General features: G+C 64.1%; 58 protein-coding genes and 2 tRNA genes (1 of these 60 only partly in view). 27 read left to right on the forward strand and 33 right to left on the reverse strand.

Translation table 11 applies throughout. The features are described 5' to 3' along the window. Positions 1-225: 225 nt before the first annotated feature. Together WFP36_RS15880 and WFP36_RS15885 are read right to left on the reverse strand one after the other, a co-directional pair. Entirely contained in the window at positions 226-690 is a 465-nt protein-coding gene (locus tag WFP36_RS15880) for a hypothetical protein (RefSeq protein WP_336981940.1), read from the reverse strand. Between the two features lie 36 nt (positions 691-726). Further along, positions 727-1,092 carry a DUF4870 family protein gene (locus WFP36_RS15885; protein ID WP_336981941.1) on the reverse strand — a complete coding sequence of 122 codons (366 nt, stop codon included), beginning with the start codon at positions 1,090-1,092 and terminating at the stop codon, positions 727-729. A gap of 181 nt (positions 1,093-1,273) precedes the next feature. Here WFP36_RS15885 and WFP36_RS15890 point away from each other — a divergent pair, with 181 nt between their 5' ends. From WFP36_RS15890 to WFP36_RS15900, 3 genes are all read left to right on the forward strand, one after another. Next, complete coding sequence (locus tag WFP36_RS15890) at positions 1,274-1,426, forward strand: hypothetical protein (RefSeq protein ID WP_336981943.1); 153 nt, start codon at positions 1,274-1,276, stop codon at positions 1,424-1,426. 114 nt (positions 1,427-1,540) lie between these two features. Next, on the forward strand, positions 1,541-1,804 hold the full coding sequence (locus WFP36_RS15895) for a hypothetical protein (RefSeq protein WP_336981945.1): 264 nt from the start codon (positions 1,541-1,543) through the stop codon (positions 1,802-1,804). 65 nt (positions 1,805-1,869) lie between these two features. Beyond that, the gene (locus tag WFP36_RS15900) at positions 1,870-2,061 is read left to right on the forward strand and encodes a hypothetical protein (RefSeq protein ID WP_336981947.1); all 192 of its coding nucleotides are present in this window, start codon (positions 1,870-1,872) and stop codon (positions 2,059-2,061) included. A 17-nt stretch (positions 2,062-2,078) separates the two neighbouring features. Here WFP36_RS15900 and WFP36_RS15905 read toward each other — a convergent pair whose 3' ends face one another. Then, a complete protein-coding gene (locus tag WFP36_RS15905; RefSeq protein WP_336981948.1) occupies positions 2,079-2,390 on the reverse strand; it encodes an REDY-like protein HapK in 312 nt (103 codons plus the stop codon). A gap of 166 nt (positions 2,391-2,556) precedes the next feature. Here WFP36_RS15905 and argB point away from each other — a divergent pair, with 166 nt between their 5' ends. The 6 genes from argB (at position 2,557) to WFP36_RS15935 (ending at position 6,686) form a co-directional block, all read left to right on the forward strand. After that, entirely contained in the window at positions 2,557-3,456 is a 900-nt protein-coding gene (argB, locus tag WFP36_RS15910) for an acetylglutamate kinase (RefSeq protein ID WP_336981950.1), read from the forward strand. Then, positions 3,456-3,953 carry a hypothetical protein gene (locus WFP36_RS15915; protein ID WP_336981952.1) on the forward strand — a complete coding sequence of 166 codons (498 nt, stop codon included), beginning with the start codon at positions 3,456-3,458 and terminating at the stop codon, positions 3,951-3,953. Before argB ends, WFP36_RS15915 begins: the two co-directional genes overlap by 1 nt. Before the next feature lie 112 nt (positions 3,954-4,065). Next, complete coding sequence (locus WFP36_RS15920; protein WP_336981953.1) at positions 4,066-4,356, forward strand: YggT family protein; 291 nt, start codon at positions 4,066-4,068, stop codon at positions 4,354-4,356. After that, positions 4,353-5,243, forward strand: a complete 891-nt coding sequence (folD, locus tag WFP36_RS15925; protein ID WP_336981955.1) for a bifunctional methylenetetrahydrofolate dehydrogenase/methenyltetrahydrofolate cyclohydrolase FolD — start codon at positions 4,353-4,355, stop codon at positions 5,241-5,243. The genes WFP36_RS15920 and folD overlap by 4 nt, the downstream gene beginning before the upstream one ends. 70 nt (positions 5,244-5,313) lie before the next feature. Further along, positions 5,314-6,054: a Cif family virulence factor gene (locus WFP36_RS15930; protein ID WP_336981957.1), complete on the forward strand. Its 741-nt coding sequence runs from the start codon at positions 5,314-5,316 to the stop codon at positions 6,052-6,054. After that, positions 6,051-6,686: a MarC family protein gene (locus WFP36_RS15935; protein WP_336981959.1), complete on the forward strand. Its 636-nt coding sequence runs from the start codon at positions 6,051-6,053 to the stop codon at positions 6,684-6,686. The genes WFP36_RS15930 and WFP36_RS15935 overlap by 4 nt, the downstream gene beginning before the upstream one ends. A 33-nt stretch (positions 6,687-6,719) precedes the next feature. On the opposite strand, the gene WFP36_RS15940 is transcribed toward WFP36_RS15935, so the two are convergent. Further along, positions 6,720-7,331: an LON peptidase substrate-binding domain-containing protein gene (locus WFP36_RS15940; protein WP_336981961.1), complete on the reverse strand. Its 612-nt coding sequence runs from the start codon at positions 7,329-7,331 to the stop codon at positions 6,720-6,722. An 11-nt stretch (positions 7,332-7,342) separates the two neighbouring features. Continuing rightward, positions 7,343-8,251, reverse strand: a complete 909-nt coding sequence (locus WFP36_RS15945; protein WP_336982053.1) for a tetratricopeptide repeat protein — start codon at positions 8,249-8,251, stop codon at positions 7,343-7,345. A gap of 203 nt (positions 8,252-8,454) precedes the next feature. Here WFP36_RS15945 and WFP36_RS15950 point away from each other — a divergent pair. Beyond that, positions 8,455-8,529: transfer RNA gene (locus WFP36_RS15950), tRNA-Gly, on the forward strand. Positions 8,530-8,648: 119 nt separating this feature from the next. Here WFP36_RS15950 and WFP36_RS15955 read toward each other — a convergent pair. After that, positions 8,649-9,920, reverse strand: a complete 1,272-nt coding sequence (locus WFP36_RS15955) for a hypothetical protein (protein ID WP_336981962.1) — start codon at positions 9,918-9,920, stop codon at positions 8,649-8,651. Positions 9,921-10,101: 181 nt separating this feature from the next. On the opposite strand from WFP36_RS15955, the gene WFP36_RS15960 reads away from it, so the two are divergent. From WFP36_RS15960 to WFP36_RS15970, 3 genes are all read left to right on the forward strand, one after another. Further along, positions 10,102-10,920 carry an SDR family NAD(P)-dependent oxidoreductase gene (locus WFP36_RS15960; protein ID WP_336981964.1) on the forward strand — a complete coding sequence of 273 codons (819 nt, stop codon included), beginning with the start codon at positions 10,102-10,104 and terminating at the stop codon, positions 10,918-10,920. Then, complete coding sequence (locus tag WFP36_RS15965) at positions 10,917-11,627, forward strand: nuclear transport factor 2 family protein (RefSeq protein WP_336981965.1); 711 nt, start codon at positions 10,917-10,919, stop codon at positions 11,625-11,627. Before WFP36_RS15960 ends, WFP36_RS15965 begins: the two co-directional genes overlap by 4 nt. 214 nt (positions 11,628-11,841) lie before the next feature. Then, the gene (locus WFP36_RS15970) at positions 11,842-14,034 is read left to right on the forward strand and encodes a TonB-dependent receptor (RefSeq protein WP_336981967.1); all 2,193 of its coding nucleotides are present in this window, start codon (positions 11,842-11,844) and stop codon (positions 14,032-14,034) included. A gap of 199 nt (positions 14,035-14,233) precedes the next feature. Here WFP36_RS15970 and dcd read toward each other — a convergent pair whose 3' ends face one another. From dcd to WFP36_RS15985, 3 genes are all read right to left on the reverse strand, one after another. Further along, positions 14,234-14,788, reverse strand: a complete 555-nt coding sequence (gene dcd / locus WFP36_RS15975; protein ID WP_336981969.1) for a dCTP deaminase — start codon at positions 14,786-14,788, stop codon at positions 14,234-14,236. Between the two features lie 221 nt (positions 14,789-15,009). Continuing rightward, entirely contained in the window at positions 15,010-16,008 is a 999-nt protein-coding gene (locus WFP36_RS15980; RefSeq protein ID WP_336981971.1) for an NAD-dependent epimerase/dehydratase family protein, read from the reverse strand. Between the two features lie 63 nt (positions 16,009-16,071). Next, positions 16,072-16,962 carry an MBL fold metallo-hydrolase gene (locus WFP36_RS15985; protein ID WP_336981973.1) on the reverse strand — a complete coding sequence of 297 codons (891 nt, stop codon included), beginning with the start codon at positions 16,960-16,962 and terminating at the stop codon, positions 16,072-16,074. A 586-nt stretch (positions 16,963-17,548) separates the two neighbouring features. Between WFP36_RS15985 and WFP36_RS15990 the strand changes: the two genes are divergently transcribed. After that, positions 17,549-18,925, forward strand: coding sequence for a sugar transferase (locus WFP36_RS15990; RefSeq protein ID WP_336981975.1), 1,377 nt, complete (start codon positions 17,549-17,551; stop codon positions 18,923-18,925). A 141-nt stretch (positions 18,926-19,066) separates the two neighbouring features. On the opposite strand, the gene WFP36_RS15995 is transcribed toward WFP36_RS15990, so the two are convergent. From WFP36_RS15995 to WFP36_RS16030, 8 genes are all read right to left on the reverse strand, one after another. After that, on the reverse strand, positions 19,067-20,479 hold the full coding sequence (locus WFP36_RS15995; protein WP_336981976.1) for an efflux transporter outer membrane subunit: 1,413 nt from the start codon (positions 20,477-20,479) through the stop codon (positions 19,067-19,069). Between the two features lie 4 nt (positions 20,480-20,483). Further along, positions 20,484-21,575, reverse strand: coding sequence for an ABC transporter permease (locus WFP36_RS16000; protein WP_336981978.1), 1,092 nt, complete (start codon positions 21,573-21,575; stop codon positions 20,484-20,486). Continuing rightward, complete coding sequence (locus WFP36_RS16005; protein WP_336981979.1) at positions 21,575-22,717, reverse strand: ABC transporter permease; 1,143 nt, start codon at positions 22,715-22,717, stop codon at positions 21,575-21,577. The genes WFP36_RS16000 and WFP36_RS16005 overlap by 1 nt, the downstream gene beginning before the upstream one ends. Continuing rightward, a complete protein-coding gene (locus WFP36_RS16010) occupies positions 22,714-24,462 on the reverse strand; it encodes an ATP-binding cassette domain-containing protein (protein ID WP_336981981.1) in 1,749 nt (582 codons plus the stop codon). The genes WFP36_RS16005 and WFP36_RS16010 overlap by 4 nt, the downstream gene beginning before the upstream one ends. Before the next feature lie 20 nt (positions 24,463-24,482). Then, complete coding sequence (locus tag WFP36_RS16015) at positions 24,483-25,472, reverse strand: HlyD family efflux transporter periplasmic adaptor subunit (protein ID WP_336981983.1); 990 nt, start codon at positions 25,470-25,472, stop codon at positions 24,483-24,485. Beyond that, positions 25,469-26,089: a CerR family C-terminal domain-containing protein gene (locus WFP36_RS16020; RefSeq protein ID WP_336981984.1), complete on the reverse strand. Its 621-nt coding sequence runs from the start codon at positions 26,087-26,089 to the stop codon at positions 25,469-25,471. Before WFP36_RS16020 ends, WFP36_RS16015 begins: the two co-directional genes overlap by 4 nt. A 157-nt stretch (positions 26,090-26,246) precedes the next feature. Next, a tRNA-Leu gene (locus WFP36_RS16025) sits at positions 26,247-26,333 on the reverse strand. Between the two features lie 129 nt (positions 26,334-26,462). Next, positions 26,463-27,302, reverse strand: coding sequence for an MJ0042-type zinc finger domain-containing protein (locus tag WFP36_RS16030; RefSeq protein WP_336981986.1), 840 nt, complete (start codon positions 27,300-27,302; stop codon positions 26,463-26,465). Between the two features lie 160 nt (positions 27,303-27,462). On the opposite strand from WFP36_RS16030, the gene ftsE reads away from it, so the two are divergent. Genes ftsE through WFP36_RS16055 form a run of 5 tightly spaced genes read left to right on the forward strand, consistent with a single transcriptional unit; the run spans position 27,463 to position 31,598 of the window. Then, entirely contained in the window at positions 27,463-28,203 is a 741-nt protein-coding gene (gene ftsE / locus WFP36_RS16035; protein WP_336981987.1) for a cell division ATP-binding protein FtsE, read from the forward strand. Further along, complete coding sequence (locus WFP36_RS16040) at positions 28,200-29,111, forward strand: cell division protein FtsX (RefSeq protein ID WP_336981988.1); 912 nt, start codon at positions 28,200-28,202, stop codon at positions 29,109-29,111. Before ftsE ends, WFP36_RS16040 begins: the two co-directional genes overlap by 4 nt. Positions 29,112-29,122: 11 nt before the next feature. Beyond that, complete coding sequence (locus WFP36_RS16045; protein WP_419716648.1) at positions 29,123-29,653, forward strand: YdcF family protein; 531 nt, start codon at positions 29,123-29,125, stop codon at positions 29,651-29,653. A gap of 5 nt (positions 29,654-29,658) precedes the next feature. Next, positions 29,659-30,342 (forward strand): lysophospholipid acyltransferase family protein, encoded by a 684-nt coding sequence (locus WFP36_RS16050; RefSeq protein ID WP_336981991.1) that lies wholly within the window; start codon positions 29,659-29,661, stop codon positions 30,340-30,342. Next, on the forward strand, positions 30,312-31,598 hold the full coding sequence (locus WFP36_RS16055; protein ID WP_336981993.1) for an Nramp family divalent metal transporter: 1,287 nt from the start codon (positions 30,312-30,314) through the stop codon (positions 31,596-31,598). Before WFP36_RS16050 ends, WFP36_RS16055 begins: the two co-directional genes overlap by 31 nt. Positions 31,599-31,627: 29 nt before the next feature. On the opposite strand, the gene WFP36_RS16060 is transcribed toward WFP36_RS16055, so the two are convergent. Further along, positions 31,628-32,554, reverse strand: a complete 927-nt coding sequence (locus WFP36_RS16060) for a prephenate/arogenate dehydrogenase family protein (RefSeq protein ID WP_336981994.1) — start codon at positions 32,552-32,554, stop codon at positions 31,628-31,630. Continuing rightward, positions 32,551-33,681: a histidinol-phosphate transaminase gene (gene hisC, locus WFP36_RS16065; RefSeq protein ID WP_336981996.1), complete on the reverse strand. Its 1,131-nt coding sequence runs from the start codon at positions 33,679-33,681 to the stop codon at positions 32,551-32,553. The genes WFP36_RS16060 and hisC overlap by 4 nt, the downstream gene beginning before the upstream one ends. 72 nt (positions 33,682-33,753) lie before the next feature. On the opposite strand from hisC, the gene metX reads away from it, so the two are divergent. From metX to WFP36_RS16080, 3 genes are read left to right on the forward strand one after another with little or no spacing between them, the layout of a single operon-like run. Next, positions 33,754-34,857, forward strand: a complete 1,104-nt coding sequence (gene metX / locus WFP36_RS16070) for a homoserine O-acetyltransferase MetX (protein ID WP_336981998.1) — start codon at positions 33,754-33,756, stop codon at positions 34,855-34,857. Continuing rightward, entirely contained in the window at positions 34,854-35,444 is a 591-nt protein-coding gene (gene metW / locus WFP36_RS16075) for a methionine biosynthesis protein MetW (RefSeq protein ID WP_336981999.1), read from the forward strand. Before metX ends, metW begins: the two co-directional genes overlap by 4 nt. A gap of 32 nt (positions 35,445-35,476) precedes the next feature. Further along, positions 35,477-35,806, forward strand: a complete 330-nt coding sequence (locus WFP36_RS16080) for a hypothetical protein (protein ID WP_336982000.1) — start codon at positions 35,477-35,479, stop codon at positions 35,804-35,806. Positions 35,807-35,819: 13 nt separating this feature from the next. Here the strand turns inward: WFP36_RS16080 and fdhD are convergent, their stop codons facing one another. The 12 genes from fdhD to WFP36_RS16140 form a co-directional block, all read right to left on the reverse strand. Beyond that, positions 35,820-36,590 (reverse strand): formate dehydrogenase accessory sulfurtransferase FdhD, encoded by a 771-nt coding sequence (gene fdhD / locus WFP36_RS16085; RefSeq protein WP_336982002.1) that lies wholly within the window; start codon positions 36,588-36,590, stop codon positions 35,820-35,822. 115 nt (positions 36,591-36,705) lie between these two features. Next, positions 36,706-36,933: a formate dehydrogenase subunit delta gene (locus tag WFP36_RS16090; protein ID WP_226796411.1), complete on the reverse strand. Its 228-nt coding sequence runs from the start codon at positions 36,931-36,933 to the stop codon at positions 36,706-36,708. After that, entirely contained in the window at positions 36,930-39,776 is a 2,847-nt protein-coding gene (gene fdhF / locus WFP36_RS16095; protein WP_336982005.1) for a formate dehydrogenase subunit alpha, read from the reverse strand. Before fdhF ends, WFP36_RS16090 begins: the two co-directional genes overlap by 4 nt. Then, positions 39,766-40,308, reverse strand: a complete 543-nt coding sequence (gene mobA, locus WFP36_RS16100) for a molybdenum cofactor guanylyltransferase (RefSeq protein WP_336982007.1) — start codon at positions 40,306-40,308, stop codon at positions 39,766-39,768. Before mobA ends, fdhF begins: the two co-directional genes overlap by 11 nt. Positions 40,309-40,448: 140 nt before the next feature. After that, positions 40,449-41,966: an NADH-ubiquinone oxidoreductase-F iron-sulfur binding region domain-containing protein gene (locus WFP36_RS16105; RefSeq protein WP_336982008.1), complete on the reverse strand. Its 1,518-nt coding sequence runs from the start codon at positions 41,964-41,966 to the stop codon at positions 40,449-40,451. Continuing rightward, positions 41,963-42,388, reverse strand: coding sequence for an NAD(P)H-dependent oxidoreductase subunit E (locus WFP36_RS16110; RefSeq protein ID WP_336982009.1), 426 nt, complete (start codon positions 42,386-42,388; stop codon positions 41,963-41,965). Before WFP36_RS16110 ends, WFP36_RS16105 begins: the two co-directional genes overlap by 4 nt. Then, positions 42,385-43,224, reverse strand: coding sequence for an S-formylglutathione hydrolase (gene fghA, locus WFP36_RS16115; RefSeq protein WP_336982011.1), 840 nt, complete (start codon positions 43,222-43,224; stop codon positions 42,385-42,387). The genes WFP36_RS16110 and fghA overlap by 4 nt, the downstream gene beginning before the upstream one ends. Next, entirely contained in the window at positions 43,221-43,604 is a 384-nt protein-coding gene (locus WFP36_RS16120; protein ID WP_336982013.1) for a VOC family protein, read from the reverse strand. The genes fghA and WFP36_RS16120 overlap by 4 nt, the downstream gene beginning before the upstream one ends. A 36-nt stretch (positions 43,605-43,640) precedes the next feature. Next, entirely contained in the window at positions 43,641-44,021 is a 381-nt protein-coding gene (locus WFP36_RS16125) for a VOC family protein (RefSeq protein WP_336982014.1), read from the reverse strand. A 61-nt stretch (positions 44,022-44,082) separates the two neighbouring features. Then, positions 44,083-45,195: an S-(hydroxymethyl)glutathione dehydrogenase/class III alcohol dehydrogenase gene (locus WFP36_RS16130; RefSeq protein ID WP_336982016.1), complete on the reverse strand. Its 1,113-nt coding sequence runs from the start codon at positions 45,193-45,195 to the stop codon at positions 44,083-44,085. A 122-nt stretch (positions 45,196-45,317) separates the two neighbouring features. Continuing rightward, positions 45,318-46,682, reverse strand: a complete 1,365-nt coding sequence (locus tag WFP36_RS16135) for an MFS transporter (RefSeq protein ID WP_336982017.1) — start codon at positions 46,680-46,682, stop codon at positions 45,318-45,320. Positions 46,683-46,710: 28 nt separating this feature from the next. After that, positions 46,711-47,148, reverse strand: a complete 438-nt coding sequence (locus WFP36_RS16140; RefSeq protein WP_336982018.1) for a MarR family winged helix-turn-helix transcriptional regulator — start codon at positions 47,146-47,148, stop codon at positions 46,711-46,713. Between the two features lie 93 nt (positions 47,149-47,241). Here WFP36_RS16140 and WFP36_RS16145 point away from each other — a divergent pair, with 93 nt between their 5' ends. The 3 genes from WFP36_RS16145 to WFP36_RS16155 all read left to right on the forward strand — a co-directional run bounded on the left by WFP36_RS16145 (position 47,242) and on the right by WFP36_RS16155 (position 50,873). Further along, positions 47,242-48,711: a carotenoid oxygenase family protein gene (locus WFP36_RS16145; RefSeq protein ID WP_336982019.1), complete on the forward strand. Its 1,470-nt coding sequence runs from the start codon at positions 47,242-47,244 to the stop codon at positions 48,709-48,711. Between the two features lie 24 nt (positions 48,712-48,735). Next, positions 48,736-49,989: a serine hydrolase domain-containing protein gene (locus WFP36_RS16150; protein WP_336982020.1), complete on the forward strand. Its 1,254-nt coding sequence runs from the start codon at positions 48,736-48,738 to the stop codon at positions 49,987-49,989. A gap of 89 nt (positions 49,990-50,078) precedes the next feature. Then, positions 50,079-50,873, forward strand: coding sequence for an HAD-IIA family hydrolase (locus WFP36_RS16155; protein WP_336982022.1), 795 nt, complete (start codon positions 50,079-50,081; stop codon positions 50,871-50,873). A gap of 158 nt (positions 50,874-51,031) precedes the next feature. Here WFP36_RS16155 and WFP36_RS16160 read toward each other — a convergent pair whose 3' ends face one another. Continuing rightward, a complete protein-coding gene (locus WFP36_RS16160) occupies positions 51,032-51,811 on the reverse strand; it encodes an NUDIX hydrolase (RefSeq protein WP_336982023.1) in 780 nt (259 codons plus the stop codon). Between the two features lie 99 nt (positions 51,812-51,910). Then, the gene (locus WFP36_RS16165) at positions 51,911-53,572 is read right to left on the reverse strand and encodes a GMC family oxidoreductase (protein ID WP_336982025.1); all 1,662 of its coding nucleotides are present in this window, start codon (positions 53,570-53,572) and stop codon (positions 51,911-51,913) included. A gap of 113 nt (positions 53,573-53,685) precedes the next feature. Here WFP36_RS16165 and WFP36_RS16170 point away from each other — a divergent pair, with 113 nt between their 5' ends. Together WFP36_RS16170 and WFP36_RS16175 are read left to right on the forward strand one after the other, a co-directional pair. Then, positions 53,686-54,147 (forward strand): DUF3237 domain-containing protein, encoded by a 462-nt coding sequence (locus tag WFP36_RS16170; protein WP_336982027.1) that lies wholly within the window; start codon positions 53,686-53,688, stop codon positions 54,145-54,147. A 166-nt stretch (positions 54,148-54,313) separates the two neighbouring features. Then, positions 54,314-54,552 carry the start of a hypothetical protein gene (locus WFP36_RS16175; protein WP_336982029.1) on the forward strand. It continues 1,012 nt past the right edge of the window, so the window shows 239 of its 1,251 coding nt (coding positions 1-239); it begins with the start codon at positions 54,314-54,316; its stop codon lies off the right edge, out of view.

Genomic DNA, 54,552 nt, shown 5'->3' on the forward strand with positions numbered 1-54,552 from the left:
TTCGTCATCCCGGACTTGTTCCGGGATCCCGCTATTTCCGGACACAAAGCTGGACCCCGGCACAGGGCCGGGGTGACGGGGTCGAGTGGGTCCAGCCTGATCCGTCGTCCCGGGCTTGATCCGGGACCGCTGGCCGCTGGGCGCCCAGATCACAGCGATCCCGGGTCAAGCCCGGGACGACGCTATTCAGCAAAGCCTCGCCATCGCCCGGCCCTCAACCCCCGCCTAGATCCACCACGTCCCCGGCCGGGGCATGGGGCGGCGGCGGGCGGCGTTGGCGATGGAGAGAGTGCAGCGCACTGTGCTCCAGATCACGGTGCCGAAGCCGGCCAGCACTACCAGCACGAACAGGGCCGAGGCGCCCATTCCGGGCCCGGCGGCGTGCATGACGTGCATGCCTTCGCTCATGAAAGAGAGCGAGACCAGCAGCACGAAGGCGAGGATGAGCGCAGCATAGAGCAGCGCGATCCAGAAGGTGCGGATCAGGTAGCGGTAATGTCCGCCGCGCCAGCCGCCCTGCACACCCTCCTCATCCCCACGCCAGACATAGGCCAGGACGAGGGCGACCAGCGCGGCAAAGCCGGTGAACCAGGTGGCGAGGAACAGCAGCCCGACCAGGACCGGGCGGTTGAACTCGAACGTGCCTGGCGGCGTGCCGCCCGGCTCCGGGTTTTCGCTCTGTGCTTCCATGGCCGGGTCAGCCTCCTGTTTCAGGCCAGCTCCAGCTTACGCCAACCAGGTCCCCGGATTGGGCATTGGCGCCTGCTTCTGGGCGTTCACCAGGCTCAGCACGCTGCGCACCACCACCAGCACGCCCACGGCGGGCAGGATGATCAGCCCGATCAGCACGAAGATCAGCACAAAGCCCACGATCCCGCCGATCAGCCCGATCCAGAAGGTGCGGATGAGATATTCGTAATGCGAAACCTCCCACGCCGCCTTGGGCTCGCCCTTCCACACGTAGGCCAGCACCACACCCACCAGCCCGGTAATGCCGGTGATGAAGGAGGCGAGGTAGAGCAGGCTGACGATCGTCGGCTGATTGAGGTCGAACCCGCCGGATGCCGGGGGTTGGTTCGGTGGACTGTCCATCGCGTTCCTCCTGTTGCGGGGTGGAGGCTATCGTATTTCCGGGGCGGGAGGAAGACAGCCTGCCTCGGGTGGCGGGGGCCCGGGGAGGGGAGAGGGATTGCTCCGATTGCGAGGCAGTTCGGAACCTGCGCCGGGGGATGTCGTTGGTTAGTCAGGGCAACATGCGAAAGGAGGATACGTCATGGAAGCCGTGACCATGGAAGACCGCCGCAAGGAACTGGCGAGCCTGCTCCAGCAGATGGAAGCTCACCCGGAGCGGGACTGGAGCGAGGAAAAGGCGCGGGCCAATGTGCTGCGCGAAATGCTCGCCCGGCACGAAAACGCGGGCGACTGAGCGGCACGCAGCCCCCGCGTCCGGCGCGGAGGATTTCCTGCGCATGCGAGGTAGCGTGGGCGTGGGCGGTGGGGTATCGTGTCCGGCGGATCGACTGAAGAGGGAGACCTTGTAATGACCGAACCCGCACCCAAGCCCACCAATAGATTGTTGCTGGTACTCGCGGCCGTCGTGCTCGTGATTGCCGTAATCTGGTATTTCGTCGGCAGGCAGGAACCGCCCAAGACCGAACTCAAGGTCGATGCGACCGATGTGAGCGGCGGCGAACTGATCGTTACCGAACCCACGCCGGGCGAAGTCCCCGTGGACACGCCCGACACGCCGATGACCAACGTGCCGCCCAGTGGCAGCGCCCCGGCCAGCCCGGCCGCAGAGTAATTTCCCGAACAGGCCCCGCCTCGCCCGGGAGGGTTCGTTAACCACCCCCGTGCTAGGCGGGCGCCATGTTCGGTCCGCGCCTCACGACAGTTTTCGCCAGCCGCTGGAAGGCCCTGTGGTGGGCCGCGGCGGTGCTGGTCACGGCCTATTGCAGCATCCCCGCGCCTGAAGATACGCCGTCTCCCGCCGCGAAGCAGGACCAGCCCGAACATATCAATCCCTGGGCGATCAAGAAGACCGATCAACCCAAGGAGTGAGTGGCGGAAACCCGCGCTTACAGTTTCTCGGCCAGCAGGAATTCCGGCGCATCGGCAAAGCCGGTGAATTCGCCCATCACCTGCTGCACGGTGGCCCCGGCCATGTCCTCGCTGCCGAAACCGGCAATGTCGGGAATGTCGAACAGCTCGACATAATGCACGCTGGGCTCGCCTTCGCCCACCAGCAGGCCCTCTACGCGATAGGTGTCGAACGCCTTCACTCGCTCGATCCCGCGCATGGTGGGCTGGTCGACATTCTTCACCCAGGCTTCGAAATCTTCCTGCGCGACGCCCGGCTTCAGGCGGTATTTGATGATGATCGCTGCCATTGTTTGCCCCCTTGGAAATGGCGATTCGCCATGCTTGCTCCAGATCGCGGACACTATCGCGCGGCACGCTGCTGGCAATGGGCGCAGCGCGCACTTCCCTCGCAGGCGGGGAGGCGCTAAGGCCCCGCGAACTCTCAGGAGAGGCAAGGTTGTGGAGGCACGCGCGATGAGCGTCAGCGAAGACAAGACGATGCTCGCCAAGGCGGAAACGCTGATCGAGGCGCTGCCCTTCTTCCAGCGATATGCCGGGCGCACTTTCGTGGTGAAATATGGCGGCCACGCCATGGGCGATCCAGAAGCCGCGCGCGACTTTGCCGAGGATATCGTGCTGCTGAAAGCCGTGGGCATCAACCCGGTGGTGGTGCATGGCGGCGGCCCGCAGATCGGCGCCATGCTGAAGAAGCTGGGCGTGGAAAGCACCTTTGTCGACGGGCTGCGCGTGACCGACAAGGCGACCGCCGAAGTGGCCGAGATGGTCCTGTCGGGCGCGATCAACAAGGAACTGGTCGGCTGGATCGCCAATGCGGGCGGCAAGGCCATCGGCATTTCCGGCAAGGATGGCGGGCTGGTGAAGGCCACCAAGGTAACCCGCACCACCAAGGACCCGGAAAGCAATATCGAACAGGCGATCGACCTGGGCTTCGTGGGCGAGCCGAGCGTGGTGGACACCACTCTGCTCGAAACCGTCAGCAAGGCCGGGATGATCCCGGTGATCGCCCCCATCGGCGCGGGCGAGGACGGGCACACCTATAATATCAATGCCGACACCATGGCGGGCGCCATCGCGGCGGCGCTTGGCGCGGCGCGGCTGTTCCTGCTGACCGACGTGCCCGGCGTGCTCGACAAGCAGAAGAACCTGCTGACCGATCTAAGCCCTTCGGATATCGCCAAGCTGCAGGCAGACGGCACGATTTCCGGCGGGATGATCCCCAAGCTGGAAACCTGCGTTCATGCAGTGGAGGCAGGCTGCGAGGCGGCCGTGGTGCTGGATGGCCGCGTGCCGCATGCCATGCTGCTGGAATTCTTCACCTCGCGCGGCGCGGGCACGCTGATCCGGGCCGACTGATGCGCGCTGCGCCGGGCCTTGCCGCGCTGCTGGCGCTGGCTGCCTGCCAGCAGGCACCCGAAACGCCGTCTTCCGGGGCGAGCGAAGCATCGGCGCCCGAAGCGGCGGCGTCTTCCGCAGCGCCTGCCGCCGCCCCAGCCACGCCCGATCCCCTGCAGGAACGCGAGAACCCCGACCGGGTGCTGGCGTGGTTCTCGCAGCAGATCACCGATGGCAAGTGGGATGAGGCCGCGCTCGCCTGGCGGAAAGGTTCGATGGACGGCGCGAAGCTCAAGGCGCTGATGGGCGATGCGCCCAGTCCGATCTTCGCCTTCGGCCATGGCGAGATCGAAGGCGCGGCAGGCTCGCTCTATTACGAATTGCCCGTCACGCTGGTGGCCGATGGCGGGCGCCTGACCCGGCAGGGCACGCTCACCATGAAGCGGGTGAACGACGTGCCCGGCGCGGAAGACTGGCAGTTGGTCTGGCATATCGAAAGACTGGAATGGGCGCAGTGATGCACCGCCGCTCAAGCCGCGGTTCAGTCCGCCATGCGTATTATGCGGTTGATACACTTGCGGGCGCTCGGCTAGGTTCCGTGCGTCGCATGCCCGCCTGGAGGAATTCTTGATGGTAGCCCTGACGCTGCTGGAAATCGTGCTCTACCTGATGTCGATCGTCACGGTCATCGTGATCGTGCAGTTCGTGCTCAGCCTGCTCATCTCGTTCAACGTGGTGAACATGCACAACAACCTCGTCGCCTCCTTGTGGCGCGCGGTGAATGCCATTCTGGATCCGATGCTCAATCCGATCCGCCGCATCATGCCCGATACCGGCATGATCGACTTCTCGCCGATGGTGCTGCTGATCCTTCTGCGCATCTTCGCAATCATTCTGTCCAATCTCGGGAGTTATGCATGAGTGCCGCATTGATTGACGGTAAGGCCTTCGCAGAAGGGCTGCGTCAGAAGATCGCCAAGTTCGCCGGTGAATTCGAAGCCAAGGCAGGCCGCAAGGCCGGCCTCGCCGTGGTGCTGGTGGGTGAAGACCCGGCCAGCCAAGTCTATGTCCGTTCCAAGGGCAAGGCCACTGTCGCGGCCGGCATGAACAGCCTTGAATACAAGATGCCTGCCGATTCCACCGAAGAGGCGCTGATCGCCAAGGTGAAGGAACTGAACGCCGATCCCGCCGTGGACGGCATTCTGGTGCAGCTGCCGCTTCCCAAGGGGCTGGACGAGCAGGCCGTGATTTCCACCATCGATCCCGACAAGGATGTCGATGGCTTCCACATCATCAATGCGGGCCGTCTCTCGGTCGGCCAGAAGGGCTTCGTGCCCTGCACCCCGCTGGGCTGCCTGATGCTGCTGAAGGATCGCCTGGGCGATCTGTCGGGCAAGGATGCCGTGGTGATTGGCCGCTCCAACATCGTCGGCAAGCCGATGGCGCAGCTGCTCACCGATGCCAATGCCACGGTCACCATCGCTCACAGCCGCACCGCGAACCTGCCCGAAGTGGTGAAGCGCGCCGACATCGTCGTGGCCGCCGTCGGCCGCCCGGAAATGGTCAAGGGTGACTGGATCAAGCCCGGCGCCACGGTGATCGACGTGGGCATCAACCGCGTCGATGGCGAAGACGGCAAGACCAGGCTGGTGGGCGACGTCGATTTCGATTCCGCCCGCGAAGTGGCCGGTGCCATCACTCCGGTGCCCGGCGGCGTCGGCCCGATGACCATCGCCGTGCTGCTGCGCAACGCGCTCGTCTCCGCCTATCGCCGCGAGAATATCGCATTGGACGAAGACGCGCTGTAAGCCTCTCACTCGTTCGCCCTGAGCTTGTCGAAGGGCCGTTCTTCACTCGGGAGAACCGCACTTGAAGAATATGGCTGTCCTTCGACTGGCTCAAGGCAAACGGGCTTGGGTGATTTGCGGGCTGGGGCTTGCCCTCGCCCTTGCGGCCTGTTCCGGTCCGGGTGGGCCGCGCGGGTCCGGCGGGCGCGGTCCCGCCTTGCGTCCTACGGCCAATCCCGGCCAGGTCGTGGCGACCGAACTCGGCTTTGCCCGTGCCGCGCGGGAAAAGGGCCAGTGGACCGCCTTTGCCGAATATGCCGCGAAGGATGCGGTGATGTTCGTGCCGCAGCCGGTCAACGCACAGGCCTGGCTGAAGGGCCGGGCCAATCCCGCCAGTGCCGTGCAGTGGGAACCGCATTTCGTCTGGTCCAGCTGCGATGGCTCACTCGCCGTCACCAAGGGTGACTGGAAGGGCGCCGATGGCAGCGTCGGCAATTTCATCACTGTGTGGCAGCGCCAGAGTGACGGCAGCTACAAATGGGTGATGGATCAGGGTGCCGCTCTCGAACGGGAAGAGCCGGGCCCAGACATGGTGCAGGCCCGCGTAGCCGATTGCGGCGCCGCGGGTTCTGCGGAGCTGGAGGAAGCCTCTTTCGGCGATCCGCATTATTACGGCGCCTCGCTGGATCGGAGGCTGCGCTGGACGGCTGTGGTCGATGCCAGCTGCCATCGGCAGGTGACGGTGACCGGTATTTTCGACGGCGAGCAGGTTGACGTGGTTTCCGTCAGCGTGCCTGCAAGCGAGGGCGAGAAATGTCCGCCTCGGCCATGATCGAACTCTTCATCTCCGCCTTCATCACCCTGTTCGTGGTGATCGATCCGCCCGGCTGTGCGCCGATCTATGCCGGGCTTTCGGCCGAGGCGCCGCCACGCCAGCAGCGCAGCATGGCCGTAAAGGCGGTGTTCGTCGCCACGCTGATCCTGCTGGGCTTCGCCCTGTTCGGCAAGCAGCTGCTCGCCGCCCTGCATATCGAACTCGATTCCTTCCGCATCGCGGGCGGGATCATGCTGTTCTTCATCGCGATCGACATGGTGTTCGAAAAGCGCACCCAAAGGCGCGAGGAGCGGGCCGAGAAGATCCGCGCGCATAATTCCCAGACGCCGGAGATCGAGGATATCTCCGTCTTCCCCATGGCCATGCCGATGCTGGCCGGGCCCGGTGCCATCGCCACGGTGATGCTGGTGGTGGGGCAGGCGCATGGGGCGGAACAGACTGCGGTGGTGCTCGCCGCGCTGGCGGCCGTGATGATCCTGTCGCTCGGCGCCCTGCTGCTCGCTGCGCCGCTGATCCGTCTGGTGGGCGCCAGCGTGGAGGCGGCCATCACTCGCCTTCTGGGCGTGCTGCTGGCGGCACTGGCCGCGCAATATGTGATCGACGGGCTGCGCGGTTCCTTCGGCATATAAAAATCCTCCCCCAAGGGGGAGGATATTGCGGGCCTATTGCAGCGTCATCCGGTCATCCAGCCCGTCATGCCGGCCGAAAAACTGCATCAGCTGCACCAGCAATTCGCAGCGGGCGCGGATGCCGGGGGCTTCCAGCAGCGCCTGCTTGGCCGCCGCGTCGAAAGGCGCGATCTGGCTCACGCCGTTGATCAGCGCCGTATCGTCCAGCCGGGCGACCGAATCCCAATCCACCGAATAGCCCTGCCGGTCGGCGAATTCGCGGGCCTCATGCTCGAAGCTGGCGCGCTCGGCGGAACTGAGCACTTCGTCCGTATCTTCCAGCAGTTCGGCCTCGACCTGCCGGAAGGGTGTGGACACATCCAGCTGGCGCAACAGGCGGAAGCGCGACTGTCCTTCCAGCACGATATTGAAGCGCCCGTCCTCCAGCGCCTCCACCTCGCCGATCTTGCCGACGCAGCCGATCGCGAACAGCGGCGCACCTTCCGAGGCGACCTGCGGCTGGATCATGCCGATCAGCCGGTCGCGCACCAGCGCATCGCTCACCAGCGCGCGATAACGCGGCTCGAATATATGCAGTGGCAATTGCTGCCCCGGCAGCAGGATCACGCCGGAGAGCGGGAAGATCGAAAGGCGGAAGGCTGGCATGCGCCTCCCCGTCAGCCGAACAGCAGCAGCGAGAGCTTGCGGCGCGTGGCGGCGACCCACGGGTCTTCCAGGCCCACGGCGTCGAAGATCTGCAGCAGCTTGGCCTTGGCCGCGCCTTCGTTCCATTCCGGCTCGGCGCGAATCATCGCCAGCAGCGCTTCGGCGGCCTCGTCGCGTTGCCCGGCGGCAAAGGCGGCCTGCGCATAGGCGAAACTGGCATCCATATCGGCGGGGTTCGCCTCGGCCGCGGCGCGCAGGGCAGTCAGCTCGCTATCGTCCTGGGGGGCATCGGCCGTGAGTTCCAGCAGCTTGCCCGCCTGGGCGAGCGCCGGATCGGCCTTCACATCATCCGGCAGGGCGTCGAAAGCCGCGCGCGCGGCCTCGATCTCGCCCAGTTCCATCAGCGCGCGGATCAGCCCGGCCTGCACCTGCGCATTATCGGGCGCCATCTCGGCCAGCTGGGCAAACACGCCCAGCGCCCGCTCGGCATCGCCGCCTGCCAGCACGTCCTCGCCCATGGCGATGAGCTGCGCCAGTTCCTGCGCCCCGGCATCGGGCGCGCCGGTTTCGACCGGCAGCTTCTCCAGCAACTGGTCCAGCATCTGGCGCAACTGGCTTTCGCTGCGGGCATTGGTGAGGTCGGCCACCGGCTGGCCGCGGAACAGGGCATAGACGGTAGGGATGGACTGCACGCGGAACTGCGAGGCAATGAAGCCTTCCTCGTCCACGTTCAGCTTGGCCAGAATCACGCCCTTGTCGGCATATTCGGCGGCAACCTTTTCCAGCACCGGCGCCAGTGCCTTGCACGGCCCGCACCATTCCGCCCAGAAATCGAGGATGACGAGTTTCGTCATCGACGGTTCGACCACATCCGTGCGGAATCGGTCTACCGCTTTCTGTTCTTCGATATTCAGGCCCAGGCTTGCCAAAGGGGTGCTCCCGCTAGTGCTTTTGATAAGGCCCTAATGTGGACCATCGGGCGGATTTGTGAAGGGGTTACGGCGATTGGGGCCGGGAAGTGAAATTCCCTTCGCGAAACATGATTTTTCCCCTTGCAGGGTATGGGGACCGATGCTAACCGCGCGCCTCCCCACCGGGACAAACGGACCGGTGAAACGCCAGAGCGGGCGTAGCTCAGGGGTAGAGCACAACCTTGCCAAGGTTGGGGTCGAGGGTTCGAATCCCTTCGCCCGCTCCAGTTTTCCAACAGCGTCGGAAAATGAAAAAGGCCCCCGCAGGGGCCTTTTTTCGTTTGTGTCCGAGCGAGGCTTTGGCGCGGGGTGATTTTCATCCTCCCGCGCCTGAAGCCACTATAGATCAGCAGCCGTTGCCGCCGCCTCCGCCGCCCAGCACGGCGCCGGCGAGGCCGCCGAACAGGCCGCCGCTCTTCTTGGGCTTGCATTCCTTCTTGCCGTTCTGGCTCTGCTGAGTGCGAGGTGCTTCGTCTTCGTCGTCGCTGGCGCTCATCATGCCCATGTTCATGCCCTGCGCCTCCATCCAGCTGGTGGTGGAGCGGTGGCGGATGCGGGCGGTCCATTGCAGGTCCCACCGGGCCTTGGCGTCGGCCGGGCGCGGGGGATAGGAGAAGTTCTCTTCCGGGCCGAAGGCAGTGAGCGTGCCCATCCGGAAATCGGATGCGGCGGCGATCACTTCGGCGGGGACGAGGCAGTTGGTGGTCTGCGGGGCCATCACCGTCTTGTCCTTCACCAGCGGGGAGACCTGGCCGGGCGAAAGCCAGTCGGACAAACCGCCGCCGAACTGGCGGTTGACGCTGCTGGACCACATGATGATATCGCCCGTCTTGCCGCCCGGACCCTGCTTCGATCCGAAGAGCGAGGCGAAATAGCCGGTGGCATCGGGCACTGCGCCCCAGCTGAGCAGCGAGGCACCGCTCGCCTGCCCGGCGGTCTTGACCGAAAGCGGCTGCATGAAGTCCTTGCTGAGCGTGAAGGACATTTCGGGCGAGTAATTGCCTGCCACGCGGTGCGCGCCCAGCAGCGAACTGTCGGCCTTCACAGATTTGCCGTCTTCCGCAGGCCAGCGGCCGAAGGTCTTGCTGTTTTCAAGGTTGGGGCCCCAATCGGCCGGGATCGAGCTGGTCCACACGCCCGGCGGGACTTCGCCCCGGGCAAGCTTGGAAAAGTCGATGATGACCGGCTGGCCCTTGGGCGCGTGCTCGCCGCAGCCCCAGAAGATCAGCATGCGGCCGCTGGGTTCCTCGAATTCGGGGAGCTTGTCCACCGGGCCGCTTTCGTTGCGCGGAGTGATCAGGGCGACCGATTTGCCCAGCTTCGCGCCGTCGGGCATGAAATGGTCGGCCTTGGGCTTGGCGTCGGCGGCTGCCCTGGAAGAGCCGAGGCGTAGCCACAATTCGTGCTGGGCCTGCGATTTGCCGCCGCCGCCCATCATCATGGACATCATGCCGCCCATGCCCCCGCCCATGCCGAAGCCGGAAGTGGTGCCGGCGCGCATGTCATAGCGGGCAACGGGGCCGCTATCGGGCGCGCGCTGGGCAAGCGAAGGTATGGCAATGCCAATGGCGGCGGCGGAGCCCAGCAGGGCCACGGCGATCAGGCGTTTCGATTTCATGAGTCGAGTCCTCACTCCCGGGAAGAAACAGATGATACCAGTAATACTTGACCAATGCTTGTCGGTTTGCGTCGCGGCGACGCCTCTCGACAGCGCTTCGGCAGAACATTAGCCCTGCGGAAAACGGAGACGTCGGCCGTCAACATTGGTCGCGCCCGAAAAGAACAGATGAGAGAGGACGATGCCGATGGGAATTCTTGGCGGACAGGTTGCGCTTGTCAGTGGCGCGGGGCGGGGTTTCGGCCGCGCTATTGCCGAAAGGCTGGCGAGCGAGGGCGCGCGCGTGGCGTTGCTTTCGCGGTCGCTGGAGCAACTTGAGGATGTGGCCGGGGCGATCCGGGCGAGCGGCGGCGAAGCCTTGCCGCTGGCCTGCGACGTGACCGACCGCGCTTCCATTGAGGCGGCAGTGAAGGCGGTGCAGGAAGGGCTCGGCCTGGTCGACCTGCTGGTCAACAATGCTGGCGTGCCCGGTCCCTTCGGCCCGATCTGGGAAGTCGATCCGGATGAGTGGTGGCGAGCGCAGGAAATCCATATCCGGGCGCCGATGCTGTTCATGCATGCCTTGCTGCCGGGCATGGTGGAACGCGGGCGGGGCCGCGTGATCTGCGTCTCGGCACTGGCCAGTCGCCTCGTTACCCCCAATCTTTCGGCCTATTGCACCGGCAAGATCGCGCAGAACCGCGTGGTGGCCGAAGCTGCGGCGGAATTGGTAGGCACGGGTGTGTCGGTGTTCGCAATCGATCCGGGCTTCGTCTTCACTCAATTGGCGCGCGAGACGATGGAAAGCCCGGAGGCGCAGAAATATCTGGGCGGCATGGTGGACCGGTTGCGCGCCGCGTCTGGCGATCCGGCGGCACAGACCGACCTTGCCCGCTGTGCCCAGCGCGTGCTCGATCTCGCATCGGGCCGCTATGATGCGCTGTCGGGCAATTATTACGAACTGCCCGACGATCTGGATGCCGAACTCGCAAAGAAGAACAGCACGGAGGATGCTCAATGACCCTGGAAGACCGGCTCGCCGCCGCGGAAGACGCTATTGCCCAGTTGCAGCACGATCTGGCCGTGCAGCAGGATATAGAAGCGATCCGCAAGCTGCAGATCAGCTACTGCTATTACATGGACAAGGGCCTGTATGACGAAGCGGTGGACTGCTTCGCCCCCGATGGCGAATTGCAGTTCATGGGCGGCATCTGGCGCGGCACGGACAGCATCCGGCGGCTCTATTGCGGGCGGCTGCGCAACAGCTTCACCAATGGGATCAACGGCCCGGCCTATGGCATGATGTGCGAGCACTGGCCGACGCAGGACGTCATTTCCGTCGCCGCCGACCGCCAGAGCGCCAAGGGCCGCTGGCGCTGCACGCTGATGGGCGCGCAGCATGACACGAAGGAAAACCGCAATCCCCGCCTGCCGCGCCAGTGGTGGGAACATGGCATGTATGAAAACCACTATGTCCGGCAGGATGGCGTGTGGAAGATCGCCTGCCACGCCTATCACCTGTTCACGCAGGTGGATTACGAAATGGGCTGGGCAGCGGCCAAGCCGATCCCCTCGCCCTATCTGACCGCGACATTCCCGGAAGACCCCAACGGACCGGACGAGATCAACGGCAATGCCCATCCGGCCTGGCCCAACACCGATCTGGTGCCGTTCCATTATGTCCATCCGGTAACCGGCCAGCCGGTGGTGCCCGAAAACGCGCGCTGATTTCCTGGGAGCGATCCTGCCTGTTTGATTGCTTCGCCGTTCGCAATGACGAGCGCTGTCAAGCAGCGTCCCACTCCAAACGGTTCGTCGCCGGAGCACTACGCTTCGGCGGCCAATCGTCGATGGCTTGAACGAAAATGCTTGCAATTTCGCCGCAAGTGCGAAGAGACGTTATAACATCATAGACTCGCAGCTTGCAGGATTTCCTCGTTCCATGAAAACCCGTTCCGCATCGCTTCTGGCGGCCGCCTCGCTTCTCGTCCCCTATCAGCCCGCCTTCGTCGCCGAACTCGCTCAGCCCGCTCCGGCAGTTGCCGCGCAGGATGCGACCGAAGAACCCGACGCGCCTGAGGCGAAGGGGGCTTCTCGCCCGACCGACGATTATCATGGCGAAATCCTGGTCACCGCGCCCGGCCTTGCCCGGCTGGACGTGCTGGCCGGGACCTCGGTGATGGATGGCACGGAACTGCAGCGCAATCTGGGCGCGGGGACTCTGGGCGATGTGCTGGAGAAAGTGCCGGGCGTTTCCTCCACCAGCTTCGCCCCCGGCGTGTCGCGTCCGGTGCTGCGCGGCTTCACCGGCGAGCGTGTGCGGGTGCTGACCGACGGGATCGGCTCTATCGACGCAGCCAGCACCTCGGCCGACCATGCCGTGACGATCGACCCGCTGCTGACCGACCGCATCGAAGTGCTGCGCGGGCCCGCCGTGCTGCTCTATGGCAGCCAGGCGATTGGCGGGGCAGTCAACGTGATCGGCAAGCGCATCCCGCCGCGCGTGCCGGACGAGGCGCTGCATGTCGACGCGCTCGCCGCAGTGGATACGGCGGCCGACCGGCGCGAGATCGGCAGTTCGGTGGACGTGCCGCTGGGCAGCAATGTGGCGTTCCATGTCGATGGATCGTGGCGCAAGTCCGGCGATGTCCAGGTGCCCGGCTATGTCGCCTCCGACAGCCTGCGCGCCGATATGCTGGCGGCCGCCGACGAGGAGGAAGAGGAAGGCCATCTGGATGAGGCGGCCGAACTGCGCGACGGTGCCAATACGCGCGGCAAGATCCCCAACAGCCAGACCGAGACGACCAGCCTGGGCACCGGCATCGCCTTCTTCTCGGGCGACAGCAATCTGGGCCTCTCCTTCGGCTATTACGACACCAATTACGGCATCCCCGGCCTGCCCGGCGTCGGCCATGTGCATGAGCATGAGGAAGGCGGCGAGGAAGAAGCTGCCGCTGCGGAGGAAGGCCCCGTCACTATCGGCATGAAGCAATATCGCGTCGATCTGCGTGGGGCGCTCGATCTTGGGGACGGCTTCTTCGACAGCCTGCAGACCCGCTGGGGCTGGTCCGATTACACTCATACGGAATTCGAAGGCGGGGAGACCGGCACCCGTTTCGACGTGACCGGCATCGAAGGGCGGCTTGAACTGATCCAGTCCCAGCGGGGCGGCTGGGGCGGCTCATTGGGCGCGCAATATGGGCACCAGAATTTCGAGGCCGTGGGCGAGGAAGCCTTCGTCCCGCCGAGCAAGACGGATTCCTTCGCCCTGTTCACAGTGCAGGAACTGGATTTCGACCCGGTCGAACTGGAAGTGGGCGGCCGGTATGAGCGGACCGATATCGATGTGGAGACGCTTGGCGAGACGCGCGGGTTCGACACGTTCTCCGGCGCGCTCGGCCTGTCATATGCCGTGACGCCCGGCCTGCGGCTCGGCATCAACGGATCGCGCGCCGAACGCGCGCCTTCGGTGCAGGAACTCTTCGCCGACGGGCCGCATGTGGCTACCCAGCAATATGAGGTGGGCAATGCCGACCTGACCAAGGAAGGCGCGTGGGGGCTGGAAGCCTATCTGCGCGGCACTGTCGGGGGCGCGACAGTCAGCTTCAGCGTCTATCAGAACTGGTTCGACGGGTTCATTTTCCTGGCCGAAACCGGGACCGAGGAAGATGGCTTGCCCGTCTATCGCTTCCTCCAGCAGGATGCCGACCATTTCGGGATCGAAGGCGAAATCAGCGCGCCCATCTATGAAAGCGACGGGTTCAAGCTGCTGGCCGATCTGCGCGGCGATTACGTGCGCGCTACCCTGGCCGATGGCACGGCCGTGCCGCGCATCCCGCCGCTCAGCCTCACCGGCGCGCTGGAGGCGCATATCGGCGATTTCGATGCGCGCGCGGAAGTCGAATGGAATGACAAGCAGGACCGCCTCGCCCCGCTAGAAACCCCGACCGGCAGCTTTGCCTTCACGAACCTGTCCTTCGCCTGGCACCCGCTGACCGGGAAGGACAACCTGACCTTCATGCTGCAGGCGGACAATATCTTCGACGTGGAAGGCCGCCGCCATGCCAGCTTCACCAAGGACTTCGTGCCCCTGACGGGGCGCAACTTCCGCCTGAGCGTGAAGGCGAGTTTCTGAGCTAGGCCGGCTTGTAGCTCTGTCCTTCTCTCGTTGACGGGAGAAGGATGGCGCAGCTTGCTCCGCAGGAGCTAGCGTAGCCTGGATGAGGGTTGATGCCCTCTCGAAGACAAAACACCCTCACCCAACTCCGGCTAGGCCGGTTCCGGCCAAGCCTGCGTATCCCTCTCCCCCAGCGGGAGAGGGTTCGGGCGCAGCCTCACAGCTTCGGCAAAGTCACTCCGCGCTGGCCCATGTATTTGCCCGAGCGGTCGGCATAGCTCTTCTCACAGGCCTCGTTGCCTTGCAGGAACAGGAACTGGCAGGCGCCCTCATTGGCGTAGATCCTGGCCGGGAGCGGCGTGGTGTTGGAAAATTCCAGCGTCACATGGCCTTCCCATTCCGGTTCCAGCGGAGTGACGTTCACGATGATGCCGCAGCGGGCATAGGTGCTCTTGCCCAGGCAGATCACCAGCACGTCGCGCGGGATGCGGAAATATTCCACCGTGCGCGCCAGCACGAAGCTGTTGGGCGGGATCACGCAGACATCGGTCTTCACGTCGACAAAGCTGTTGGACGAGAAATCCTTCGGGTCGACGATAGCGTTGTGGACATTGGTGAAGATCTTGAACTCGTCCGCCACCCGCGCGTCATAGCCATAGGACGACAGGCCGTAGCTGATGCAGCCATCGTTCTGCTGGCGCTCCACGAAGGGCTCGATCATGCCGCTATGGCGGGCTTCTTTCCGGATCCACCGGTCGCTGAGAATCGACATGGTGGAGTGATTCACCACCCGTGGCGCGGGGGCAAGAGGGCAGGTGAAGTGTCTGCCGGAATTGTGGGGTGTGGGCCCCCATTCCGTAACCCCCTCCGCAACCCCGCGCCCCATTTCCAACCTCCGCTCACCCTGAGCTTGTCGAAGGGCATGCACGACATTCGCCCTTGTAGCTGGCCGTATCGCGTGGCCTTCGACAAGCTCAGGCTGAGCGGGTCTTGTTATTGGCCGTGATACTCGCGGAACCATTTCACGAACCGGGGCACGCCCACTTCGATCGGCGTGGTCGGCTCATAGCCCAGATCGGCGCGGATCGCTTCGATATCGGCGAAGGTCCTGTGCACGTCGCCCGGTTGCATCGGGAGCATTTCGAGCTGCGCGCTCTTTCCGCAGGCGTCCTCCAGCAGGCCGATGACCTTCATCAGCGGTTCGCTGCGGTGATTGCCGATATTGTAGAGCGCGTGGGGCTTGGTGCTGCCGCCTGCCTTTTCCGCATCGTCATCCGCCGGGGGATGGTCCAGCGCGGCGACCACGCCGGTCACGATATCGTCGATATAGGTGAAGTCCCGGTACATGTCCCCGTGGTTGAATACGGGGATGGGCCGGCCCTTCAGGATCGCGTCGGTGAACTTCCACATGGCCATGTCCGGCCGGCCCCACGGGCCGTAGACGGTGAAGAAGCGCAGGCCTGTCAGCGCGATGCGATAGAGATGGGCGTAGCTTTCGCTCATCAGCTCATCCGCCCGCTTGGTCGCGGCATAGAGCGAGACGGGATGGTCCGCCCGGTCCTCCACCGAAAAGGGCAGCTTGGCATTGCCGCCATAGACCGAGCTGGAGCTGGCATAGACCATATGCTCCGTCCCCCTATGGCGGGCGAGTTCCAGCAGGTTCAGGTGGCCCACCAGATTGGCGCTGGCATATTCATGCGGATGCTCGATCGAATAGCGTACCCCCGCCTGGGCGCCGAGATGCACGATCCGGTCGAATTCCAGCCCCGCCAGCGCGGAAGTGAGCCCCGCCATGTCGGAGAAGTCCAGCGTCAGGGAATGGAAGCGGTTGCCGCCCATCCCCTCCAGCCGGGCGATGCGGGCCTGTTTCAGCGAGACCTGGTAATAGGAATTGAGATTGTCGATCCCGATCACGCCGTCGCCGCGCGCCAGCAGCCGTTCGGACAGCGCCGCGCCGATAAATCCTGCCGCGCCGGTTACCAATACACGCATGCGAAACCCCTTTGCAGGCGGCCCTGCTAGCGCCGAACCCCTAGGACGTGGTTAAGGCGCGCCTCAGTCGCCGAGGAACTCATAGCGGAAGACATCGCCGTCGCGCTTCACCTTTCCGGCCGAGGAACGGCGGAAATGGGCCGGGAAGCAGATCGTGTCCGTGTCGGCCACGCGTTCCATCACCGCCTTGCGCGTGCGGCTGGCGGCCGGTGCATCCATGTCGAAGGCGAAGGGCAGGTCATGCCGGATCAGCTGGACCGGATGGTGGATCACGTCGCCCCAGAAGATGCCCGGCGCCCCGCCGTTCTGGGCATTGATCGTGCAGCAGCCGGGGGAATGGCCGAAGGCGGGCTCCAGCCAGATGCCGTTGCCGATCTCGCGGTGGATCACCCTGTCCTCGTCCACGATCTCGCCCATGCCCGCCTCCATCACCGGCACGATGGAATCGAGGAACGCCGCATTATGCAGTTCCTCGCCCTGCGGGTTTTGCTGGAAATATTCGAAGTCCTTCCGGCTGAAGAGATAGCGGGCGTTCCGGAAGGTCGGCACCCACTTGCCGTTTTCCAGCCGCGTGTTCCAGCCGACATGGTCGAAATGGAGATGAGTGCACATCACCAGATCGATGTCGCCCGGCTCGAACCCGGCGGCGCGCAGATTTTCAAGGTAGCGCGTATCGAGCTGGTGGACCTCTGGTAGGGCGCGGTTCTTGTGATTGCCGCAGCACGTGTCGACCAGGATAGTCAGGCCATCCACCTCGATCACCCAGCTATGGACCGAAAAGGTCATCAGCGCGGCTTCGGGATCGGCGCAGATCTCGTCCGGCTGGTCGTACCAGCGCATCAGGCGGGTCAGGTCTTCCCGGGTGGTGCCGGGCAGCTGGCTCAGCAAGGGAACCGGGCTGTCCATTTCGTGGACCTTGTGCACGGTGATGTTGCCCAGCTTGATCGGCGGCATCCTGTTTCTCCCAATTCCCAACGCCTGTTTTTTCGGCTTGTGGCGGCCTTGCTTAGACCATTCGCATCGGGCGGCGAAGGGGAATAGGACAATGCTGCAAACGCAAAAATCCCCACGGCGCGCGGCAGAATCCGTGATGGGGCGACGCGGCGGTGATGAGCAGGCGAATTATTCGCTTGGAGGGGGATTTCTTGTCCGATTGTGTCAACGCATCGGTTTGGGGACTGGGGCTCGATCAAGTCAGTTTTCAAAAAAATTTCATCAAAGTCATATAGTTAATTTCGGTTAGGGCCTTCCCCGGGCGCAAGTGGCCAACTCCGTTCATCCCGTAAAAGAGGGTAAACATCTAATTTGCGTTCTTGCGTAACCCTCTCGAATGATAGCCAGTGCATCACGCATCAGTTGATGGTGCAGCGCAGCGAAGAGCCGACGAACCATGGATGGGTATGATACGACTGCCCGAGAAGGGGACTTTGGCCCGGTAGTACACTTCCCGGCTTTGACGCCGGATGTTGCCACAGGTGACCATTCCGTGTTGGATGGCTGGGGTGTTCCGGGAACCCGGGGTGCTTTTGCCGATGGCGCCGTGCAGCATCCCATCGCCGAACTCGAGGTTCGGCTGGAAAAGCTGCGCAAGACCCGGTTCAACCGCCGGCTCATGGCGCTGGCCCTCGTTGCGGCCGACATTTTCGCCTGCTTCGCCGCCGTCCTCCTCAGCCAGCTGGCCTATGGCGCCACGCTCGATCCGGCCATTGCCGGAACCGCGCTGGCGGCGGTTTTCCCGGTCTATTTCCTGGCCGCCTTGCACACGGGGGCCCATAATCCCTCCGTCGCGCATCGGGCCGGGGTCAGCATCCGCAGCGCGGCAATCGCCTTCGGGATCACCGCGGCGATCTTCTTCTTCGCGCTGTTCGCCACCAAGCTGGGCGCGCATGTTTCGCGCCTGCAGGTAGTCCAGTCGCTGCTGATCTGCCTCGTGCTAGGCATTGCTGCGCGTTATGCCATCGCCCGGCGCGCCCTGCATCTGCTGGGGCCCAAGCCCTTTGCCGATTTGTGCATCTATGACGATGTGCCCATGCGGGCAGAGCGGGGCGCGGGCGCGATTCGCGCAGCCGAAGCGGGGCTGGTACCCAATCTCGCGCGGCCGGAAATGGTCGCCCGCCTGGGATCGCTGGCGCGCGGGATGGACCGCGTGGTGGTGCATTGTTCGGCCGAACGGCGCGAGGCATGGTCGCGCGCGCTCAAATGCGTGGACATCCGGTCGGAGATCGTGATGCCCGAACTGACCGAGCTGATGCCGCTCGATATCCGCTATCGCAATGGCGAGGTGAGCCTGGTGCTCGCCAACGGTCCGCTGCGCTGGCACCAGCGGCTGATGAAGAACCTGTTCGACCGCGTGGTCGCCGCTGTCGCGCTGGTCCTGTGCCTGCCGCTGCTGGGGCTGGTCGCCATCGCGGTGAAACTGGACAGCCCCGGCCCGGTTCTGTTCGGGCAGGAGCGGATCGGACTGGGCAACCGCCATTTCAGGATCTGGAAGTTCCGCACCATGCGGGCCGAACATACGGACCATCGGGGAGACGTTTCCACCGCGCGCGGCGATCACCGGATCACCCGGCTAGGCGCCCTGCTGCGCAATACCAGCCTCGATGAACTGCCACAGCTGTTCAACGTGCTGCTCGGCCAGATGAGCATCGTCGGCCCCCGGCCCCATGCCGCAGGCTCACGAGCGGAACAGCTGCTGTTCTGGGATATCGACGAGCGTTACTGGTATCGCCACTCGATCAAGCCGGGCCTGACCGGCCTTGCGCAGGTGCGCGGGCTGCGCGGCGCGACTCACAAACGCGGCGATCTCGAACAGCGCCTGTTTGCCGATCTCGAATATGTCGCCAACTGGTCGCTGCTCACCGATCTGCAGATCATCTGCAAGACCTTCCAGGTATTGGTCCACCGCAACGCCTATTGAGTGTTGGGATGACGAAGGGGGGCGTGGTGTTTTCCCTCCGCGCTATATCTCGTCCTCCCGGACTTGACCCGGGACCGCTGGCCACGAAGCACCCAGATCACAGCGATCCCGGGTCAAGCCCGGGATGACGAATGGGGAACCCTATTCCGCCGGTTCGCCCTGCCACGCGCCGCCCAGCGCCTTGTACAGGGCGATGGCCGCGGCTGACTTGGCGGCGCGGGCCTGGGCGTCCTGCCGTTCGGCCTGGGCGAAACGGAGGCGGGCTTGTTCCAGTTGCAGGCGACTGGTCTCGCCCTTGTCGTAAAGCAGGCGGGCAAGGTTCCACGCCTCCTGCTCGCGCTGCAGCGCCGTGGCGGCATTGGCGCCGGAGCGGGCCGAGGCGGCAAAGCGATTGGCGGCGCCTTCGCTTTCGGACAGGGCCTTCACGATCGCGGCTTCATAGGCTGCCGCCGCGCCGTCCGCCTTTGCGTCCGCTGCGCGAATCTGGGCGCGGATGCGGCCGAAATTGAAGATCGGCCAGCGGAAGAACCCGCCCGCCATGTAGCGCAGGCTCTCCCCGGTCACGAGATCGCCCAGCGATTGCGCCTGCAACCCGATGCTGCCCTGCATGGTGAAGCGCGGATAGAGGTCCGCCTTGGCCACGCCGATCCCGGCAGTGGTGGCGGCAAGGTCCATTTCCGCACGGCGAATGTCGGGCCGCCGCTCCAGCAGGTCGGACCGGATGCCGCTGGCCACCGCGTCGGGCGCGGCGGGCACACTGCCGCTGCTCGCCAGCAATTCCGGCACGACTTGTTCCGGCGGGCTGCCGACCAGCGCGGCAAGGCGATAGGCCGCGCCCGAGACATCCGCCTCCGCCTGGGCGACGGCTGCCGAACGGGCTTCCCGCTCGGCCGTGGCCTGCTCTGCCTCCAGCCGCGAGCCTTCGCCCGCCTTCGCGCGCAGGGCGGTCAGTTCGGCCAGAGCGCGGTTTGCCTCCTGCTCCGCCCGCGCAGTGGCGAGCTGTTCCTGGGCAAGGCGGAAATCGACATAGGTGCGCGCAATCTCGGCCGTGAGCGAGACGACCGCGTCGCGCCGGGCCCACTCGGCGGCATTCTCCACCGCGCGGGCGCGCTCCACCTCGCGCGTGGCGCGGCCCCAGGTGTCCATTTCCCAGCTGGCGTCGAAGCCGCTGTCGATCAGCGGGAATTCCGGATCGAAGCCGGGAATGTTGCCCACCGGAATCTGCCCGTTTTCGCTGATGCGGTTGAGCGTGGTGTCGCGCGTCATGCTCACTTGCGGCATCCGCCCGCCCTGCGCCGCCTCGCGCATGGCGCGCGCTTCGGCAATGCGGGCGGTGGCCTGGCGGATATCGGGGCTGGAGGCGAGGGCGCGTTCCACCAGCGCGGTCAGCTGCGGATCGCCGAACTGTTCCCACCATGCCGCGCTGACCGGCGCGGTGGAGGCAGGCTCCAGCCAGTCGCCGGCCATGGCGGTCTGCGGCCGCTCGTAATCGGGGCCGACGGTACAGGCCGCGAGTGCAAGCAAGGGGAGCGGGAGGAGAAGGCGAAAACGCATCGGATTACTCCATTCGCGACCGGAACAGCCAGGCCGAGGCCGACAGGGTGACGAGCGCGATCAGCACCAGCGGCCAGAGCTGGTGCAGCACGTCGGCAGCAGGCATGCCCTTGAGAAACAGGCCCTGCACGATGATCAGGAAATAGCGCGCCGGATTGATGTAAGTGACGGTTTGCAGCCATTCCGGCATATTGGCGATGGGGCTGGCATAGCCTGACAGCAACATCAGCGGCGTAGTCGCCACGAAGCTGCCGAGGAAGCTCTGCTGCTGGGTCATCGACAGGGACGAGACGAACAGCCCCACCCCGATCAGCGCCAGCAGATAGACCGCCAGCGAGATAAAGAACAGCAGGTAGGACCCGGTGAAGGGCACGCCGAACACCGCCTGCGCCACGAAGAGATAGAGCGTGCCGTTCACTGCCCCCACCAGGAAAGGCGGGACGATCTTGCCGATCACGATCTCATGCACGCGCAAGGGGCTGACGAGCAGTTGGTCGAACGTCCCCAATTCGCGTTCCCGCGCCACGGTCTGGCTGGTGATGGCAAGGCCGGCAATCGACACGATGATCACGATCAGCGCAGGCAGGGTGAACCAGATGAAGTCCAGCGTGGGGTTGAACCAGTTGGTCACCTGCGCGCCGCCCTGCATCTGCGGCATCGCCTCGGCATCCATTTCCGCCGTGATGCGCGAGACATAGCCCGCCACGATCTGCGCCGCGTTGGAGCGCCGCCCGTCCAGCACCAGCCCCACGCGGGTGGGCTGGCCCTTGTCCAGCGCACGGTCGAACCCTTCCTCGATCACCAATGCGGCGATCACCTGCTGGTTGTCGATCGCGCGGTGCAAATCTTCGGAGGAGCGCAGATAGAGGATGTCGCGGAAATTCGGGCTGCCGGAAATGCGCTGCACCAGTTCGGCTGCATGGGTGCCGCCGGATCGGTCGAGCACGGCCAGGTCCACATTCTTCACGTCCAGCGTGGTGGCGAAAGTGAAGATGAACAGCTGGATGAGCGGCGGCAGCACCAGAATGATGCGCGCCTTGGGATCGCGCAGCAGCGACCAGATTTCCTTGACGATCGAGGCCTTGAGACGCTGCATCAGTCCAGGCTCCTTCGCGTCACGCGGAAGGAGAGGAAGAAGAACAGGAAGCCGAAGCCCAGCATCACCGCGATATTGGGCAGAAAATGCGGCCAGATGTCTCCGGTGAGGAACAGGGTCTGCAGCGAGGGGATCAGATAGCGGGCAGGCACCGCATAAGTGATCGCCTGAATCCATACCGGCATCGAGCCGATCTCGTAAATGAAGCCCGAGAGCAGGAAGGTCGGCAGGAAGGAGGAGAGCAGCGCGATCTGGCTCGCGACGAACTGGTTCTTGGTGGCGGAGGAGATGAACAGGCCGAGGCCCAGCGCGGGCATCAGGAAGGCCGAGGCGATCAGGTAGAGTGCCAGCAGCGATCCGCGGAAAGGCAGGCCGAACATCGTTACCCCGATCACCGTGCACAGGGTCATCGAAGCAAGCGCGAGCAGGTAATAGGGCAGGATCTTGCTGGCGATGAATTCGGCCATGCTCACCGGCGTGGCGAGGATCGCCTCCATCGTGCCGCGTTCCCATTCCCGCGCCACCACCAGCGCGGTCAGCAGTGTGCCGATCATGGTCATCACGATGGCAATGGCGCCGGGGACGAGGAAATAGCGGCTCTTCAGCCCCGGATTGTACCAGAAGCGGGCCGAAAGCTCGATCTGCGGGGCCTTGGCGATCACGCCGGGCAGGCCTTCATTCGCGGCCCATGTCTGGAACACGCCCTGTGCCTGGCTGGCGACGAAGATGGCCGTGTTGGGCTGCGATCCGTCAGTCACGATCTGGATTTCGGGCAGGCGCCCGTCATGCACGGCCTTGCCGAAATCCTGCGGGATCACGATCATCCCGCCGATCTCGTCGCCGATCATCATGCGCCGCGCCTGCTCCCGATTGCGCAGGTGAGTGACCGAGAAATAGGGCGAGGCTTCGTAACTGCTCGCAAGGGCAAGTGCCGGGGCGCTGGAATCCTCCATCACCACTGCCACTTTCGTGCCCTGCGTATCGAGCGACACGGCATAGCCGAACAGGAACAGCAGCAGCAGCGGCATGGCCAGCGCGATGAGGAAAGTGGACGGATCGCGTACGATCTGCGCCAGCTCCTTCACCATCATCGCCTTGAGGCGGCGCATGTCGAAGCGGATGGGGCCGGACGGGCTGCTCATGCCGCGTCCCTCTCGTTCGCTTCCCGCTCAAGATCGCTCGCCTCGATCAGGGCGATGAAGGCGTCTTCCATCGTCGGGTCGGCCGAACCGGTAAGTGCAGCCGCCTTGGCCTTCAGCGCATCGGGCGTGCCGGTGGCGATCTGCGTGGCGCGATAGATCAGCGAGACGTCGTCGCAATATTCGGCCTCGTCCATGAAATGAGTGGTGACGAGCACGGTCACACCCTTTTCGACGAGGCCGTTGATATGCGTCCAGAACATGCGGCGGGTGACGGGATCGACGCCCGATGTCGGCTCGTCGAGGAACAGCACGGGCGGCTGATGCATCACCGCGCAGGCAAGCGCGAGGCGCTGCTTGAAGCCCAGCGGCAGGGCGCCCGAATTCATGTTGAGCTTGTCGGCGAGGTCGAAGATCTCGATCATAGCCTCTTTCGCCCGTCGCGCCTCGGCGCGGGACAAATTGTAGGCGCCGGCGAAGAAATCGAGATTCTGTCCGACGCTGAGATCGCCGTAGAGCGAGAATTTCTGCGCCATGTAACCCAGCGAGGCGCGTGCCTCGGCAGCGGAGTGGCGCAGATCGTTGCCCGCCACTGCGCCATGCCCTTCGCTGGGGGTCAGCAATCCGCACAGCATCTTGAAGGTGGTTGACTTGCCCGCGCCGTTGGGCCCGAGCAGCCCGTAGATCTGCCCCTGCGGAATGGCGAAATCCATCGATTGGGCGGCCGTGAATGCGCCGAAGCGCTTGGTCAGGCCCACAGCCTCGATCGCATGGTTTTCGCCCCGTTCGATCGTGCGGTAATTTTCCGCCAGCGCGCTGGTGCCCTTGGGGCCGCCGCCGAGAATTTCGATGAACCCGTCCTCGAAACGGGGCGGGGCCTGTGCGATCCTTGTGCCGGGCCCCGCATCGAAGGATGCCGGAGCGGGCACCGGATGGCTGCCGCGCACCAGCAGGCGGACGGAGCGGCCCTGGATCGTGCCGTCCATGATATCCGGCCGGTCGAGTGTCTGGGTGAGAAAGCGGCGGCGGCGCGGTTCGAAGCCCGATACCTGGATCACCCGGCCTTGCGCGCGGCCGGTCAGTTCGCCCGGCAGTCCGTCGAACAGCAGCTGGCCCTCATTGAGCAGATAGACCCGGTCGCACTTCTCCGCCTCGTCGAGATAGGCAGTGGACCACAAGATGCCGATGCCCTGATCGGTCAGCTGTTCGACCATCGCCCATAACTCGCGGCGGGAAATGGGATCGACGCCCACGCCCGGCTCGTCCAGCAGCATCAGCCGGGGCGTGCGCACCAGCGTGCAGGCAAGGCCCAGCTTCTGCTTCATGCCCCCGGAGAGCTTGCCGGCCAGCCGGTCCTGAAAACGGGCGAGGTCCGTGAAGTCCAGCAGCCGGGCGAAAGTCTCCTCGTGCTCCTCCTTCGGCAGGGCGCGCAGCTCGGCATAGAGATTGAGGTTCTCCAGAACCGTCAGATCTTCATAAAGCCCGAAGCGCTGGGGCATGTAGCCCAGCTGGTCGAGCATTGCCGCCGGCGGCTGGCCAAGGATCGCCACTTCGCCTTCATCGGGGTGGAGCAGCCCGGCAAGCAGGCGGATCAGCGTGGTCTTGCCCGCGCCGTCCGGCCCCACCAGCCCAGTGATCTTGCCTGCTTCCACTCGCATGGAAACGCCCGCCAGCGCGGGCGCGGACATGCCCTTGAAGCGTTTCACAAGGCCTGTCGCCTCGGCCGGATGGGGCATTTCGGGGGGCATGGCCGGGGGCTCCTGCGGCCTTACTTGCCGGTCACCGTAACAGTCACCGGCTGGCCCTGGCGCAGCCGGTCATCGGGGTCGGACACGATGATGCGCATGCGATAGACCAGGTCCGTACGCAAATCTTCGGTCTGCACTGTCTTGGGCGTGAATTCGGCGCGGGGCGAAATGAAGCCGATCGTCCCGCTATAGGTCTTGTCGTTACCGTCGGCCTTGACCTTCACCTTCATCCCCGGCGCGACGCGGGAAAGGTCGCTCTCCGCCACATAGGCGCGCACGCGCAGCGGTCGGTCGATGGAAAGGGTCAGCACTGTCTGCCCCGGCTGGACGATCGCGCCCGGTTCCTGCGCGCGAGTGACGACGGTTCCGGCGGTGGCGGCGCGCAGGGCAGTGTCGCCCCGGTCCACCATCAGGCTGCCGCGTGCTGCCATCGCGCTCTTGAGCTGGGCCTTGGCTGCGTCGATCTGTTCGACGCGCGCCCCCTGATTGAGCTTGGAGAGCGCCTGTTGCGCCTCGCTGAGTTGAGCCTGCGCCTGATCGCGCTGGGCCAGGGTCGCCTGCCAGACATCGCGGCTGATCGCGCCCGGTTCGACCAGCGACTGGCGCCGGTCGACATCCTGCTGGGCCTTGCGCAGGGCGGCCTGCGCGGCATCCACGCGGGCGCGGGCCTGCCCGATATCCTGCGCGCGGCTGCCGTTCATCAGCTCGGCCAGCTGGGCGCGAGCCTGTGCGATCATCGCATCCGATTCGGCGAGCCTGCTGTCGAGCGGTGCGGGGTCGATCAGGGCGAGCATCTGGCCCGGCTCCACCTTGTCGCCTTCATCCACGTCGATAGCGGAAATGCGCCCGCCGACACGGAAGGCCATGTCCACTTCGCGTATGTCGACATTGCCGTAGAGGGTCAGTTCGCCGCCATCGCCCTTTCCGACCAGGCCGAAGCCGTTAGTGACAATGGCTGCGATCAGCAGGGCTGCCGCGGCGAGGATGGGAATGAGACGCTTCCTGTTCATTCTGTCCCTCCGGTGAGGATGGCGATCGTATTGCGGCGAAGCTGGGCGCGCAGCATCGTGCCTTCGTCGGGGCCGAGTTCGCCCACTTCCAGCGCCTTGCACACAGTGGCCCGCGCCGCACGCATGACCAGCGCCTGGCCGAAGATCATCAGGCCGAGCGCGCGCAGCTGGCGGGGCTCCAGCCCCGGGCGGATGCGCCCGAGCAGGGCCTCGATGCCTTCGAGCAGGTCTTTCATAACGCCGCGATAGAGCCGCTCGAACGCCTCGGTCGGCTCCAGCTGCTCGCGCACCACGAAGCGGGACCATGCGGCCGAATCATCGTGCAGCATCATGATGGCCACGCTGTCCATCGCTTGCAGGATGCGCTCCAGCGCCTCGTCCGGACTCAGGCTGTCCACGTCGACCGCAAGGGCCAGGGCGGCGGTCTGCCGATTGCGTATCTGGCAGGCGATATGGTCGGCGCAGGCAAGATAGAGGCCTTCCTTGCCGCCGAAATGATAGGTGATCGAAGACATCGCCGTATCGGAAGCGCGCGCGATATCGCGCGTGCTGGCACCATCGAAGCCGAGCCTGCCGAAACGATCGATCGCTGTGTTGAGGAGACGTTCCTGAACCATGCGACGGGCATAATTCGTTCGAATGAACGAATCAATCGTCGACACAGGTCGCCACGCGATTTCTCGGATTTGATCGTTCGGTGAACGAAGCAGGCCTGCGCCATTCCATGGGCGCGGGGCGCCCGAAGGCGAAAATCGGTGTCTGCTTCTGAGTGATTGGTGCGGTCGAGAAGACTCGAACTTCCACGGGCTTTCGCCCACAACGACCTCAACGTTGCGCGTCTACCAGTTCCGCCACGACCGCAAAATCGACAAGGGCCAGCTGGCCCTCGCGGGGTAGGAGCGGGCCCTTAGCAAAGCGATTTCACCCCTGCAAGCGCGCTGGCATGACTATTTTTCGCTCCGATGCCTTTTATCAGGGCGCAGGCGGTCCTCAGTTGGGCTTCCAGCCGATTTCCGCGAATTTCGCGGCCTTGGGCACATCGGTCGCCGCTTCGTTGATCGTCACGCTTTCGCCCGGGGCCAGCGTGCGCTGCGGCGGCGCGACTTCCCAATCGTAGACGATACGGTCGCGCGCGTCGCGCAGCACGATCCGGATCGGCGGAATCTTGTGCGTGACCTTGCCGACATTGGTCACTGTGCCGCTGGCGCCGAAATATTCGGTGCCATTGGCCAACTGGCGCCGTTCCTGCTTGTCCGGGGGGAAGTCCAGCACCAGGTCGCTCTGGCCCAGGCCGAACATCGGGCGGCTGATCGGCACCCAGTCGGGCAGGCCCCAATAGCTGACCGCGAACACCGCGCCCATCGCGAACAGCGCGAAGATGGCCGCGGCATAGGTCCACAGGCGCAGCACGTTGCGGCGCGGGCGGAACGGCGGTTCGTGTTCGAACCGGGAATAGGTCTCTTCCTCGTAGTCCTCCGGCTCGGCGACCGCAGCCGGGGGCGGCATATGCTCCCCTGCGATTGCCTGCGGTGGCGGTGGAGGCTCTGCCACCGGGGCCGGTTCAGGCTGCGGAGCCGGTTCAGGCGCGGTGAAGGCGGAAAAACCGGGCCGCGCATCGGGATCGCGTGCGGGCACCTGCTGCGGCGGTGGAGTGGGAGACGGCGGCGGCGCGGGGCGGGCGACCGGGGCCGCAGGCGCGGGCACGCCGGCCGGCCCTTCCTGGAACCAGCTATGGCGGCACTTGGCGCACCGTACGGTACGGCCTTCTAGGCCGATCGCGCTATCGGGGACCACATAGCGCGTCGCACATGCTGGGCAGGCGATGATCATCGTGGAATGAGCTTAAGGCACATGCACGAATCACTATCAAGAGTCCCACCTGTGCGTGGAGCCCGGGTGTGGCTTTTTTCCACACCGATCACCCGCTATAGCCGGAACGCATGGCCGAAATTAACCTTGTCCCGCCACCGGTTGCGGATCTGCCCCGGGCATGAGCATGCCTGAGGGGGATATCGTCCAGTTCGACAATGTCGGGCTGCGCTATGGCGCCGGCAAGGAAGTGCTGAGCGACATTTCCTTCACGCTCTATCCAGGCAGCTTCTATTTCCTCACCGGGGCAAGCGGCGCTGGCAAGACTTCGCTGCTCAAGCTGCTCTATCTGGCGCAGCGCCCCTCGCGCGGGGCGATCCGGATGTTCGGCACCGATGTGATTACCCTGCCGCGCCGGAAATTGCCCGCTTTCCGCCGCCGTCTGGGCGTGGTGTTCCAGGATTTCCGCCTGGTGCAGCACCTTTCCGCCTTCGACAATGTCGCCCTGCCCCTGCGCGTTTCGGGCGTGCGGGAGAGCGATCTGGTGAAGCCGGTGGCCGACATGCTCGAATGGGTGGGACTGGCCGACCGTGCCGATGCGCGCCCGGCAACGCTTTCGGGCGGGGAACAGCAGCGCGTGGCCATTGCCCGCGCCGTTATCGGCCGGCCGGACATGCTGGTGGCCGACGAACCGACCGGCAACGTCGATCCCGACCTTGCGCTTAAATTGCTGCGCTTGTTCGAGGCGCTCAATCGCCTGGGCACCACCGTGGTGGTGGCCACTCACGATCTGCATCTGCTGAAGAAAGTGCCGGAATCGCTGATCATGCGGCTCGACAAGGGGCGGCTGAGCGATCCCACCGGCGCCTTGCGCTATCCACCCCGGCGGCCCTTCGCCCGACTGGAGGAGGATTTGCCGTGATTCCGTTCGGGAGGGAACGCAAGGCACAACTAGTCCCGCAGGCCCGGCTTACCGGGCCGATGCCGTGGGTGATCGCGATCATGGTGGCGCTCACGACCATCGCAGCGGCGGGTGGCCTCGCGCTGAGCAATCTTGCGCAGGCGGCAAAGGCGGAGCTTTCGGGCGGGCTGACGGTGCAGATCGTGGAAGCCGATGCCGAAGAGCGTGGGCGGCAGGCCGAACTGGCGGTTTCCCTGCTGGCCAATGTCGATGGGGTGGAGACTGTCGGCCGCGTGGCGGACAGCGAATTGCGCGAGCTGATCGAGCCCTGGCTGGGCGAGGATATCGGCGGCGAGACCGGTCACGGAGCAGGCGAGGCAGTACCGGTGCCCGCGCTGATCGACGTGCGGCTCGACGGGCCGGTTACGGATGCCAAACTCAAGCGGCTGCGCGCTATCCTGAAGGACAAGGCCCCCGCGGCTCGGGTCGACGCGCAATCGAGCTGGTTGGCCCCGGTCTTCGCGGCCATCGCTTCGCTGCAATGGCTGGCAGTGGGGCTGGTGGTGCTGCTGGCGGGAACGAGCGCGGCCGCGGTGTGGCTCGCCTCGCGCAGCGCGCTGGGTTCCAATCGCGCGACGATCGAGATCGTGCATCTGCTGGGCGGCACGGATGCACAGATCGCGCGAATCTTCCAGCGCTCTATCGGGATCGATGCGCTGCTGGGCGGTGCAGTGGGGCTGGGCTTCGGCATTTCCGCGGTGTTGCTGCTCGGGCGGCAATTCGCCGCGCTCGGTTCCGGCATGATCGCTGGCGGCGGACTTGGCTTGCCCGACTGGTTGGCGATTGCGGCAATCCCGCTTGCCGGAGTATTGATCGCCATGTTCACCGCGCGGCTCACCGTGCTCGCGGCGCTCAGGAAGATGCTGTGAGGTTTGGGCAAGTGATCCGCCGCGCGCTTGGCGCAATCTTTATCGTGTGGGCCCTGGGCTTCTTCTGGTTCGCAGTATTCCTGCCGGGCCCGGCAGGCGACGAGAAGACGGACGCCATCGTCGTTCCCACCGGAGGAGAGGGGCGGATCGCGCGCGGGTTGGAGATGCTGCGGCGCGGACAGGCGCAGCAATTGCTGGTCAGCGGCGTGGACGGCAATGTGAAGCCGCGCGAATTCGCGGCCGAATATGATGTCGATCAGAAGCTGATGGATTGCTGCATCACGCTGGGCTTCGCCGCGCTCGATACCAGGGGCAATGCGGCCGAAACGGCGGCGTGGGTAGGCGAACGCAACGTATCCTCGCTGCGGCTGGTCACTACCGACTGGCACATGCGCCGCGCCGAGCTGGAACTGTCCTCGGAGATGCCGGGCGATGTGACGATCGTGGAAGACGCCGTCCGTTCCAAGCCGTCGCTGCGCATCCTGTTCCTTGAATATCACAAGCTGATCGCGGCCTTCCTGGCACGCCTGCTGCCCTGGTAATCGTTATGGGAAACGTGCTGCGCAGCCTGGCATTCTATCTGGTGTTCTATGGCCTGAGCGTGGGCTTTGTCGTCTCCGCGGTAATCGCCGCCGCGTTGGGGCCGCGATATTCCCAGGCAGTGCCCGATGCATGGAGCGCGTTCCATCGCTGGTGCGTGGAAACCCTGCTCGGCATCCGCGTGGTGGAAGAAGGGCCGCGACCAGAAGGACCGGCACTCTATGCCTTCAAGCATGAGAGCTTTTTCGAGGCGATCGACATCGCCCGTTCGCTCCACCGGCCAGCGCCCTTCGCGAAGGAGGAACTGTTTCGCATTCCCCTGTGGGGCAGGGCCGCGCGGGCCTATGGCGGAGTGCCCGTCGCCCGCGATCAGGGTGCCAAGGCCCTGCGTTTCATGCTTTTCGAAGCAAAGCGACAGGTGGCGACCGGCCGCTCGCTGGCGATCTTTCCCGAAGGCACGCGCGTGCCGCATGGTGTGCGGGCGCCGCTGCGCGCGGGCTTTGCCGGAATCTACAAGGTGGTGGGGCTACCGGTGGTGCCAGTGGCCGTGAATAGCGGCCCGCTTTATCACCGCGTGTGGAAGCGCCCCGGCACTATCACCTTGCGCTTTGGCGAAGCGATTCCCCCCGGCCTCCCGCGCGAGGAAGTGGAAGAACGGGTATGCACGGCGATCAACATACTCAATCCGTGAAGCCGCCCGAGGACGATCCCTCGCTGCTCGAAGTGCTTGGGCCGGGTCTGGTCACCGGCGCGGCCGATGACGATCCCAGCGGTATCGGCACGTACAGCCAGGTCGGGGCGCAGTTCGGCTATGGCATGGCCTGGACGATGTTCTTCGGCTTTCCGCTGCTCGCCGCGATTCAGGCGATCTGCGCGCGGATCGGCGCCACGACCGGGCGCGGGATCGCCCAGAACCTGCGGCGCCATTACCCGCTGCCCCTGCTGCAGGGCGCGGTGCTGCTGCTCCTGCTGGCGAACATCATCAACCTGGGCGCGGATCTGGGCGCCATGGGGGCCGCATTGGCGCTGATCCTCCCCGGCCCGGCCCTTGCCTATACGGCGACTTTCGGCGTGCTGAGCGTGCTGCTGGAAGTGTTCCTCAGCTATGATCGTTATGCCCGCATCCTCAAATGGACCACGCTTTCGCTGTTTGCCTATGTCGGCGTGGTGTTCGTGGCCGATGTGCCGTTGGATGAGGCAGTGCGGGGCACGCTGATCCCGCAATTCCAGTTCGATCGGGAACATGCGATGGCGCTGGTGGCGGTGTTCGGCACCACTATCAGCCCTTACCTGTTCTTCTGGCAGGCAGGGCAGGAAGTGGAAGAACAGCACCGGCGCCACATCAAGCCGCTGCATGTTTCGCCCAGCAGCCGCGCCAGGCGCGAGCTGCGGCGCATTCGCACCGACACGCTGGTGGGCATGGGCTTTTCGCATATCGTGGCATTGTTCATCATCATCGCCACTGCCGCGACGCTCCACGCCCATGGCGTGCGGGATATCGAAAGCGCGGCGCAAGCGGCCGAGGCACTGCGACCGATTGCAGGAGATCTGACCTTTGCCCTGTTCGCGATCGGCATTATCGGTACCGGTCTGCTTGCGGTCCCCATTCTGGCGGGAAGCGCGGCCTATGCGCTCAGCGAGGCCTTCGGCTGGGTAGAGGGGCTGGACCGCAAGCCGCGTGAGGCAAAGGCTTTCTACGGGGCTATCGCGGCGGCCACACTGGGCGGCGTGGCGCTCAATTTCCTCTCGATTGACCCGATGCGCGCGCTGTACCTTGCGGCTGTGGTCAATGGCCTGCTCGCCCCGCCGCTGATGGTGGTGACGATGCTGATCGCCGGCAACCGCAAGGTGATGGGCAAGCTGGCGGTCAGGGGGCGGCTGGCGGCGGCCGGATGGCTGTCCACCGCAGTGATGTGGGTGATCGCCGGGGTATTCCTGCTTTCCTGACCGGCAAGCGCCGGGTCAGGCGACCCGGTTCAGCCCTGATGATCCTTGCGCCCGAAATCGGGCCGGGCATCGTCCTGCCCCAGCGCCACAATGGAGCGGCGGATGGCGCGAGTGCGGGTGAACAGCTCGAACAGGGCATCCCCGTCGCCGTCGCGGATCGCGTCCTGCATGGTCGAAAGATCGTCGAGGAAGCGCTGCAGCATCACCAGCACCGCGTCGCGATTGTTCAGGAACACGTCGCGCCACATGGTCGGGTCCGATGCGGCGATGCGCGTGAAATCGCGGAAGCCCCCGGCCGAATATTTGATCACTTCGCTGCGGGTCACGTCTTCCAGATCGGAGGCAGTGCCGACGATGGTGTAGGCGATCAGGTGCGGGATGTGGCTTGTCACCGCCAGCACCAGATCGTGGTGCTTGGGGTCCATGGTCTCCACCATCGCGCCCAGAGCTTCCCAGAAGAAGACGAGGCGCGCGACACTGGCAGCGTCGGCCCCTTCGGGAGGCGTGATGATGCACCAGCGCTGCTGAAACAATGTCGCGAAACCGGCATCGGGCCCGCTGTGCTCCGTGCCTGCCACGGGGTGTGCGGGCACGACCGGATTGGCGGGAAAGGCCTCGCTCAGCGCGGCGGCGATGGTCTGCTTGGAAGAGCCGACATCGCTGATCACCGCGCCCGGCGCGATATAGGGGGCCATGTCGCGCGCGACATCGGCAATTGCACCCACCGGCACGCAGAAGATCACCAGATCGGCATCGCGCACTGCCTCTTCGGCGGTGTCGCAGACTACGTCGGTCAGGGCCCGTTCGGTGGCGCGCTGGCGCACTGCCGGGTCGGCATCGAAACCGGTCGTGCGCGTTCCGGGAATATGGTCGCGCACCGCCAGCCCGATCGAGCCGCCGATCAGGCCAAGTCCGATGATGGCGACCGTGCCGAAGGGGGCAGGCGCCGGGCTCATCGTGCGGCTTCCGCCAGTTCGCGCAGGATCGCCGCGATCTCGGTCATCTGTTCGGTTGTGCCGATGGTGATGCGCAGGCCCTGCGGCAGGCCCTGCCCCGGCAGCCAGCGCGTGGCATAGCCGCGCTCGGCCAGCCCATCATGCGCCATTTGGGCAGTCAGCTTGCCCTCGAACAGGGTCAGCACGAAATTGGCCTTGCTCGGCAGCGGGCGCAGGCCGTGATTGCCGAGAGATTCCAACACGGACACGAAACGGGCGCGTTCGGACAGATTGTGCTGGCGCGAGTGTTCGACGAAATCCTGATCGGCCAACGCGGCGATGGCCGCGGCTTGCGCCACCCCGGAAAGGTTGAACGGCCCGCGAATGCGGTTGAGCATGGAGACGACTTCGACCGAGCCAGTGCCCCAGCCCACCCGGTCCCCCGCAAGGCCGTAAATCTTGGAGAAGGTCCGCGTGACCAGCACGTTGGGCGCGGATGCAGCCAGCGCCAGCGCGCCATCATCGTCTTCCGGCGTCAGATATTCGGCATAGGCCTGATCGACCACGAACAGCACATCCGCCGGCAGGGCCGCATGCAGCCGCGCAATCTCGCCCTTGGGCAGGTAACTGCCGGTGGGGTTGTTCGGATTGGCGAGGAAGACGACGCGCGTCTTCTCGTTCACCAGTGCCAGCAGCGCTTCCACATCGGTGCCGTAATCGAGATCGGGCGCCACCACCGGGGTCGCGCCGCAACGGCGGGCGGCAATGTCGTAGACCGAAAAGCCGTAGCGAACATAAAGCACTTCGTCCCCCACCCCGGCATAGGCCTGGGCGGCGAGGTTCAACAGTTCGTCCGACCCGGTGCCGCAGACGATGCGTTCGGCCGGAATGCCGTTCAGCGCACCCAGCGCCTCGCGCAGGGCAACCGAATCCGGATCGGGATAGCGATCGGGCAGCGGGGCGTTCCTGCGCGCTTCCAGAGCCGCCGGGCTGGTGCCGAGCGGGTTTTCATTGGCGGAAAGCTTGATCAGCTCGCGCCCGTCCGCACTGCGCGCCTTGCCGGGCACATAGGCATGGATCGCGGCGATCCACGGCTTGGGCACGGGGGCTTTTGCGGGCTGCTCGGGGCTGATCTTCTGTTCGGACATAACCCGCGGGCGCATAGCTGTGTTCGCGCGCAATTGACAGCCCGCTTGGCGTCCCCCAAGTCGCTTGGCGCAATGGCAACGATCCTGACCTACACCAGTGCCACGCTTACCCTGCCCGACGCCTTGCCGCTGGATAGCGGACTGGCGCTCGACGGAGTGGAGGTCGCTTACGAGACCTATGGCGAGCTGGCGGCGGACAAGGGCAATGCGATCCTGATCTGCCACGCGCTGACGGGCGACCAATATGTCGCCAATCCGCACCCCATCACCGGCAAGCCGGGCTGGTGGTCGCGCACGGTGGGGCCGGGCAAGCCGATCGATACGGACCGGTTCCACGTGATCTGCGCCAATGTCATCGGCAGTTGCATGGGCTCGACCGGCCCGGCCAGCCTCGCGCCCGATGGCCAGCCCTTCGGCATGCGCTTTCCCGTCATCACCATTCGCGACATGGTGCGCGCGCAGGTCGCGCTGCTCGATGCGCTGGGGATCGAATGCCTCCATGCCGTGGTCGGCGGATCGATGGGCGGGATGCAGGCGCTCAGCTTCGCGGCCAATTTCGGCGAGCGAACGCAGCGAGTGCTGGCTATCGCCACTACCGCGCGCCATTCCGCGCAGAACATCGCCTTCCACGAGGTCGGGCGCCAGGCGATCATGGCCGATCCCAACTGGCAGGGCGGCGCCTATTACGCCACGGGCCGCGCGCCCGATGCTGGCCTCGCCGTGGCGCGCATGGCGGCGCATATCACCTATCTTTCCGAAGCGGGGCTGACCGACAAATTCGGACGGCGCCTGCAGGACCGGGATTCCAAGAGCTTCGGCTTCGATGCGGATTTCCAGGTGGAAAGCTATCTGCGCTATCAGGGCATCAGCTTCACCAACCGGTTCGATGCGAATTCTTATCTCTATATCACCCGCGCGATGGATTATTTCGATCTGGCGGAAGAGCATGGCGGCAGGCTGGCCGATGCCTTTGCCCGCACCAGCGCGCGCTTCTGCCTGATCAGCTTCGATACGGACTGGCTCTATCCCACTGCCGAATCGCGCAACATCGTCCATGCGCTCAATGCCGTGGCCGCGCCGGTCAGCTTCGTGGAGCTTTCCGCGCCCTATGGGCATGACAGCTTCCTGCTGGACGTTCCCGCGCAGGACCGCGTGATCAAGGGCTTCCTCGAATGAGTACCCTGCGTCCCGACCTCGAAGTGATCGCCCGGCACATTCCCGCCGGTGCGCGCGTGCTGGATGTCGGTTGCGGCGATGGCACGCTGATGGCCGCCCTGCGGGATGGGCGGGGTGTGGATGCGCGCGGGTTGGAACTCAGCCCGGAGAAGGTTGAACTCTGCGTCAGCAAGGGGCTGTCGGTGATTCAGGGCGATGCCAATCGCGATCTGGCCGAATATCCCGATGGGGCGTTCGATTACGCGATCCTGAGCCAGACCCTGCAGACGTCGGAACGGCCGGACCTGATGCTGGACCAGTTGCTGCGCGTGGGGCGGCAGGCCTTCGTCAGCTTCCCCAATTTCGCCTATTGGCGCATGCGCCTTTCGCTGCTGGTGAACGGGCGGATGCCGGTGACGCCGCACTTGCCGGTCAGCTGGTACGAGACGGAAAATATCCATCATCTGACGATCGCGGATTTCCGCGCCTTGCTGGTGGAGAAGGGCGTGAAGACCCAGGGCTGCTGGTTCTTCACCCATGACCGGGAAGTGGGTTCCACCGGCGCGAACTGGTGGGCCGAACATGCGGTGTTCCAGCTGAGCCGGTGAGTACGGCGGAACGCAGCGGGGAGAGATAGGAAATGTCCGGAAATATCGCAGGCGCCCAGAGCGCCGGGAAAAGCTACGAAGCTGCGCGCGAGGCGACGCGCAGGGCCGTATTCCTCAACGTGGCGCGCTCCCTCGATAGTGGCGAAGAACACCGGCAAGGCCTTGCCGCAGTGTTCCAGGCCTGTCGCGAACGTGCACTGGAAGCTGGCGCCGCCTGCGGGATGACGACGGAACAGGTCGATGCGGATATTTCGCAGATCTGTGACGAGGACGTCGTCAGCCTGCGTGCCGCGACGGATGAGGAATTTCGCGCATTCGCCAATGAAAGCGGTGAAGTGGTGCAGCGCTTCCTGCTGGGGTAAGCGGCGCGGCTCGTCAGGCCGGGACGTTGACTGCCAGCACGCTGTCATCGCGCGCCAGACACCACAGGCTCAGCCCGGCGGCGGTGGCGCGGTCCACGGCCATTCCGGTGGGCAGCGAGATGGTGACGAGGCGGGTTGCCCCGGCTCGCACGGCCTTCTCCACGATTTCGTAGGAACAGCGCGCGGTGGAAAGGATGAAGCCATCCGCCGGGTTCTGCCCCGCCCTGGCCAGCGCGCCGATCAGCTTGTCCATCGCATTATGCCGCCCGACATCCTCGCGCGCGTGGAGGATCGTGCCGTCCTTTGTAACGAAGGCGGCGGCATGGGCCGCACCGGTCGCCCGCCCGAGCGTCTGGAAATCTCGCAAGGTCCCCAGCGCGCGGAAGATCGCCTGCGGATCGAGCGCGGCGTGAGCGGGCACTTTCGGCAGGGGCTTGGCCACGGCATCGAGATTTTCGATCCCGCATAGCCCGCAGGAGCTTTCCGCCACGCGCGCGCGGACGCGTTCGGTGAGTTGTTCGATGCCGAGCCCTGTAAGGCTACCACGAACGATCCAGCCCTTTTCCACTTCCACGACATCAATGTCGGACAGGTCGGAGGGCTTCTTCGCCAGTCCTTCGGTGAGGGCGAAGCCGAGGGCGAAATCCTCAAGATCGGCGGGGCTGGCCATCATCACGGCATAGGCCAGGCCGTTGAATTCCAGCGCCACCGGAACTTCCGGCACCCATTGGCGCGGGGCATCGCGGCGTTCGCCGGAACGACTGATTTCGACAGGGGACGTCATGATCGCCTCTTACCTCGTCATTGCGAGCAAAGCGAAGCAATCCAAAGCGTAACGCGATGGGCCCTGGATTGCTTCGGAACCTACGGTCCCTCGCAATGACGCCGAGTGGCCAGCGTCAGGCCGCGCTCTGCTGAGCGTCGGCCTTGAGCTTTTCGATCGCCTCGCGTGCGATCGGGGTCAGCACGGAAAGATCGTCCGCGAAAATCCCCGCCTTCATGCGCGGGTCCCAGAACTTCCAGATATGTTCGGCAGTGGCGGCCACTGCTTCCTCATGGCCACGGGCCTGAAGATTGGTGGCGATCTGGTCCGCCATGCGGCGGAGCTTTTCCTGGGTGCTGCTCATTCTGCGGGCTCCACATGGGCGATGCGGCGCGAACGCTCGCTCAGTTCGGAATATTCTTCCTGCCATTCGGAGGGGCCGTTGGACGGCGTCACCTGTACCGCGGTCACCTTGTATTCGGGGCAGTTGGTTGCCCAGTCCGAATAGTCGGTGGTCACGACGTTGGCCTGCGTCGCGGGGTGGTGGAAGGTGGTGTAGACAACGCCGGGCGCCACGCGATCAGTCACCACCACGCGCAGGGTGGTTTCGCCGGTGCGGCTGGCAAGGCGAGCCCACGAGCCATCGGCAAGGCCGCGATTTTCGGCATCGGTCGGGTGCATTTCCAGCACGTCCTCATGATGCCACACGACGTTCTCGGTGCGGCGGGTCTGCGCGCCGACATTGTACTGGCTGAGGATACGGCCAGTGGTCAGCAGCAGCGGGAAGCGCGGGCCGGTGCGTTCGTCGGTGGGGACGTATTCGGTCACCACGAACTTGCCCTTGCCGCGCACGAAGCCGTCGACATGCATGATCGGCGAACCGTCCGGGAACTTCTCGTTCACCGGCCACTGCAGCGAACCTTCGCGTTCCAGACGTTCCCACGAAACGCCGGTGAAGGTCGGCGTCAGGCGGGCGATTTCGTCGAGGATTTCGCTCGGGTGGCTGTAGTTCCAGTCGCAGCCGATGGCATTGGCCAGCATCTGGGTGATTTCCCAGTCGGCATAGCCATTGGCCGGTTCCATCACCTTGCGCACCGGCTGAATGCGGCGTTCGGCATTGGTGAAGGTACCGTCCTTCTCGAGGAAGGTCGAACCCGGCAGGAACACGGTGGCGTAATTCGCGGTCTCGTTCAGGAACAGGTCGTGCACGATCACCAGATCCATCGCGGCAAGGCCGGCGGCCACGTGATGCGTGTCCGGGTCGGACTGGAGAATATCTTCGCCCTGAATGTAGATCGCGCGGAAGGTGCCATCCACGGCAGCATCGAGCATGTTCGGGATGCGCAGGCCCGGTTCCGGATCGAGGCTGACGCCCCAGTCCTTTTCGAACAGCTGGCGGGTCGCGCTGTCGGACAGGTGGCGATAGCCTGAAAGCTCATGCGGGAACGAGCCCATGTCGCACGAACCCTGCACGTTGTTCTGGCCGCGCAGCGGGTTTACGCCCACGCCGCGGCGGCCGATATTGCCGGTCACCATGGCGAGGTTGGCGATGGCCATGACGGTGGACGAACCCTGGCTGTGCTCGGTCACGCCCAGACCGTAATAGATCGCGCCATTGCCGCCCGTGGCGTAAAGGCGCGCAGCCTGGCGCACGGTTTCGGCCGGAACCTTGGTCACGGCTTCGAGATATTCGGGGCTGTGCTTTTCGTCCGAAACGAAACGCGCCCAGTCCTGATATTCGTCCCAGTCGCAGCGTTCGCGGATGAAGGCTTCGTCGGCGAGACCTTCGGTCACGATCACATGGGCGATGCTGGTCAGCACGGCCACATTGGTGCCGGGCTGCAGCGGCAGGTGGTGCTGCGCATTGATGTGGGGCGAACGGACGAGGTCGATCCGGCGCGGATCGATCACGATCAGCTTCGCGCCCTGACGCAGGCGGCGCTTCATGCGGCTGGCGAACACGGGGTGCCCGTCAGTCGGATTGGCACCGATCAGCAGGATCACGTCGGAATCCATCACGGAATCGAAGTCCTGCGTGCCGGCGCTGGTGCCGAAGGCCTGCGACAGGCCGAAGCCCGTGGGCGAGTGGCACACGCGGGCGCAGGTATCGACGTTGTTCGAACCGAACCCGCCACGGATCAGCTTCTGGACGAGGAAGGTTTCCTCATTGGTGCAGCGGCTGGAAGTGATACCGCCCAGCGCGCGGGCGCCATAGGTTTCCTTGATCGACTTGATCTTGGCGGCGGTGAAGCTCAGCGCTTCTTCCCAACTGACTTCCTGCCAGGGCTGATCGATCGAATCGCGGATCATCGGCTTCAGGATACGGTCCTGGTGGTTGGCATAACCCCAGGCGAAGCGGCCCTTTACGCAGCTATGGCCGCGATTGGCCTTGCCGTCCTTCCACGGCACCATGCGGACGAGCTGTTCGCCCTTCATTTCCGCGCGGAAGGTGCAGCCCACGCCGCAATAGGCGCAGGTAGTGACGACGGCGCGTTCCGGCTTGCCGAGTTCCTTGACGCTCTTCTCCATCAGCGCGCTGGTGGGGCATGCCTGCACGCAGGCGCCGCAGCTGACGCATTCGGAAGAGAGGAAATCGTCTCCAGTCTGGCCGGCGCTGATCTTGGAAGCGAAACCGCGGCCATCGACCGTCAACGCGAAAGTGCCCTGCGTTTCACCGCAAGCACGCACGCAGCGGCTGCAGACGATGCACTTGTCGGGCGAGAAGTCGAAATAGGGGTTAGACGTATCGACGTCCTGCCCCATGTGGTTTTCGCCCTGATAGCCGTAACGCACGTCGCGCAGGCCGACATTGGCTGCCTGATCCTGCAGCTCGCAATCGTTGTTGGCCGAGCAGGTGAGGCAGTCCAGCGGGTGATCGGAGATATACAGCTCCATCACGCCCTTGCGCAGCTTTTCAAGGCGCGGGGTCTGGGTGTGGACCACCATGCCCGGGCCGACCGGCGTGGTGCAGCTGGCCGGGGTGCCGCGCGCGCCTTCGATCTCGACGAGGCACAGACGGCAGGAACCGAACTGGTTGAGGCTGTCGGTCGCGCAGAGTTTGGGGATCGAGCCGCCGCATTCCGCCGCCGCGCGCATAACGGTCGTGCCGGCAGGCACGGTGACTTCGCGGCCGTCGATCGTCAGGGTTACCTGCTCGTCGGACTTGACTTCGGGGGTGCCGAAATCGGCTTGGCGTTCATATCCCATTGCGCTTCTCCGCTGCGGCAAGATCCGCAGGTGTATTGATATTAGCAGGCTTTGCGCCGCTTTTCACGTTGATGGCGCCGATTGCCTCGGCAAATTCCCTCATCGAATGCTTACTATCGCCGGCCAGAATGGTTTCCACCGCCGCGGCCGCATTCGCGGGCCAGTGCCCGATAACCGGCTGGTCGCCCAGGAAGGAGGGCGGGCTTGCCAGCAACTCGGGCAGGTCAGCAGGCAGGTCGAAACTGTCGACGCTGCAGGTCATCACGCTGTCGAACCCGTTCTCGTTCGCGTGACGCAGCCCTGCGGCCACTCCGCCCAGCGGGCCCATGCCCGGCGCGGGCCAGTCCGGAATGCAGCGCGTGGTGCCTGTTTCAGGCCCGGCCTGACGTCCGGCGATGATCACATCGTCGCACCAGGTGCCCAGCGTGCCGACCGAACGGCTAAGCAGCGAACGCCCGCCCAGCATGGCGAGCGCCTTGTCGCTGCCGAAACGGCTCGATTGTCCGCCAGCCAAGACCACTCCGAGGATCACTCCAGCCCAACTCCCGTGCGGCCTCGTAAAGCCGCCGATTCCGTGCATTATCCTTTGTAAGTTTTACCTACAAATCGCCTTTTGGGCAAACATGCTTTTCCATATCGTGAAAAAACGCTGTTTTTTCAGATATGCGAAACTCACTTGCCCCGGAAATCGTCCGGCCAGTGCTTGAGCGCGCTCATCACCGGATAGGGAGTGAAGCCGCCCAGAGCGCAGAGCGAGCCGAACTTCATCGTCTCGCACAGATCTTCCAGCAGCTTGATCTCGTCTTCCTGGCTACGGCCCTTCTTGGGCATGTTGTGCATCTGCGGTGCCAGTTCGACGCCCGCCAGCACGCGGCCGCCAGCGCGGATGCGGTCGATCAGTTCGACACCGCGCGTGGAGCCGATGCGGCAGGGCGTGCACTTGCCGCAGCTTTCAACGGCGCAGAATTCCATCGCGAAACGCGCCATGGTGCCCATGTCGGCCGTATCGTCGAACACGGTGATGCCGGCATGGCCGATCAGTGCGTCGAGCTTGGCATAGGCTTCATAGTCGAAGGGCACTTCGAACTGGTCGGGGTGGATATAGGCGCCCAGCGGACCGCCCACCTGCACTGCCTTGACCGGGCGACCCGAAGCGGTGCCGCCGCCAATGTCATAGATCAGTTCGTTCAGCGTGATGCCGAATGCGGTCTCGTACAGCCCGCCATGCTTGATGTTGCCGGCCAGCTGGATCGGCATGGTGCCCTTGGACCGGTCGATACCGAGGCTCTGATAATGCTCGGCGCCGCCTTCGGCCAGAATGTGGTGCACGGCGCACAGGGTCAGCACATTGTTGACCACGGTCGGCTTGCCGAACAGGCCCTGCAAAGCAGGGAGCGGCGGCTTGGCGCGTACTTCGCCGCGCTTGCCTTCAAGGCTGTTGAGCAGCGAGGTTTCCTCACCGCAGACATAGGCCCCGGCGCCTGCGCGGATTTCGCATTCGAACGGCGCGATGATATGCGCGCACAGGTTCACGGCTTTGCGCAGCTTGTCGATCGCGTCGGGATATTCGCTGCGGATGTAGATGTAGCCCTTGGTGGCGCCAACGGCTTCACCGGCAATGGCCATGCCTTCGATCAGGGCGAAGGGATCGCCTTCCATCATCATGCGGTCGGCAAAGGTGCCCGAATCGCCTTCGTCCGCATTGCAGACGATGTATTTCTGGTCGGCCACGGCGCCGGCCACGGTCTTCCACTTGATCGCGGCGGGGAAGCCCGCGCCGCCACGGCCGCGCAGGCCGGAATGGAGCAGTTCGGCGATGATCTGTTCGGAACCGATCTGGCGCGCGCGCTTCAGGCCGACCCAGCCATCGTGCTGTTCGTAATCTTCAAGGCTCAGCGGGCGCGACTTGCCCGCACGGGCGAAGGTCAGGCGCTGCTGGCTGGCAATGAAGGGATGCTGGGCAATCACGCCGATAGCCTTGTCGCTCGTCCCGTCGAGGATCGCGGCGACATCGTCCAGCGTGGCGGGGCCGAAGCCCTTGCCGTCGACCTCAACCAACGGCTCGAGCCACTGCATGCCCCAGCTGGACGTACGTTCGACCGTCGCGCCAGCCTTGGCGAAGGCGGCGGCCAGTTCGTCGGCGCCGCAGGCGCGCGCCAGCGCGTCATCGGAGATGCGGATGATAGTCATGCGTTTTCAATCAGCTTGTTGAGCGCCGCGCCGTCGAGGCGGGCATGGAGCTTGTCGCCCACACGGGCATTGGGTCCGCTGCTGCACAGGCCCAGGCAATAGACGTCGGCCAGCTTCACGCGCTCGCCAGCGGCCTTTGCCGCGCCTTCCATCAGCGCCTCTACGCCGCGTGCCTTGCAGCTTTCCGCGCGGCAGATCTGCACCACGGGGCGCGAGTCGGCCTTCGTGTGGAAGTCGTGATAGAAGCTGACCACCCCGTGCACGTCGGCACGGCTGAGATTGAGGGCGAGGGCGATGGCTCGCTCGGCCTCCTCGTCCACGCAGCCGAATTCTTCCTGCACATCGTGCAGGATCGGCAGCAGCGGGCCTTCACGGCCCTGATGGTCGGCGATGATTTCGGACAGGCGTTGTTCGCGGCTCATGCTTTCAGTCTTTCGGCGTGCCAGGCGACATGTTCGGCCATGAAGGTCGAGATGAAATAATAGGAGTGGTCATACCCCTCCTGCATGCGAATGGCGGCGCGCATATCGGCGTTTCGGCAGACATGGTCAAGCAAGTGAGTCTTGAGCTGCCCTTCGAGGAAATTGTCGGCCGTGCCCTGGTCCACCAGAAGGTCCGGCAGGCGGGCGCCGTCTTCGATCAGCGCGACCGCGTCATATTCGCGCCATTTCGCCCTGTCTTCACCGATATAGCCGCCCAGCGCCTTCTCGCCCCAGGGGCAGTTCAGCGGGCTGACGATCGGGGAAAAGGCGCTGGTCGAACGGAAGCGGCCGGGATTGCGAAGAGAAATAGTCAACGCGCCATGGCCGCCCATCGAATGGCCGGTGATTCCCTGCCGCTCCATGTCGACGGGGAAGTTCGCGGCAACGATTCCGGGCAGTTCCTGCTCGATATAGGAGCGCATGCGGAAATTCCCGGCCCAGGGTTCCTGCGTCGCGTCGACATAGAAGCCCGCGCCCTTGCCGAAATCATAGCCCTCATCGTCGGGCACGTCGTCCCCGCGCGGCGAGGTATCGGGTGCGACGAAGATAATGCCATGTTCGGCACAGGCCTGCCGGAACTCGCCCTTTTCGGTGACGTTGGCATGAGTGCAGGTGAGGCCGGAAAGGTACCACAGCACCGGCAGCTTCGCGCCGGGGGCATGATCGGGCACGAAGACCGAGAAGGTCATCGGCGTGCCGGTGGCGGAAGAGGCGTGGGTATAGACGCCCTGGGTGCCGCCGTGGCTTTTCCACGTGCTGACGGTTTCGATGGTCATTTCAGGTCCCGATAAAGCGCGCACAGCTTATTGCCGTCCGGGTCGCGCAGATAAGCGAGGTAAAGGCGGCCATTGCTGCTGTCGCGCCAGCCCGGCGGATTCTCGATCGCGGTGCCGCCCGCGGCAATGCCCGCTGCGTGCCAGGCATCGGCCTGTTCCGGCGAATCCATCGCCAGGCCGATCGTGCCGCCATTGGCATGCGTCGCAGGCTCGCCGTCGATTGGGCGGGTCACCAGGAATTTCGCATCCTTGTGCACATAGACAAGGCGGCCCTTGGGATCGACGAAGGCCGGATTGCCGCCACAGGCCGTGAACAGCGCGTCGTAAAACGCCTTCGAGCGGGCAATATCGTTACTGCCCACCGAGAGATGGCTGAACATGGCGGCAATCCTTCCTTGCGTGCGGTTGCGAAGCGCTTAGCGCTCGCCGGTGTTCGGCGCGAAGACGCAGATCTTGTGGCCGTCCGGATCGCGCAGATAGGCGCCATACATGTTGCCCGGCGAAGCGGCGCGGAAGCCCGGCTCGCCTGCATCGGTGCCGCCGGCGGCAAGGCCGGCTGCGTGCCATGCGTCGACCTGATCGTAATCGGCAGCGCGGAAGCCGAAGGTGAAGCCATTCATGCAGGTCGCGTCTTCGCCATTGGCGGGCGTGGCGACGATGAAGCTGCCGTGCTCGCTGGGATAGACGGTGCCATGCGGCAGCGGGTGGCCTTCATAGCCGAGCACGCCCATGACGGCGTCGTAGAACTTGCGCGAAGTGGCGATGTCGTTGGTGCCGACGAAGATGTGATTGAACATGTCTTTGAGTGCTCTCTTTCTTGCCGTTGTCGGTTCAGAATCTGTCGGTTCGGAAGCCGGATCAGAAGACCACGACGCTGCGGATCGACTTGCCCGCGTGCATCAGGTCGAATGCGGTGTTGATGTCTTCCAGGCCCATGACGTGCGTGATCATGGGATCGATCTCGATCTTGCCCTGCATGTACATGTCCACGATCTTGGGCACGTCGGTGCGGCCCTTGGCGCCGCCGAAGGCAGTGCCGCGCCAGTTGCGGCCGGTCACCAGCTGGAACGGGCGAGTGCTGATTTCCTTGCCCGCTTCGGCCACGCCGATGATGATCGAGGTGCCCCAGCCGCGGTGGCAGGCTTCCAGCGCCGTGCGCATCACTTCGGTATTGCCGGTGGCATCGAAGGTGTAATCCGCGCCGCCGTCGGTCATGGTGACGATCTTGGCCACGACGTCCTCGCGGCTCATGCCCTTGGTGTTGAGGAAGTCGGTCATGCCGAACTTGCGGCCCCATTCCTCGCGGTCGGGATTGATGTCCACGCCGATGATCTTGTCGGCGCCGGCAAGGCGCGCGCCCTGGATCACGTTGAGGCCGATACCGCCCAGGCCGAAGACCACGACATTGTCGCCCACCTGCACCTTGGCGGTGTTGATCACCGCGCCGACGCCTGTCGTCACGCCGCAGCCGATATAGCAGCTGGTCTGGAACGGCGCGTCCTCGCGGATCTTGGCGACCGCGATTTCGGGCAGGACCGTGAAGTTCGAGAAGGTGGAGCAGCCCATGTAGTGGAAGATGGGCTCGCCCTTGTAGGAAAAGCGGGTGGTGCCGTCCGGCATCAGGCCCTTGCCCTGCGTGGCGCGGATCGCGGTGCACAGGTTGGTCTTGCCCGAAAGGCACGATTTACACTGGCGGCATTCCGGGGTGTAGAGCGGGATCACGTGATCGCCGGGCTTCACCGAGGTGACGCCGGGGCCCACTTCGCGGACGACGCCCGCGCCTTCATGGCCGAGGATCGAGGGGAAGATTCCCTCGCTGTCGAAACCGTCCAGCGTATAGGCATCGGTGTGGCAGATGCCGGTGGCCATGATTTCCACCAGCACTTCGCCGGCCTTGGGGCCTTCAAGATCGACTTCGACGATTTCGAGCGGCTGCTTCGGTGCGAAAGCGACTGCGGCGCGAGTCTTCATGGCTGTCCTCTATTGCTTGATTCGACAATGGGTCTGACGCCCCAATGGAGATTTCGCCTCTCCGGCGCCAGTCCCCAAGGGTGTAGCGGCCGGGCGCGGGGCCCGGCCGTATCTGCAAGGCCTCAGGCTGCCTTCTGTGCCGCTGCCGCAGCGCCGACAACTTCGTCGCCGTCGCGTTCGGGCAGCATCAGGAACAGCACCAGCGAAAGGACCGAGCCCATCGCCATGATGGCCGAGACCGTCAGCAGCTGGTCATTGCCGAGCGCCGTGAACAGCGCGCCGGCGATGATCGGGCTGCCCGCCGCGCCCAGGCGGCCGATGCCCAGCACGAAGCCGGTGCCGGTGGCGCGGGCATAGGCCGGGAAGCCGCGGGCGAAGGCGGCGTAATATCCGCTGATCGCCGCATTGGTGAAGAAGCCGGTGATGACGGTTGCCCACTGCCAGGCGCTGAGCGTTTCGCGGCCGAGCCCGAAGGAGCCCACGGCGACGGAACCCAGCAGCAGCATCAGCGCGGTCGGCCACTTGATGCCGAGGCGTGCCATCACGAAGCCGAACAGCAGGCTGCCGAAGAAGCCGCCGACATTGGCGAAGGTCAGCACCGTAGCAGCATCCTGCGGAGCGTAGCCCGGAGGATAGTCCGACACGATCTGCACCGCGAACTTCAGGATGTAATAGAAAGTGATGGTGTGGAACATGTAGCCGAAGGCCAGCAGCAGCGTGACCGGGCGCAGCTGCGGGTTGGACAGGATGTCCGTAACCTTGGGCTTGGAGACGTGTTCCGCGGCCGGGGGCAGGGCATCGATCGGCGCCTTGCCGAAGGCGGCCAGCGTCTTGTTCACGCCCTTCAGGTTCTGCTTCGAGGCCTGATAGGCGGCGGTTTCGGGCACCACCAGCATCAGGATGGGGATCAGGGCGGCAGTCACGATGGCGCCGAAATCGAACACACCGCGCCAGCCATAGGCTTCCAGCAGCCATTCCGAGGCGGCAACGCCGCCGACCACGGCGCCGAGCGGATAGCCCGCGACATAGGCCGCGATAGCCGCCTTGCGCCACCGGTTGTTGGCGCTTTCGGCCGTGACCGCATTGGTCGCCGCCAGCATGCCGCCGATACCGATGCCGGTCAGGAAGCGGAATGCCACCATCGGGGTGACCGCATTGGCATGGCCTGCCAGCCACATGCCGATTGCCATCAGCACGAGGCAGGCGAGCATGGTCAGCTTGCGGCCATATTTGTCAGCGGCGCCGCCCAGCAGCACCGAGCCGAAGCCCATGCCGACCAATTCGGCCGAAAGAACGATGCCCAGCGCCGCGCGTTCGATGCCCCATTCCTTGGAAATGCCGGGAGCCGCAAAAGCGCTCGACAGCACGTCGAACCCGTCCAGCGCGTTCAGCAGGACCATCAGCACGACGACGAGCCACTGGCGGGCGCTCATCGGCGTATCGTTGATGACGGAAATCGGGTTTGTCCCCCCGGACGGAGCTGCCATTATTCTTGATCCTCTCTCTTGCGCGGCCTCAATCGTGGATTCGCGCCAGCATTTCCACCAATTTTTCGATTTCTTCGGCAGTGAAGCGGCTCTTGAGCCATTCTTCATGCTCGTGAATGGCGAGCTTCGCCTTGCCCAGCGCATCCGCCCCGCCCGGCGTCAGATAGAGCGCCTGTTTGCGCCCGTCCGTTTCCGACCGTTCGCGGCGCAGGAAATCGCGCTCCTGCAGGCGGTTCACGATGGTCATGGTCGTCGCACGGTCCATGCGCAGGCGCTGGCCGAGCTCGATCTGCGAAATGGCGGGATTCTCGCCCACCAGCCACAGCACGGAAACCTGCTTCTGGGTCAGTTCCAGATCGACGAAGGTTTCGGCAAAATGGCGATAGACCGCACCGTGGGCCAAACGGATATGGAACCCCACAATATCATTAAGCTCGCCAATGGCGCTATCATTGCTTTCGATCAAAGACGCCGCGCCCACTGGCCCTAACCCCACAGCTTGCCGCTTGCCTAATTGTTAGTGGAGCATACAATCGCGTGCAAGGAGAGGATTTGATCGATGTCCCATTTCCCGAATACCCCCAATTTCACCGGCTTCAACACGCCCAGCCGGATCGAGGCCGACATTTTCGATCTCGCGCATGAGGGCGAGATTCCCAAGGAAATCAACGGCGCCTTCTATCGCGTCCAGCCCGATCCGCAGTTTCCGCCCATGCTGGGCGACGATATCGCCTTCAATGGCGACGGCATGATCACCCGCTTCCATATCCATGACGGGCAGTGCGATTTCCGCCAGCGCTGGGCCAAGACCGACAAGTGGAAGGCCGAGCGCGAGGCCGATCGCGGGCTGTTCGGCATGTATCGCAATCCGCTGACCGACGATCCTTCGACCAAGGGCATGATTCGCTCCACCGCCAACACCAATGCCTGGATCTTCGCCGGCAAGCTGTGGGCGATGAAGGAGGACAGCCCGGCCCTGATCATGGACCCTGTCTCCATGGAGACCGACGCGTTCCAGACCTGGGACGGCGCGATGAAGAGCCAGACCTTCACGGCCCATCCCAAGATCGATCCGAAGACCGGCAACATGGTTGCCATCGGCTATGCCGCATCGGGCCTGTGCACCGACGATGTATCTTACATGGAAGTCAGCCCGGACGGGAAGCTGATCCGCGAGAAGTGGTTCAAGGTGCCCTATTATTGCATGATGCACGATTTCGGCGTCACCGAGGATTATCTCGTGCTGCATATCGTACCGTCCATCGGCAGCTGGGAGCGGCTGGAACAGAAGAAGCCGCATTTCGGCTTCGACACCACCATGCCCGTCTATCTCGGCATCATTCCCCGGCGCGACGATCTCAAGCAGGAAGATATCCGCTGGTTCAAGCGCGATAATTGCTTCGCCAGCCACGTCCTCAACGCCTGGCAGGAAGGCACGAAGGTCCACATCGTGGTGCCGGAAGCCAAGAACAACATGTTCCCCTTCTTCCCCGATGTGCACGGCGCACCGTTCAACGGGATGGAAGCGATGAGTAAGCTCACTCGCTGGACGGTGGACATGGCCAGCAATGGCGAGGATTTCGATCAGATCGAACGCCTGACCGACACTTCTTCGGAATTCCCGCGGATCGACGATCGCTTCACCGGCATGAAGAACCGGTACGGCTGGGGCCTGGAAATGGACATGAAGCGCCCCTGCGACCTGAAGGGTGGCAGTGCTGGCGGTTTCCTGATGAACTGCCTGTTCCTGAAGGACCTCGAAACCGGCGCGGAACAGCACTGGTGGTGCGGCCCGGTCAGTTCGCTGCAGGAACCCTGCTTCATCCCGCGCAGCAAGGATGCGCCGGAAGGCGATGGCTGGATCGTGATGGTCTGCAACCGGCTTGAGGATCATCGCAGCGATCTGCTGATCTTCGATGCGCTCGATATCGAGAAGGGCCCGGTCGCGACGGTGAATATCCCGATCCGCCTGCGCTTCGGCCTGCATGGCAATTTCGTCCGGGCGGAGGAAATCGGCCTGGCAGCATAAATGCGATAATTGGGGAGAGGATCATTGCTGAAGACGTTTCTGGCCGGCGTTACGCTGGCGGCCGGTGCTGTGTGTGTCACTGCCTGCAGTCAGTCCAATGATCCTCCTTCCACATCCGAAGCGCGGGAAGGCAAGACCTATCCGCTGACTCCGGCAGTGATTGCCATGCGTTGGCAATTGCTCAATCCGGATGTGAACAGCTTCATCTTCCGCGAACTCGACAGAATATTCGAAACGCGCCCGGTGCCGCGCAGCGGCGCAGTTTGGGACCTGCTCAAGGGCAAGGCGATGGCTATGCCGGCCGACACGTTCGGCGGCGGGAATTACGATTATGCCCAATTTGCGGAGCGGACCTTTACCAACGCAATGCTGGTGATCCGCGATGGCAAGATCGTGTTCGAGGATTACCGCAACCGGATGGAGGACGGCACGCCGCATATCGCCTTCTCCATGTCAAAGACGATCACGTCGTTGCTGGTCGGCATCGCGCTGGATCAGGGCAAGATCGCCTCGCTCGACGATCCGGCGACCAAATATGTGCCGCAGCTCAAGGCTACTGGTTATGACGGGGTGACGATCCGCCAGATCCTGCAGATGCGGTCGGGCGTGGATTATGAAGAGCGCTACGATTTCGGCGCCAATCCCAGCTTTGCCGGCAAGCTGCACGAACAGGCGATCGTGCTCAACAAGATGCGCTTTGCCGATGGTGCGCTGGAGACGAAGCGGGCGAACGAGCCGGGCAGCACTTTCAACTATTCCACGCTGGATACGATGGTGCTCGGCTGGATTCTGGAGGAAGCCACCGGGCAGAAGCTGGAAGATTACACCCAGGCCAATCTCTGGGGCCCCCTTGGAGCGGAAGCCGATGGCTACTGGCTGGCCGATGGCCCGCCCGGTGCTGGCCGCGCGCTCAACGGCATGGGTTTCAACGCCACGCTGCGCGATTTCGGGCGACTGGGCCAGCTGATGCTGAATGACGGGATGCGCGGCGAAACGCGCGTGATCCCGGAAGGCTGGCTGAAGCAGGCCACAACCATGCTGCCCACCGGCGCCCCGGCCGATCAGGGCTTCCCCGGCTATGGCTATCAGATCTGGCAGGTCGACGGGGAACCGGGCGCTTATGCCGCTGTCGGCCTTGCCGGGCAGTTCATCTATGTCAGCCCGGCCACGAAGACGGTGATCGTGAAGCTGAGTTATTATCCCCCGGTGCCGCCCGCCAATGTGGAAGGCGAGGTGATCGCCTATTTCAAGGCGATTGCGCATACGCCGGTGGAGTAAGCGGATTTAGCGGATGCAGGATCGATGCGGGCGCATTATCTCTCTCGTCACAAAGCGATAATCGACGAAGCGAGGAGTGCCACCCGCCCATGACCAGCGCCATCATCAGCGAACGCAAGCCGATCGAATGCTGGCTGACCGACATGGATGGCGTGCTGGTCCATGAAGGCAACGCCCTGCCCGGCGCGGCGGAGTTCATCGCGCGGCTGGTGGAAAAGCAGCGACGGTTCCTGCTGCTGACCAACAACTCGATCTACACTCCGCGCGATCTGGCTGCGCGGCTGGAAAGTTCGGGGCTGAAAGTGCCGGAGGAATCGATCTTCACTTCGGCACTGGCGACGGCAGACTTTCTCGCCTCGCAGCAGCCGCGCGGTACGGCTTTCGTCATCGGGGAGGCCGGGCTGACAACGGCGCTGCATGAGATCGGCTATACGCTGACCGACAATAATCCCGATTACGTCGTGATCGGCGAATTGCGCAGCTACAGCTTCGAAGCGATCACCAAGGCGATCCGGCTGGTCGGGCAGGGTGCGCGCTTCATCGCCACCAATCCCGATGTCACCTCGCCCTCGCCGGAAGGGCCACTGCCCGCCACTGGCGCAGTCGCGGCGATGATCACCAAGGCGACCGGGGCGAAACCCTATTTCGTCGGCAAGCCCAACCCGATGATGTTCCGCAGCGCACTGAACCGGATCGAGGCCCATTCGGAAACCACCGCCATGATCGGGGACCGGATGGATACGGATATCGTCGCCGGGATCGAGGCCGGGCTTGAGACGATCCTGGTCCTCACCGGATCGACGAAGAAGGAACAGGTCGCCCGTTTCCCCTATCGCCCCAACCGGGTCCTGCCTTCCATCGCGGAAGTGGTGGGGCTGGTTTGATCTTGGCGCTTCTAAGGATGCTTGGGCTCAGGTACCCATCGCGTTGCCTGGCATGATTCAGTAAGCAGACAAGTAGGCTCGGCCGTTTGGTCAAGCCGATTTAATGTGCGGACGATCAGGAATGCAGTGACGAAGCTTGGCAAACAGCGCACGTTGTTTCATTTTTCCCCGCGTTTGCCGAACAAGCGCTCGGCGTCCGCTAAATTTGGTTCTTCTATCAAGGCCCAGTTGGGCTGATAGCGGCCCTCGCTGTCAAAGTGGGGTGCTATGCGTGCCATTGCTGCACAAGTAAAACTATCAATAATATATCCTCTCTCTACCCAATCTTTAAGATCGCAATATTTAACCCAATAACCGTATTTTTCGGGCGCAAGAACTTCAGTTTCGTCAGGTTGAGGTGCAATCGGTTCCCCTGTCACTTCCGTTCTTACTTCAAGCAATGCTAAGAACGGTGCATCACCTAACTTTCCGCTGTCGGTTACTAATCTTCCGAGGAAAATTCCGTCGAAGGCCGCGATTTGGCCAGTTTCTTCGAGAAGTTCACGCCAACCGGTCATAATCCCGGACACATCACCGCTGTTCGCGAAACCCCTTGGAAATTCGACCATCCAAAGGCCAGGAGCGTATCTGTACTGCTTCACGACGGCGATTTCCGAGGTGGCGGGCCTGACCGCGACAACAACGGTTCCGTCTCGCCCAGGCGTTTCTAGCCTGAGAAAATTGCTAGTCGTACCATTAGGGAATTTAACAGAGTCATTGTAGAATTTGATCCACTTATTTTCGAAGATCAAATTTTCTTGGATGAGCTTAACCTCTGATTCGGTTTCTTCACCAAATTTCACCCGCTTAAGGTATGATCTTCCATCAAAAAACATAAACACCTCACCAGATGTTTTATACTGGATGAAATAAATAATAGAATATATATTAAAGGGCAAATTATATGTAATGCAGGTGCGGTAATGTGGGGTATGGAAAAGGGCCGCTCCAGCAGTCTGGAGCGGCCCTTCGTGTTCTGGGGCCTCTGGCGGCGCGGATCACGCCGCCAATGCCGCCTTCGCATCGGCCAGGATCATCTCGCTGCCCTTTTCGGCAACCATGATCGTGGGCGCATTGGTGTTACCCGAGGTGATGCGCGGGAAGACCGAGGCGTCGATCACGCGCAGCCCTTCCACGCCGCGCACGCGCAGCTGCGGATCGAGCGGGAAGCGTTCGTCCGGGCCCATCGCGACCGTACCGACCGGATGATAGACCGTGGCGGCCGCCATCTTCGCGTAGCCGAGGATTTCCTCGTCCGTCTCGCCGAAGGGATCGCCCTTCTGCGCCATATAGGGTTCCAGCGCCGGCTGCTGCCAGATCTTGCGGATGATCTTGAGTTGAGTGACGGCCATTTCCTGATCGTAGGCATCGGAGAAATAGTTCGGCACGATCTTCGGCGTCACCGTGCCATCCGGCGACTTGGCGTGGATCGAACCGCGTGATTCCGGACGCAGCTGGCAGGGGTTGGACGCAAGGCCCGGTTCCTTTTCCAGCTGCAGGCCCTGCGTGGTCGCCAGAACCTCAAGGTCCATGGAGGCGGCCATCACGTGGATCTGCATGTCCGGCGTCGCCAGTTCCGGCCGCGTCTTAAGGAAGCAGCAGCCATGGGCCACAGCCATGGAGAGCAGGCCCTTGCGGGTAAGGCCATACTTCACCACTTCCTTGACCAGATTGAGCCCGGTCGAGCGGTTGTTGATCGAATGCCAGTCTTCCTTCAGGCGTGCCTGGCAGCCGATCATCACGTGATCCTGCAGGTTCTCGCCGACCATCTTCGATTCATGCACCAGCTGAACGCCCAGTTCCTGCAGCAGCTGGCCCTGGCCGATGCCGGAGATTTCCAGCAGCTTGGGGCTTTCCACCGAACCGGCAGCCAGGATCACTTCGCGCGCGGCATAGACGCGGCGGGTCTCGTCACCCTGGCGGAATTCCACGCCGATGGCCTTCTTGCCCTCGAACAGGATGCGAGTGGTCATGGCGCGGGTTTCCACGCGCAGGTTGGAGCGGCCCATGGCGGGGTGGAGGAACGCCACCGCAGTGGAACAGCGCGTGCCGTTGCGCTGCGTCACCTGGAAGAAGCTGGCCCCTTCCTGATCGCCGTCATTCAGATCGTGCTTGGCCGGAACGCCCGCCTCGACGCAGGCTTCGACCAGCGCCTTGGATACGGGGTGTTCCTCGGGGAAGTCCGAAACGCTCAGCGGGCCGCCCTTGCCGTGGAATTCGTCGGCGCCGCGCTGCTGGTCTTCGCTCTTGATGAAGTAGGGAAGGCAATCGTCCCAGCTCCAGCCCTGCGCGCCCATCTGGGCCCAGCCATCGTAATCGGCGGCCTGGCCGCGCACATAGAGCAGGCCGTTGATCGAGGAGGAACCGCCCAGCACCTTGCCTTTGGGCCATTTGTGCGGGCGCCCGCCGGTGCCTTCGTCCACTTCGGTTTCGTAGAGCCAGTTCACCTTCGGATCGTTCAGAGTCTTGCCGAAGCCGATGGGGATATGGATCATCATGTTGGACATGAACTGGCTGGGTTCGCGCAGCGGCCGGTCATCGCCGCCGGCTTCCAGCAGCACTACCTTGAATTCGCCGCTTTCCGTCAGCCGGTTGGCCAGCACGCAGCCGGCGCTGCCGGCGCCTACGATGACATAGTCCGCATGAAGGTCGCCCGACATACCGCAAATCTCCTCTCACATTTCCGCCGCGCAATAGCGCGATTCGCTTGCGCTGCAAGCTAGGGTTCTTCAAGCGGGGGGCAACGCAAAAATGCCGATTTCCGGAGAGCCCGATGATCAAGCCCGAACTTGAGTTTGTCTATGAAGCAGGTGGTGAACTGGATGCGCCGCGCCAGATAGGTACGACCTATGATGGCACGCGGCGGATCATCCCGATCCTGGCGGGCGGTTATGTCAAAGGTCCGCTGATTTCCGGGCGGCTGATGGGCAATTCGGCGGACTGGCAGTTGACCCGGCATGACGGGGTGACGGTGGCCGACGCTTTCTATGCGATCGAAACGGATGACGGCGCCCTGATCCAGATCCGCAACAAGGGCCTGCGTCACGGCCCGCCCGAAGTGATGGCGCGCCTTGCCGCCGGGGAAGAGGTCGATCCGGCCGATTATTATTTCCGCACCGTGCCGGAATTCATCGCGCCGGAAGGGCCCTATGAGTGGCTCAACCGGTCGATCTTCATCTGCGCCGGCGCGCGTTATGCCAGCAGCATCAAGCTGTGGGTCTGGCGCGTCCTCTGACGCCGCTGGGTGCTTGCCCGAAAGCCGCTGGGAGGCTAGGGCGAAGATGACAAAGTCCGGACTTCGCGAAGCGTCAGATTTATCAGGATCGTTCTGCGCGCGCGCGAGTTGAAGGCAGGTCTGGGTGAATTCTAGTAAGCTAGAAATAGAACAGGGAGATACTGAAATGGTCCGTCTTTCGCTGGCCTTGCGCCTTTCCACCGCCGCTGCCGCGCTTGGCCTCGCCGCCGCCGCGCTGGTAAGCCCGGCCGCTGCCGACACGCCCCCGCCGGGTGTGCCTGCGGACCTTACTTCGCTGCCGCCGACCCCGACGGACTATACTCCGGGCAAGACCCCGTGGGGCGACTGGGATTTCCGCGGCACCTGGCCGATCGAGAACCTGCCTTCCACCCGCATCCTGTTCCA

It is taken from the genome of Fulverythrobacter fulvus, assembly GCF_037154085.1.
Classification (GTDB): Bacteria; Pseudomonadota; Alphaproteobacteria; order Sphingomonadales; family Sphingomonadaceae; genus Andeanibacterium; species Andeanibacterium fulvum.

Excerpts from the sequence above, each read along its gene's own strand:
- WFP36_RS16125 (WP_336982014.1), bottom strand. The coding sequence starts at position 44,021 with ATGTTCAATCACATCTTCGTCGGCACCAACGACATCGCCACTTCGCGC.
- argB (WP_336981950.1), top strand. The coding sequence starts at position 2,557 with ATGAGCGTCAGCGAAGACAAGACGATGCTCGCCAAGGCGGAAACGCTG.
- WFP36_RS16055 (WP_336981993.1), top strand. The coding sequence starts at position 30,312 with ATGCACGGCGATCAACATACTCAATCCGTGAAGCCGCCCGAGGACGAT.
- WFP36_RS16005 (WP_336981979.1), bottom strand. The coding sequence starts at position 22,717 with ATGAGCAGCCCGTCCGGCCCCATCCGCTTCGACATGCGCCGCCTCAAG.
- WFP36_RS16110 (WP_336982009.1), bottom strand. The coding sequence starts at position 42,388 with ATGAGCCGCGAACAACGCCTGTCCGAAATCATCGCCGACCATCAGGGC.
- WFP36_RS16020 (WP_336981984.1), bottom strand. The coding sequence starts at position 26,089 with ATGGTTCAGGAACGTCTCCTCAACACAGCGATCGATCGTTTCGGCAGG.
- WFP36_RS16145 (WP_336982019.1), top strand. The coding sequence starts at position 47,242 with ATGTCCCATTTCCCGAATACCCCCAATTTCACCGGCTTCAACACGCCC.
- ftsE (WP_336981987.1), top strand. The coding sequence starts at position 27,463 with ATGAGCATGCCTGAGGGGGATATCGTCCAGTTCGACAATGTCGGGCTG.
- WFP36_RS16105 (WP_336982008.1), bottom strand. The coding sequence starts at position 41,966 with ATGACTATCATCCGCATCTCCGATGACGCGCTGGCGCGCGCCTGCGGC.
- WFP36_RS16010 (WP_336981981.1), bottom strand. The coding sequence starts at position 24,462 with ATGCCCCCCGAAATGCCCCATCCGGCCGAGGCGACAGGCCTTGTGAAA.
- WFP36_RS16130 (WP_336982016.1), bottom strand. The coding sequence starts at position 45,195 with ATGAAGACTCGCGCCGCAGTCGCTTTCGCACCGAAGCAGCCGCTCGAA.
- WFP36_RS16060 (WP_336981994.1), bottom strand. The coding sequence starts at position 32,554 with ATGAGCCCGGCGCCTGCCCCCTTCGGCACGGTCGCCATCATCGGACTT.
- WFP36_RS16170 (WP_336982027.1), top strand. The coding sequence starts at position 53,686 with ATGATCAAGCCCGAACTTGAGTTTGTCTATGAAGCAGGTGGTGAACTG.
- WFP36_RS15965 (WP_336981965.1), top strand. The coding sequence starts at position 10,917 with ATGACCCTGGAAGACCGGCTCGCCGCCGCGGAAGACGCTATTGCCCAG.
- hisC (WP_336981996.1), bottom strand. The coding sequence starts at position 33,681 with ATGTCCGAACAGAAGATCAGCCCCGAGCAGCCCGCAAAAGCCCCCGTG.
- WFP36_RS15995 (WP_336981976.1), bottom strand. The coding sequence starts at position 20,479 with ATGCGTTTTCGCCTTCTCCTCCCGCTCCCCTTGCTTGCACTCGCGGCC.
- metW (WP_336981999.1), top strand. The coding sequence starts at position 34,854 with ATGAGTACCCTGCGTCCCGACCTCGAAGTGATCGCCCGGCACATTCCC.
- WFP36_RS15895 (WP_336981945.1), top strand. The coding sequence starts at position 1,541 with ATGACCGAACCCGCACCCAAGCCCACCAATAGATTGTTGCTGGTACTC.
- WFP36_RS16050 (WP_336981991.1), top strand. The coding sequence starts at position 29,659 with ATGGGAAACGTGCTGCGCAGCCTGGCATTCTATCTGGTGTTCTATGGC.
- WFP36_RS16015 (WP_336981983.1), bottom strand. The coding sequence starts at position 25,472 with ATGAACAGGAAGCGTCTCATTCCCATCCTCGCCGCGGCAGCCCTGCTG.
- WFP36_RS15935 (WP_336981959.1), top strand. The coding sequence starts at position 6,051 with ATGATCGAACTCTTCATCTCCGCCTTCATCACCCTGTTCGTGGTGATC.
- WFP36_RS15900 (WP_336981947.1), top strand. The coding sequence starts at position 1,870 with ATGTTCGGTCCGCGCCTCACGACAGTTTTCGCCAGCCGCTGGAAGGCC.
- WFP36_RS15985 (WP_336981973.1), bottom strand. The coding sequence starts at position 16,962 with ATGCCGCCGATCAAGCTGGGCAACATCACCGTGCACAAGGTCCACGAA.
- WFP36_RS15885 (WP_336981941.1), bottom strand. The coding sequence starts at position 1,092 with ATGGACAGTCCACCGAACCAACCCCCGGCATCCGGCGGGTTCGACCTC.
- dcd (WP_336981969.1), bottom strand. The coding sequence starts at position 14,788 with ATGTCGATTCTCAGCGACCGGTGGATCCGGAAAGAAGCCCGCCATAGC.
- folD (WP_336981955.1), top strand. The coding sequence starts at position 4,353 with ATGAGTGCCGCATTGATTGACGGTAAGGCCTTCGCAGAAGGGCTGCGT.
- WFP36_RS16135 (WP_336982017.1), bottom strand. The coding sequence starts at position 46,682 with ATGGCAGCTCCGTCCGGGGGGACAAACCCGATTTCCGTCATCAACGAT.
- WFP36_RS15970 (WP_336981967.1), top strand. The coding sequence starts at position 11,842 with ATGAAAACCCGTTCCGCATCGCTTCTGGCGGCCGCCTCGCTTCTCGTC.
- WFP36_RS15960 (WP_336981964.1), top strand. The coding sequence starts at position 10,102 with ATGCCGATGGGAATTCTTGGCGGACAGGTTGCGCTTGTCAGTGGCGCG.
- WFP36_RS16165 (WP_336982025.1), bottom strand. The coding sequence starts at position 53,572 with ATGTCGGGCGACCTTCATGCGGACTATGTCATCGTAGGCGCCGGCAGC.
- WFP36_RS15890 (WP_336981943.1), top strand. The coding sequence starts at position 1,274 with ATGGAAGCCGTGACCATGGAAGACCGCCGCAAGGAACTGGCGAGCCTG.
- WFP36_RS16000 (WP_336981978.1), bottom strand. The coding sequence starts at position 21,575 with ATGCAGCGTCTCAAGGCCTCGATCGTCAAGGAAATCTGGTCGCTGCTG.
- WFP36_RS16030 (WP_336981986.1), bottom strand. The coding sequence starts at position 27,302 with ATGATCATCGCCTGCCCAGCATGTGCGACGCGCTATGTGGTCCCCGAT.
- fdhD (WP_336982002.1), bottom strand. The coding sequence starts at position 36,590 with ATGACGTCCCCTGTCGAAATCAGTCGTTCCGGCGAACGCCGCGATGCC.
- WFP36_RS15880 (WP_336981940.1), bottom strand. The coding sequence starts at position 690 with ATGGAAGCACAGAGCGAAAACCCGGAGCCGGGCGGCACGCCGCCAGGC.
- WFP36_RS15905 (WP_336981948.1), bottom strand. The coding sequence starts at position 2,390 with ATGGCAGCGATCATCATCAAATACCGCCTGAAGCCGGGCGTCGCGCAG.
- fghA (WP_336982011.1), bottom strand. The coding sequence starts at position 43,224 with ATGACCATCGAAACCGTCAGCACGTGGAAAAGCCACGGCGGCACCCAG.
- WFP36_RS15930 (WP_336981957.1), top strand. The coding sequence starts at position 5,314 with ATGGCTGTCCTTCGACTGGCTCAAGGCAAACGGGCTTGGGTGATTTGC.
- WFP36_RS15980 (WP_336981971.1), bottom strand. The coding sequence starts at position 16,008 with ATGCGTGTATTGGTAACCGGCGCGGCAGGATTTATCGGCGCGGCGCTG.
- WFP36_RS16090 (WP_226796411.1), bottom strand. The coding sequence starts at position 36,933 with ATGAGCAGCACCCAGGAAAAGCTCCGCCGCATGGCGGACCAGATCGCC.
- WFP36_RS16080 (WP_336982000.1), top strand. The coding sequence starts at position 35,477 with ATGTCCGGAAATATCGCAGGCGCCCAGAGCGCCGGGAAAAGCTACGAA.
- WFP36_RS15920 (WP_336981953.1), top strand. The coding sequence starts at position 4,066 with ATGGTAGCCCTGACGCTGCTGGAAATCGTGCTCTACCTGATGTCGATC.
- WFP36_RS15955 (WP_336981962.1), bottom strand. The coding sequence starts at position 9,920 with ATGAAATCGAAACGCCTGATCGCCGTGGCCCTGCTGGGCTCCGCCGCC.
- WFP36_RS15940 (WP_336981961.1), bottom strand. The coding sequence starts at position 7,331 with ATGCCAGCCTTCCGCCTTTCGATCTTCCCGCTCTCCGGCGTGATCCTG.
- WFP36_RS16120 (WP_336982013.1), bottom strand. The coding sequence starts at position 43,604 with ATGTTCAGCCATCTCTCGGTGGGCAGTAACGATATTGCCCGCTCGAAG.
- WFP36_RS16155 (WP_336982022.1), top strand. The coding sequence starts at position 50,079 with ATGACCAGCGCCATCATCAGCGAACGCAAGCCGATCGAATGCTGGCTG.
- WFP36_RS15915 (WP_336981952.1), top strand. The coding sequence starts at position 3,456 with ATGCGCGCTGCGCCGGGCCTTGCCGCGCTGCTGGCGCTGGCTGCCTGC.
- metX (WP_336981998.1), top strand. The coding sequence starts at position 33,754 with ATGGCAACGATCCTGACCTACACCAGTGCCACGCTTACCCTGCCCGAC.
- fdhF (WP_336982005.1), bottom strand. The coding sequence starts at position 39,776 with ATGGGATATGAACGCCAAGCCGATTTCGGCACCCCCGAAGTCAAGTCC.